This is a genomic window from Oceaniglobus indicus (genome assembly GCF_002751875.1).
GTDB classification, from domain to species: domain Bacteria; phylum Pseudomonadota; class Alphaproteobacteria; order Rhodobacterales; family Rhodobacteraceae; genus Oceaniglobus; species Oceaniglobus indicus.
The window spans coordinates 398,147-452,501 of the sequence record NZ_NMZM01000001.1 but is presented as its reverse complement, the minus strand read 5'-3'; the positions used below and the strand labels follow the sequence as shown (position 1 = coordinate 452,501).

Genomic DNA, 54,355 nt, shown 5'->3' with positions numbered 1-54,355 from the left:
GTAAACGAAAAAGGACGCCTTAAGGCGTCCTTTCCCGGTATTTCCGGCTGCCCGATCAGCAGCTGTAATACATCTTGAACTCGATCGGGTGCGGGCTCTGTTCATAGGCCAGAACCTCTTCCCATTTCAGATCGGTATAGCCCTGGATCTGGTCCATCGTGAACACGTCACCGGCGGTCAGGAAGTCGTGATCCTTCTCCAGCTCCAGCAGGGCTTCGCGCAGGGTGCCGCACACCGTCGGGATCCCGGCCAGTTCTTCGGCCGGCAGGTCATACAGATCCTTGTCCATGGCTTCGCCGGGATGAATCTTGTTCTTGATGCCGTCGATCCCGGCCATCAGCAGTGCCGAAAAGCACAGATAGGGGTTGGCCGAGGGATCGGGAAAGCGTGCCTCGACCCGCTTCGCCTTGGGCGATTCAGCCCACGGAATACGGATGCATCCCGACCGGTTCGATGCGGAATAGGCGCGCAGCACCGGCGCTTCGAAACCGGGGATCAGCCGCTTGTAGCTGTTGGTCGACGGATTGGTGAAGGCGTTCAGCGCCTTGGCATGCTTCAGGATGCCGCCGATATAATACAGCGCGGTATCCGACAGGTCGGCATACTTGTCGCCCGCAAACGTCGGCTTGCCATCCTTCCAGATCGACATGTTGACATGCATCCCGGTGCCGTTGTCGCCCGTGATGGGTTTCGGCATGAACGTGGCCGACTTGCCATAGGCATGAGCGACGTTGTGGATGATGTACTTGTATTTCTGCAGGTTGTCCGCCTGCCGGGTCAGCGTGTCGAAGATCAGGCCGAGTTCGTGCTGGCACGACGCGACCTCGTGGTGGTGCTTGTCCACCTTCATGCCGATCCGCTTCATCGTCGACATCATTTCCGAGCGCATGTCCTGGGCATCGTCCACCGGGTTGACCGGGAAATAACCGCCCTTCAGGCCCGGACGGTGCCCGGTATTGCCCATCTCGTATTCGGTGTCGGTGTTCCACGAACCATCCACCGCGTCCACCTCATAGGAGACCTTGTTGATGGCCACTTGGTAGCGGACGTTGTCGAAGATGAAGAACTCGGCCTCGGGCCCCATATAGGCGGTGTCGCCGATGCCGGTCGATTTCAGGTATTCCTCGGCGTTGCGGGCGGTGCCGCGAGGGTCGCGTTCGTACCGCTCCATGGTGTCGGGTTCATAGACCGTGCAATGCACCGCCAGCGTCTTTTCGGCATAGAACGGGTCCATGTAGGTGCTGTCGGTGTCCAGCATCAGTTTCATGTCCGACTTTTCGATCGACTTCCAGCCGCCGATGGACGAGCCGTCGAACATCAGGCCGTCTTCCAGGAACCCTTCGTCGACCTGGTCGGCCACCATGGTGATGTGCTGCAATGTGCCGCGCGGGTCGGTAAAGCGGACATCGACGTATTCGACGCCTTCGTCCTTGATCGTCTTCAGCATGTCGGCTGCGCTCATGGTGGCCGTCCTCTTTTGATTTTCCCAAGTTTACAGACCGCTGTGGCGCGGCCATTCCGATCCAACGCCCGCACGGGCGCCGGGTGCGATATCAGAGCGCGTCGCTGCCGGATTCACCGGTGCGGATGCGGATCGCCTGTTCGACGTTCGACACGAAGATCTTGCCGTCACCGATCTTGTCGGTCTGTGCCGCGGCGATGATCGCGGACACCGCGGCATCCACCTGTTCGTCGTCCATCACGACTTCGATCTTCACCTTCGGCAGGAAGTCCACGACGTATTCGGCCCCGCGATACAATTCGGTGTGCCCCTTCTGACGGCCAAAGCCCTTGACCTCGAGAACACTCAACCCCTGCACCCCGATCTCCTGAAGCGCTTCCTTCACCTCATCCAGCTTGAAGGGCTTGATGATCGCTTCGATCTTTTTCATGCGTCGACTCCCGGCGGCTTGCTGATCCCGGTCAAACCATTTCCAACCGGGCACCACAATTCTACAGTAATACGCAGGGGGGGATGCAACGGCGGAAATCGTGACCGATGGTCAATTTACGGGCGACAGGGTGAAAAAATGGGCACAACGCAAAAATCGAGGCGCTCGATATGAGCATGCTACTGACGGCGGCCCAGATGCGAGCGGTCGAAAAGGCCGCCATCGACAGCGGCGCGGTCACGGGTCTGGAACTGATGGAGCGCGCGGGGCAGGGCGCCATCGCCGCGATGCTGGCCGAATGGCCCGATCTCGCGACCGGACAGCGCCGCGCCGTGGTTCTGTGCGGCCCCGGCAACAACGGCGGCGATGGCTTTGTGGTGGCGCGGCTGTTGCGCGATCTGGGCTGGACGGTTGCCGTGTTCCTCCATGGCGATCTGGCGAAGCTGCCGCCGGATGCGCGCACGAACGCCCGGCGCTGGGGTGAGATCTGGCCGCTGACGACCGGCGAAGCGGCAAGGCGCGCCCCGGCGTTCGATCTGAAGGTGGACGCGCTGTTCGGAACGGGGTTGTCGCGGCCTCTGCCTGCGGAGCTGATATCTGTCATGACACACGCCGCGTTCCAAACCACCGATGAACAGAAAACCCTGGCCCTCGACGTGCCGTCCGGCCTGTCGGCGGATACCGGCCAAGTCGTGGCGCCGGACTCTGGTCCGGCCGGTGCCGGTTGCATTGCGGCGGATCTGACGGTGACGTTTCACACCATGAAGCCGGGACATCACCTTGCCGACGGGCCAGCGATGTGCGGCCGTCTGGCAGTGGTCGATATCGGTTTGCGTGACGGGCCGGGTTCTGATGGCTCGGACCCGCGCCCGGCTGGCTGTGGCCTTTTCGATGGTGAACGGTTGAAGCGGGGGCGTTCGTCCCCTCTCAGCAAGGCGGGCGGCCACAAGTTCGATCATGGCCACGCGCTGATCCTGTCCGGCGGCGTCGGGCAGGGCGGAGCCGCGCGGATGGCAACCCGCGGTGCACTGCGGATCGGCGCCGGATTGGTGACGATCGCCTGCCCGCCCGCCGCCCTGATCGAGAACGCGGCACAGTTGAATGCGATCATGCTGCGCGCGCTGAAAGACGCCGACGCGCTGGCCAAAGCGCTGGAGGATGACCGGATCAACGCCCTGTGCGCCGGACCGGGTCTGGGCATCACTCCGCGCACCGCCGATCTGGTGCGCCAGGTGCTGGACGCGCGGCGAAACACCGTGCTGGATGGTGATGCGTTGACCCTTGTCGCGCGCGACCCAGATTTGTTCGCGCGCCTGCACGACCGCTGCGTGCTCACCCCCCATGGCGGCGAATTCGCGCGCCTGTTCCCCGACATCGCGCATAGCATGAGCGCTCCGGTCACCGAACAGCATGTCTTCTCGAAGGTCGACGCCACGTGCGCCGCCGCGGCGCGCGCCGGGTGCACCGTGCTTTTCAAGGGGCCGGACACGGTGATCGCCACCCCGCAAGGGGACGCGTCGATCCATTCGGCCCAATACGACCGCGCCGTGCCCTGGCTGGCCACGGCGGGTGCGGGCGACGTGCTGGCCGGGTTCGTCGCCGGATTGCTGGCCCGCGGCTTTGCGCCAATGGCGGCTGCCGAAACGGCTGCCTGGCTGCACGTCGAATGCGCCCGGCGGTTCGGTCCCGGCCTCATCGCCGAGGATCTGCCCGACCGCCTGCCATCAGTGCTGCGCGATCTGCTGATGTCGGAGCCTCCGGCGGGAGTATTTTGAGCAAGAAAAAAACCGGGCTCCAGGCTTCTTGCCGATCCAAATACTCCCGCCGGAGGCTCCGGCAGCCGCGTCAGGTGTGCCCGCCGGTCAGGCGCGCAAGGGCTTCGATCTTTTCTTTCGCCGCGCCGGAATCGATGCTGTGGCGTGCCATTTCCACACCGTCGGTCAGGCTGGTGACGCGATCCGCCACGACGAGTGCCGCCGCGGCGTTCAGCAGGACCGCATCGCGATAGGCCGACGCGTCGCCGGCCAACAGCGCGCGGAAGGCGCGCGCGTTGTCTTCCGGCGCGCCGCCCATGATCTGTTCGAACGGGTGGCGCGGCAGCCCGGCATCTTCGGGCGCGATCTCGGTCTCGGTGACCTGTCCGTTGTCCAAGATCGCGACCTTGGTGGGAAAACTGATCGATATCTCGTCGGTGCCATCGCCGCCGTGCACGATCCACGCGCGTTCCGACCCCAGCGCGGCAAGCGTTTCGGCCATGGGGCGGATGACCTCGGCGGAAAAGGCGCCGGTCAACTGGCGTTTTACCCCGGCCGGGTTGGTCAGCGGGCCGAGGATGTTGAAGATCGTCCGGGTGCCGAGCTCGGCGCGAGCCGGCATCACATGGGCCGTTGCGGGATGGTGCATCGGTGCCATCATGAAGCCGATGCCGACCTCGCTCAGCGCGCGCTCGACCACGCTTGCCCCGACCATAACATCGATCCCCATCTGGGTCAGCGCATCCGCCGCGCCCGATTTGCTGGACAGGTTGCGGTTGCCGTGCTTGGCGACCACGACGCCCGCGCCCGCCACCACGAAGGCCGTCGCGGTCGAGATGTTCAGCGTGCCCTTGCCGTCGCCGCCGGTCCCGACGATGTCCATTGCGCCGTCGGGGGCTTTCACCGGCCGGCACTTGGCGCGCATCACGGCGGCGGCGGCGGCGTATTCGTCCACCGATTCGCCGCGGGTGCGCAGGGTCATCAGGAACCCGCCGATCTGGGCCGGGGTTGCCGCGCCCTCGAACAGGATGCGGAACGCCGTCTCGGCCTCGGGGCGGGTCAGGGGGCGGTCGACGGCGGTGGCGATCAACACCTTCAGATCGCCGCTCATGCCGGAACCCGTGCCAGGTCAAGGAAGTTTTGCAGCATGGCGTGGCCATGTTCGGAGCGGATCGATTCGGGATGGAATTGCACCCCGTGGATCGGCAGGGTCCGGTGCGACAGCCCCATGATCGTGCCATCCGCCAGCGACGCCGTCACCTCCAGCGTATCGGGAAGCGTCGCCGGGTCGACCACCAGCGAATGATAGCGCGTGGCGTTCAGCGGTGCCGGCAGACCGGCGAAGACGCCCCGCCCCTGATGGTGGATCACGCCGGCCTTGCCGTGCACGATCTCATGGCAGCGCACGACGCGGCCCCCGAAGGCCTGGCCGATGCTCTGGTGGCCGAGACACACACCCAGCAAGGGCACCTTTTGATCGGCGGCGGCGCTGACCAGATCGAGGCAGATCCCGGCGTCATCGGGGGTGCGCGGGCCGGGGGACAGCACGATCAACGAGGGTTTCAGATCCATCGCCTGCGTCACGCTGAGCGCGTCGTTGCGCGCGACCTTCACATCGGCGCCGAGTTCGCCCAGGTAGTGGACGAGATTGTAGGTAAAGCTGTCGTAGTTATCGATGAGCAACAACACTTCGGGCGTCCTTCGTGCAAGGCGGGCGTGCGGGGCGGCGGGGCGATGCGGTTGGGGGGTGAACACCGCCCGCAGCCGGGCTATACATGCCCGCAGGCGCGACCGGGGGTCAAGCGTTCCGGACGCATCGAACCGGGGCGATCCGGTTTCGCAACAGGCAGACGGAGAATCGCCCGTGGCAGGCAAGACCATCACCGGGATATTGGGCGGCGCATTCTGGGGCGCGGCCTTTGGCGCGCTTCTTCTGGCGCTTGCCGCGCAGCAGGTGACACGCCGATCGCTGGAGCCATCCCAGGGGGACGCGGACAGCCCGGCCGTGTCCGAGGGCGTCGAATCGCCGGCGGCCATCGTGACACCGGAGGCGGAAAAACCGGCCGCGAAAATCCTGGACGAGGGGGCGGATCCCCGGCCGGTCGAACGCGATCAGACCGGAACCGTGCCGAAGGCGCCTTCCGTGCCTGACCTGGTGGACGCTCCCGCACCCGGCGTGGATGATCCCGAGGCGCCGGATGTCGATGCCGATACGCCGGGCGCGCCCTTGTCGGGCGAGGCGGACGGCACCGGTGCCGCGGCGCCCGCGCCCGACAGCCCCCCCGATGCGGATGGCGAACCGCCCGCGATGCCGAATGCGCCCGGGCCTGCCGCAACCCGGATGCAAAGCCCCGCTGACCCTGCCGGTGTGGCGGCCGTGGTGCAGGATGCAACCGCCCCCGCGTCACCGCCACTGGAGGCCGGACAGATGCCGGCCGATCCGTCCGCGCCGGACACCGCATCACCGGCGCGGACGGTGCCCGATGCCGTGTCAGCGCCGTCTGCGGAACCGACGCCTGACGCGGCCGCCATGGACACGCGCCCCCCCGCACCGCCGGTGGCACCCGCTCCGGCGGTTGTGTCGGACGCCCCAGATGCGGGCGCCGCTCCGACGCTGGACACGGATCCGGGCGGCGCGCCGGTTGCGGATGCGGCGCCAAGGCGCGCCGGCGATCCGCCCGGTGTTACCGTGGTTGTCGCCGCAGACGACGTACCGTCACCGCAGGTTGCACATGCCACGCCCGAGGTGGGCCGCACGCCGGACCGAATGGCGCCGCAACGGGCCGACGACGACGCGGGTCGGCCCCCGTCGCGGACCGCGGCCCTTGCACGCGCGCCGTCGCCCGATGCGCCGGTCGCGCCCGGCCCCGCCGACGGGCCGCCGATGACCATCGGCGATGCGCCGGCACCGACCGGCCCCGACCCGGCCGAGGCACCTGCGGTCATCACCGATCGTTTGCCGCGCATCGGTGACGCGCCGGCCGCTGATGGCGATGCGGTCGAACCGGTGGCAGAGATCGAAACCGTGCAAACCGACGCGCTGAGCCGGAATGGCGAGCCGTTCGAGACCGAGACCGGCAAGCCGCTGGTGGCGGTGATCCTGCTCGACACGGGAGGGCCGCCCGTGTCCCTGTCGTTGCCGGTCTCGATCGCGCTGGACCCGGCCCTGGAGAACGCGGCGGCGCGCGCGGCCGCCTATCGCGCGGCCGGCCACGAGGTGCTGATGGTTCAGACGCTGCCCGGGGGCGCCACCGCGACGGATGCGGCGGTAGCGCTGGAGGCCAACCTGAAGGCGTTCGACATGGCCGTGGCGGTCATGGACACCGAGGACAGTGCCCTGCAGTCCAACCGTGACGGCATCGCCGAGATCGCGGCGCGCCTGACCGAGACGGGTCATGGGTTCGTGAGCTTTCCCAAGGGTCTGAACACGGGTCTTCAAGCCGTCGCGCGGTCGGATGTGCCGGCCGGATTGGTGTTTCGCCAGATCGATGATGCAGGTCAGGACAGACGGGCCGTGAAACGTTTCCTGGATCAGGCGGCATTCCGCGCCCGTCAGGAACAGGCGGTCATTCTGGTGGGGCGAAACCGGCCTGAAACGACCGAAGCACTTGTCGAATGGGCGTCGGGCAACCGCGCGGCCAGCGTCGCATTGGCGCCGGTGTCGGCGGCGCTGAAGGCGATGGAGTCAACGGAACGCTGAGGTGTCAGGGCGTCAGGGCCGGCCACCATCCGACTTTTCCAAGGTCCGCACCGCGACGGGGGATGTTCCGAATTCCAGCCCTTCGATATAGACAACATGGTTTTCCCCGAGGTCGGGCAGGAACATCTCGAGCGTGCGGGCGGTCGCGGTGCGGCGGATGAAGGTGCCGTCGGCAATGCGCTTCACCGCGACCATGGCGGTGCGATGTCCGAACAGCACATGCGCGCGCCAGTCACGCAGCAGAATCGGTTGATCCGCACCCAGGATGATGGCGCGTGCCGGCCGCATGTTGCCCAATGCGCAGGTTCCGATCCGACATGGGCGCACCCCGTGCCGCAGTCGACGGTGCAGCGCCTTCAACGGCCGCGCCCCGGCATCGCGCGTGACGATGCGGTCGCCCGGGCGCAGTTTGTCGATGGCGATCTCGCCGCGCAATGTCAGGATCCTGGTGCCTGATGAAAACCCGGTTTCATTTCCCGGAGAAGACGTGGAATCGAACGGAAATGCCTGCATGTAAGTCTCGCTTGCCATGTGCTCTGCCTTCGTTTTTGACCCACGCTATGGCAACAAATCGTTAAGAGCGAGCGGCGGAAGTGCGAATTTCCGCCAGCGTGGCACCGGCGCACGGGTCCGATGCCCACCGGCCCAGGATCAGCGCCCGCCGCGAAACCGTGACGAGGCGTCGAAAAGACGGACGGTCCGGGCCACGGGCAATAGGCGGGTTGGAAACGGCGAGAGCGTCAGGCAGCGAACCGATGATTTCCACTCGCCTTGGCGTGCGCCCTTTGCTAAGGGTCGCGCGACCCGGTGCGCTTTGCGGCACTCGGGCGTGCGGGTGTGGCGGAACTGGTAGACGCACCAGATTTAGGTTCTGGCGCCGCAAGGCGTGGGGGTTCAAGTCCCTTCACCCGCACCATAATGAAAACACTGTACTTTCTAATATTTTGCCTGCCTTTAGCTTCTGTGTAATGCTGCGGGTTTCGCACTCGTTTTCGCAGATTCATGTTCTGATCTTGTTCTGATCCTGTTGGTCGCGCTTCTGTTGCGCGCCCATGGATGCCGCCTTTTGCTCGCGTCGAGCGCGGAATTTGCGCACCATTTCCATCGTTTTGTGGCCTGTGACGGCTTGGATCTTCGCATCCTCACACCCCGCATCGGACAACTGCACCGCTGCGGTGTAGCGCCATCGTAAGCCATTGCGATTGCGGCCCGGGGGCACGCGAAATTCCACAGGGCGCCCGTGGCCCATGGTTTCAGCTTGCAACGACCCCGACCGGACCATAGAAGGGCCTTCGATTTTATGCCGCCCATGCATGGGTCGGCGCCGTTGAAACGCGAGGATATGATGCAGGTCACCGAAACCCTGAACGAAGGCCTGAAGCGCGCCTATCAGATCACTGTTCCAGCGTCTGAACTGGACGCGAAGGTGAACGAGAAGCTGGCCGAGGCGCAGCCCGAAGTCGAAATGAAGGGCTTTCGCAAGGGCAAGGTCCCGATGTCGCTGCTGAAAAAGCAGTTCGGCCCCCGCCTGTTGGGCGAGGCGATGCAGGAAACCGTCGACGGTGCGATGAGCAAGCACTTCGAGGACAGCGGCGATCGCCCGGCCATGCAGCCCGAGGTCAAGATGACCAAGGACGACTGGAAGGAAGGCGACGACATCGAGGTTTCGATGTCCTACGAGGCGCTGCCCGAGATCCCCGACCTCGATTCGTCGGACATCACGCTGGAGAAGCTGGTCGTCACCCCCGATGAGGAAGCGGTGGACGAAGCGCTGAAAAGCCTGGCCGACAGCCGCAAGTCCTATGAGCAGAAGAAGGACGGAGCGAAGGCCGAGAACGACGATCAGGTCGTGATCGACTTCAAGGGATCGATCGACGGCGAATTGTTCGATGGCGGTTCCGCCGAGGATTACCCGCTGGTCCTGGGGTCGAATTCGTTCATCCCCGGTTTCGAGGAACAGCTTGTCGGCGCCAAGGCGGGCGACGAGGTCGAGGTGAAGGTTTCCTTCCCCGACGATTACCAGGCGGAAAACCTCAAGGGCAAGGACGCGGTCTTTGCCTGCACCGTGAAAGAGGTCAAGGCCCCCGGCGAGACCAAGATCGACGACGACCTGGCCAAAGGTTTCGGCGCCGAGGATCTGGACGCGCTCAAGACGCAGATCCGCGAACGCCTGGTTGCGGAATATTCCGGAGCGTCGCGCGCCGTGATGAAGCGCAAGCTGTTGGATCAGCTGGACGACAAGGTCAGCTTTGATCTGCCGCCGTCGCTGGTCGATGCCGAGGCCAACCAGATCGCGCATCAGCTGTGGCACGAGGAGAACCCCGAGGTTCAGGGCCACGACCACCCCGAGATCACGCCCGATGACGAACATCGCAAGCTGGCCGAACGTCGCGTTCGCCTGGGGCTTCTTCTGGCCGAACTGGGTCGCAAGAACGAGATCCAGGTGACCGATGCCGAGATGACGCAGGCGGTGTTGACACAAGCCCGTCAATATCCGGGGCAAGAGCGCCAGTATTTCGAATTTGTCCAGCAAAACCCGCAGATGCGCCAGCAACTTCAGGCGCCGATCTTCGAGGATAAGGTTGTGGATTATATCTTCGAACAGGCCACAGTGACCGAGAAGGAAGTGACCAAGGCCGAGTTGGAAGCCGCCGTCGAGGCGCTGGAATCCGACGAGGGCTGAAGCCGCCGACAATCATGATCAAGGGCCGGAACGCGCGTCGTTCCGGCCCTTTTTCGTGCGCGATCGTCACTTCGGCGATGCGGGCGGGGGCAGGGCGGGTGGCCCGGTAGCGACAGCGCGCCCTTCACGCACAAAAAAACCTGCCGGGATGTGTCCCGGCAGGTCTGTTTTCTGCGTCCCGGTATGCGTCGACAAGACGGAACCGGCAGCAACGCGTCACGCGGTCAGGCGTGCGGTCACTTGTCTTCGTCGTCGCCTGCATCCGCTGCGGGCTGTTCGGTCCGGTCGCCGTCGAAGTCTTCGGAAGCGGCGCCACCGATGTCGTCGAACAGTTCCTGGATCTCGAACTCGGCTGCGGCTTCTTCTTCCGCGGCCAGTTCCTGGATCGACTTGCCGGCGGCCTGAAGCTCGGCCTCTTCGGACGAGCGGGCGACGTTCAGTTCGATCTTCGCCTCGACTTCGGGGTGCAGCGTCACGAGGACGGTATGAATCCCGAGGTACTTGATCGGCGCGGTCAGCGCGACCTGCTTGCGATCGATGGTGAAGCCTTCGGCCGTGGCCGCATCGGCGGCGTCACGGGTGGTGACCGAGCCGTAGAGCGCACCGGCGTCCGACGCCGAGCGAATCACGACGAACTGCTGTCCGTCGAGCTTGGCCGACATCGCCTCGGCCTCTTTCCTGGTCTCGAGGTTCTGCGCCTCGAGCTGGGCTTTCTGACCCTCGAAGGCCTTGACGTTGGCGGGCGACGCCCAGAGGGCTTTCTTCTGCGGCAACAGATAGTTGCGCGCATAGCCTTCCTTGACGTTCACGACTTCGCCCATCTGGCCCAGCTTGGCCACACGTTCCAGAAGAATGACTTGCATTGCTTTCGTCCTTCTCAGTTCACGGCGTAGGGCAGCAACGCCAGGAAGCGGGCACGCTTGATGGCACGGGCCAGTTCACGTTGCTTCTTGGCCGAAACGGCGGTGATGCGCGAGGGCACGATCTTGCCACGCTCGGAAATGTAGCGTTGCAGAAGGCGCGTGTCCTTGTAGTCGATCTTCGGCGCGTTGTCGCCGGAGAACGGGCAGACCTTGCGACGGCGGAAAAACGGTTTCGTAGCCATAATTTATCGTCCTTTCCTGTTACCGGCGCTCACGACGGCCTTCACGCTCGTCGCGCTTTTGCATCTGGACCGAAGGGCCTTCGGCGTGTTCGTCCATCTTGATCGTCAGAACGCGCATGACGTCGTCATGCAGGCGCATCAGACGCTCCATCTCCTGGATCGCCGCCGCGGGGGCGTCGGTGCGGAGATAGGCGTAATGCCCCTTGCGGTTCTTGTTGATCTTGTAGGCCATCGTCTTGACGCCCCAATACTCGTTATCGACGACCTTGCCGCCGTTATCCGAGAGGACGGTGCTGAAATGTTCGATCAATCCCTCGGCCTGGGTGTTGCTCAGGTCCTGGCGGGAGATGAAGACATGCTCGTAAAGCGGCATGCGTGCTCCTGTTCTGTTCAAGCGCGCTTCAAAGACCGGCATTCACTGTCCTTCCGCCGGTCACGAGGGGCGTCGCGGTGGTCGCGTGCGAAGGAATGGCGGCTTTTACGCAGGCGGCGCGGGCGATGCAACCCCTTCCCGGCGCGGCAGCCGGGATTGATGACCACAACTTTTACGGGTTTTGCCCAAATCCGGCCATGATCCGCGGTTAGCGATGGATCATCTCAATGTGCCGAACGCCAGGTGCCGGTAGCCAAACCAATCGGGGTTGAACCATGACAGACCAGCGCAATGCAAATGCCGTATCGAAATCCGCGCTGTCCCTGTTCGAGGTGTGCAACGGGTATGTCCTGACCCAGGGGCGCGATGCGCTGGAGAATATCGTGCTGTGGGAGCGGCTGATGCGGTTCGTGGCGGTCATGGTCGGACTTTGCGTCGCGGGCCTGTGGCTGACGACGCAGGCCGAACATTCGCGCGAAGTGCTCATGATGAAATCCATCCTGAGTGTCGTGCTGCTGGCGATCTGTGTGCGTCTTTTCTGGCGCTCGCGCAGCCGGAAACAGCACGAAGTGCGCATCGACCTGATCCGCCGCCAGCTGAGCCAGGTGATGCGCGGCGACGACGGTTCCGAACAAAAGCTGCTGTGTGTCGGCTTCTCGGACATCGAAAGCCTGTTCATCCGCCGCAATCGGGATGCCGTTGTCGGCTCGGCGTTGTTCATGCGTCTGGCCGGCGTGGGTGAACCCGTTCTGCTGGCCACCGGCAACGACCGTGCGCTGGAGGCGGTTCATCAGCGAATGACGGGCGATCTGACCAAGGCACGCGGCATGGTCGACCTGCCCGAACCGGTCAGCGCGCCGGCACCGCGCCCGCGTCTGTTCCAGACCGCCTGATTCGCCGCGCGGCAGGGGTGCTGCGCGCCGATGCACAACACATGTTGAACGATGCGGCGTTGCCGTGGGTCGGGCTGTGCGCCATCTGGGTCGGCATGAATGAATGCAACCAGCGGAGACACCCGAAATGAACAAGACACTTGCCGCCGCCCTTCTTGCGACCTCGACCCTGACATTCGGCGCGGCTTCGGCCCAGGCCGAAGCGGTGAAATTCGCCCTGGACCCCAGCCACAGCCAGATCGTGTTCACCTGGAACCACCTTGGGTATTCCACCACGACCGGCATGTATTCCGGGTTCGAAGGCGACATCATGTTCGACGCCGAAGACCCGGCCGCGTCTTCGGTCAGCGTGACCTTTCCCGCCGAGGGCATGATCACCGGCTGGGACGCGCGCACGCAGCACTTCCTGCAATCGGGTGATTTCTTCAAGCTCGACGAGGCCCCCGAAGTGACGTTCGAATCGACCGGGATCGAGGTGACGGGCGACGCCACCGCGAAGATCACAGGCGATCTGACGATCAACGGTGTCACGAAGTCGGTGGTTCTGGATACCGTGCTGAACAAGCAGGCGGAATATCCGTTCGGCCCGACCCAAGGCCAGATGGCGTTGGGCTTTGACGCCACCACCACCGTCGTGCGCAGCGAGTTCAACCTGGGCGCCTTTGCCCCGGCCATCGGTGACGAGGTGAAGGTGCAACTGTCGATCGAGGCTGTCGCCGAGTAATCCGCCCGATCTGAACCGCAACCACGACTATTGCGAACGCCGCCGGATTTGGTCCGGCGGCGTTTTGCGTCTGGGTGCCGTTATTGGCGCACGGCCGTCAGATCGACAGCAAGCGAAACGGCAAAGCCCAGCGTGCCTTCGTCGGTCTGGCCTGCGCCGATGGCATAGTCGCGTCGGTCCAGCGTGGTGGCGCCGCTCATCGTCGCGGTATCGCCGTCGATATCCAGCGTGAAGGGCAGGGTGACGGGCACCTCCGCGCCTTTCAGGGTCAGCGTGCCGTCGGCAACATACCCGGTGTCGGCGGTGCGAATCACCGCCGTATAGTTGGCGGTGGGATGGGTTTCGGCGTCGAAATAGTCCGGGCCCATCGCCTCGGACGTGACCGACCCCAGGGTGAGCGAGGGGATCGAGACGTCGACGCTGACGCTGCCATGGCTGCCGTCGGTCGGGGTTTCGGCAAAATCGATCGAAGCGCTCCAATCGGCGAAACTGCCGGTCACGTCGCTGCCGAATTGCGACACGGTGATGGCAAGCGTGCCATCCTGGACCGCCCAGCCGCCTTGAGAGTCGGCCAGAACCGGGGCCGAAGGCCGTTGCGCCGCATCGGAGGGATCGGTCAGGATCAGGGCGATGGCGGCCCCCACGGCATAGACGCCGGCGGCCAGCGCGGCGGGCAGGGCATGACCGCCCCCGCCGCCTGTGGGTGGCGCGGATTTCGCGCGGCCGGGCAGCATCCGCGACAGCGTCGCGTCACGGTCGATCAGCGCATGTTTCAGCGCGCCCGCAATATGCAGCACGATCGCGCCGATCAGGATCTTGGTGAACACCCCGTGAATTGCGCCGAACACCGCCATCACCGTTTCGTCCTTGGGCACCAGCGGCAGCGATTGCCCGAACGGCCAGAGGATCGGGGCAAAGCCTTCGGACGCGGCGTGGTGAATCCAGCCGGATGCGGGCACCATGACCAGTGCACCATACAGTGCCCAATGGACGACCTCGGCCAGCAGGGTTTCGGCCTTGCGCTCGGGGTGGAGCGGTTTCGGGCGGGTTTCGCTCAGCGCCCACAGGATCCGCGCCAGGGCCACGAAGAACACCGTCACGCCCACCGTCTTGTGCAGGCTGAACAGCTGCGCCTTGCGGGCCAGTTCGGCCGACGTCTCATAGCCCATGTCGTTGGCGATGATTCCCAGGGGCAGCGCCGTGAAGATCAGCAGCGCCGTCAGCCAGTGAAAGGTCTTGCTTATGGTGCCATAGGTGGCGGCAGTGTTGGACAGTGACATGATCGGCCTTTTCATGAAGGTATCGACGCGATTCTAGGGCAACGGACAGGCCGCGCCAATCGTCGTGCCCGCACCTGTGGTGTGCGACATTGCGCAGAAAGCGCGGAAGCGTTACCACCCGATACACCCGAAGAAGGACCGCAGACATGAGCCGAGCATTCGTTTTCCCGGGGCAGGGCGCCCAGACCATCGGAATGGGCCGCAACCTGGCCGAGACCTATCCCGCCGCCCGGGCCGTGTTCGACGAGGTTGACGAGGCGCTTGGCGAGAATCTGTCGGGTCTGATCTGGGACGGCGCGGCCGAGGATCTGACCCTGACGGCCAACGCGCAACCGGCGCTGATGGCGACATCGCTGGCCGCCATGCGCGCACTGGAGGCCGAGGGCTTTGCCGTGACGGATGCGGCCTTTGTCGCCGGTCATTCGCTGGGCGAATATTCCGCCCTTGCAGCGGCCGGCGCGCTGAGCGTCGCCGACGCCGCGCGTCTGCTGCGCGCCCGCGGTGCCGCCATGCAGGCCGCAGTCCCGGTCGGTGTGGGCGCGATGGCGGCGATCCTGGGGCTGGATCTTGCGGCCGTGCGCGCCGTGGCGGCCGAGGCGGCAGGCGATCAGGTCTGCACCGCCGCCAACGACAACGATCCCGCACAGGTGGTGATTTCCGGCCACGTCGAGGCGGTGGCCCGCGCCGTCGATATCGCCAAGGCGAAGGGGGCAAAGCGGGCGGTCATGCTGCCGGTGTCGGCCCCGTTCCACTGTCCGCTGATGGCGCCCGCCGCCGACGCCATGGCCGAGCGTCTGGGAGCGGTCGATCTGGTGGCGCCGAAGGTGCCGCTGATGGCGAACGTCACGGCCGCCCCGGTCAGCGATCCCGACGAGATCCGCCGCCTGCTGATCGCGCAGATCACCGGCGCGGTGCGGTGGCGTGAAAGCGTCGAGGCGATGGTGGCCGCCGGTGTCGACGAGATATGGGAGATCGGCGCGGGCAAGGCGTTGACGGGAATGGTCCGCCGCATTGCGCGCGACGTGACCCTGGCGAATGTCGCCACCCCGGCCGATGTGGCCGCCCGCCTCTAGCGGGCCGGGCAACGGCGACGCACCGGGACGGCGCGAATCGTCCGACAGGAATTGAAACGGAACAAGGGGGTCGCATGTTCGATCTGACTGGAAAATGCGCGTTGGTGACGGGGGCTTCTGGCGGGCTTGGCAGCGCGATCGCACGCGCGCTGCATGGCGCCGGCGCCACGGTGGGCCTGTCTGGCACGCGGGTCGAGCCGCTGAAGGCGCTGGCCGAAGACCTGGGCGAGCGGGCCCATGTCCTGCCCTGCGATCTGTCGGATCGCGCCGCGCTGGAAGCCTTGCCGAAACAGGCGATCGAGGCGATGGGATCGCTGGACATCCTGGTCAACAACGCCGGAATCACCCGTGACGGGCTGATGATGCGGATGGGCGATGATCAATGGGATCAGGTGCTTGAGGTCAATCTGGGTGCGGCGATGCGACTGTCGCGCGGTGCGCTGCGGGGCATGATGAAGGCGCGCTGGGGGCGGATCGTCAACATCTCGTCCATCGTCGGGGCCACCGGCAATCCCGGACAGGCGAACTATGCCGCCGCCAAGGCCGGACTGGTCGGATTTTCCAAATCGCTGGCGGCCGAGGTGGCAAGCCGCGGCATTACCGTGAACGCGGTTGCGCCGGGGTTCATCACCACCGCGATGACCGATGTGCTGAAGGACGATCAGAAAACCGCGTTGCTGGCCAACGTGCCCGCCGGACGCATGGGCGAACCCGATGAAATCGCCGCGGCGGTTCTGTATCTGGCCAGTCCCGAAGCGGGATATGTCACCGGTGCGACCTTGCATGTGAATGGCGGAATGGCCATGCTGTAGGCGCGTTTGCCCGCTCTGGCGTTTCCATTTGCCTTCGCAAAACGATATGCTATGAGCGGCGCACGAATTTGGGGGGTGCCGCTTGGCGAACCCACGGGAACCTGCCATATGGTAGGGGATAAGAGGCCTTGAAGGTCGAAACGACAACGGGGCCACCCCCGAGGAACAAGAGGAAATGACATGAGCGACACCGCTGATCGCGTAAGAAAGATCGTCGTCGAGCATTTGGGCGTCGAAGAGGACAAGGTGACCGAGAACGCTTCGTTCATCGATGATCTGGGCGCAGACAGCCTCGACACGGTCGAACTGGTCATGGCGTTCGAGGAAGAGTTCGGGATCGAGATCCCCGACGATGCCGCGGAAACGATCCAGACCTTCGGCGACGCCGTGAAATTCATTTCCGAAGCCCAGTAAGCTTGGGAGAGCGCCGGTCTTTCGCACCGGCCCAGACGATTGCGGCACCTTCCCACGAAGGTGCCGTTTTGTGTTTCAGGACGGATTTCAGCGGAAAACGCGCGGAAATCGGCGCCCCGGACGATGCGCTGCTTTACCTTGGCCCCGCCCGGCGTTACATCCTCGCAACCCCCGGTGGTCCCAAGGGGCGGGCGCGGATTGGACCGGCCCGGCCCGAAAATCACCGACGAACAGGCACGAGGACGAACGTATGCGGCGAGTAGTTGTCACCGGATTGGGCATGGTCACCCCCCTGGCAAGCGGGGTCGAGGAAACGTGGAGCCGGCTTCTGGCCGGCCAATCGGGTGCGGGCACGATCAAGCGGTTCGATGCCAGCGGTCTTGGCACGAACTATGCCTGTGAAGTGCCGTTGGGCGATGGCAGCGACGGCACCTTCGACGCCGACCGCTGGATGGAACCCAAGGAACAGCGCAAGGTCGACGACTTCATCCTTTACGGCATGGCCGCGGCGGTTCAGGCGGTCGAGGATTCCGGCTGGAAGCCCGAGTCCGCGCAGGATTTCGAGCGCACCGGCGTGATGATCGGATCGGGCATCGGCGGATTGCAGTCGATTGCCGAAACCGCCGTGCTGATCAAGGAACGCGGCCCGCGCCGGGTGTCGCCATTCTTCATTCCGGGTGCGTTGATCAACCTGGTCAGCGGCCAGGTTTCGATCCGGTACGGCTTCAAGGGGCCGAACCACGCGGTTGTCACAGCCTGTTCGACAGGCGCGCACGCCATCGGCGATGCGGCCCGCCTGATCCAGTGGGGCGACGCCGACGTGATGGTTGCGGGCGGTGCGGAATCGCCGATTTCGGAAATCGGGATCGCCGGGTTCAACGCCTGCAAGGCGCTCAGCACCAAGCGCGGTGACGATCCGCAGGCCGCGTCGCGCCCATGGGACAAGGACCGCGACGGTTTTGTCATGGGTGAAGGCGCGGGTGTCGTCGTTCTGGAGGAATACGAACACGCTGTGGCGCGGGGAGCCAAGATCTATGCCGAGGTGATCGGTTACGGTCTGTCGGGCGATGCGCACCACATCACCGCGCCGCCCCCTGACCACGAAGGGGCCGAGCGCGCCATGCGCGCCGCCGTCGCGCGGGCCGGGGTGGACGTGGCCGAGATCGGATATATCAACGCCCACGGCACCAGCACCATGGCCGACACCATCGAGTTGGGCGCGGTCGAGCGCCTGCTGGGCAAGGCGGCGGGGGGCGCGACGATGTCATCGACCAAGTCCGCCACCGGGCACCTGTTGGGCGCGGCTGGCGCGATCGAGGCGATCTTCAGCATCCTCGCGATCCGCGACAACGTGGCGCCGCCGACCCTGAACCTTGACGATCTCGACGCTGACACCGTCATGGATCTGGCGCCGCACAAGAAGGTCGAGCGCGACATCGACGTGGTTCTGTCGAACTCGTTCGGATTTGGCGGCACCAATGCCGCCCTCATCATGCGGCGGGTCACCGGCTGATGTGGCGCCACATCGCCTCGAATGCTCTGTCGTTGATGATCGTCGGCCTGATCGCGATCGGCGGTTTCGTGGCATGGGCGCAATCGCAGTATTCTTCGCCCGGCCCGTTGGCCCAGGCGATCTGTCTGCGGGTCGAGCCGGGATCGAACATGGCGCGGGTGTCACGGACGCTGGCCGATGAGGGCGCGATTTCCAGCCCGCAGATCTTTCGCGTCGGTGCGGATTACACCGACAAGGCGCAGGAGTTGAAGGCCGGCAGCTTCCTGGTGCCGGAAGGCGCATCAATGGCCGAGATCGTCGATATCGTGACGCGCGGCGGTGCCTCGACCTGCGGCACGGCGGTGGTTCTGAACATCGGCGTGACCTCGGTGATGATGCGGGTGCGCGAGTTGGACCCGGCGACCAACCGTTTCGACATCAAGGCCGAGTTCGATCCGGTGGCCGATATGGCTGAGCCCGAGGAATACGTGGCCGTGCGCGACCGTCCCGACACGCGGTTTTCCATCGCGATGGCCGAAGGCGTGACCAGCTGGCAGGTGGTCGAGGGTTTGAAGGCCGCCGATTTCCTGACCGGCGAGGTGGCCGAGGTGCCCGCCGAGGGAACGCTGGCGCCCGACAGCTATGAGGTGACGCCGGGAGCCGACCGAGCCGAGTTGATCGCCAAGATGGAGGCGGCACAAGCGGCGCGCCTGGCCGAAGCCTGGCGCAACCGCGCCAACGATCTGCCGGTGTCCACGCCCGAGGAGGCGTTGATCCTTGCGTCGCTGATCGAGAAGGAGACCGGCGTTCCGGAGGAGCGCGGCGAGGTGGCGGCAGTGTTCACCAATCGTCTGCGGCAGGGGATGCGGTTGCAGACCGATCCGACCGTCATCTATGGCATCACGCGCGGACAGGGTGTGCTGGGACGCGGTTTGCGGCGCAGCGAGCTGGATCGTGAAACGCCCTATAACACCTATCGCATCGACGGCTTGCCGCCGACGCCCATCGCCAATCCGGGCCTTGCCAGCATTCAGGCCGCGTTGAATCCGGTCGACAGCGAATACCTGTTCTTCGTGGCCGACGGCACCGGCGGGCATGCGTTTGCGCGCACCCTGCAGGAGCATAACGAGAACGTGGCGCGGTGGCGCCGGATCGAGGCCGAGCGCGCCAACCAATAGCCAGCGCATTGGTCCGGTTGAGGAAATCTTAACCGGACCGGGCGGTGGGTGTTGCACGTCAGGGTTGAAATCCTTGACTTTGCCTCTGCCTTTCGGTAAACATCTCCCTACAGCCAGACGACATTGCGAGAGCGACCATGGGCCCCTGACCGGGGAACGCGGTCGCTTTTTTTGTGTCTCACCGGACGGGGGATCCTTGAGAGACGGAAAACAAGTGCATGGCAATAGACCAGACGGACGGTGCGGCGCCGACATCCCATTCGCTGTTGCGGGAGGCTCAGGCCCATTACGCCGCGGCGTTGGAGGACATGGTGACGCTGCGGCAATACCTGAAGGATGCGGACATCCTGCCGGAAGTGGAAATGAAGCGGGTGATCGGAAATTACGCCCGCGCCACCCAGACGCTTTTTGACGAAAGGAAAAAGCTTGAAGAGCTCGACAAGCGCAACAAGGGCATCGTCCATGAGCACGCCATCGACTTCGACGCCCTGCGCGTTGAGATCGGGAGCCGCCTGGATCGGCTCCGCGCCGTTGCAGGTCCAGTCGGCGTTTCTGCAGAGCCTGACAGATGAGATGATCCTGGGGCTGCCCTATCTGTTCGACTTCTGGGCAATGGAACATCAGCTGCCGCCCGCGGGCGATTGGCGCACCTGGGTCGTGATGGGCGGGCGCGGCGCGGGCAAGACGCGGGCGGGCGCCGAATGGGTGCGCGCCCAGGTCGAAGGCGCGCGGCCGCTGGATCCGGGGCGGTGCAAACGCATCGCTTTGGTCGGCGAGACGCAGGACCAGGTGCGCGAGGTGATGATTTTCGGTGAATCAGGCATCCTGGCCTGTTCACCACCGGATCGACGCCCGGCGTGGGAAGCGGGGCGCAAGCGGCTGGTCTGGCCCAACGGGGCGACGGCGCAGGTGTTTTCGGCCCATGAGCCCGAGGCATTGCGCGGGCCGCAGTTCGACGGCGCCTGGGTGGACGAGTTGGCCAAGTGGAAACGCGGCGAGGAGGCCTGGGACATGCTGCAATTCGCGCTGCGTCTGGGCGACGATCCGCGGCAATGCGTGACGACGACACCCAAGAACGTGGCGGTGCTGAAGTCGATCCTTGGCAATCCGTCGACGGTTCTGACCCATGCGCCGACCCAGGCGAACCGGGCCAATCTGGCGCGATCGTTCCTGGACGAGGTGATGGCGCGCTATGCCGACACACGGCTGGGCCGTCAGGAGTTGGACGGACTGTTGCTGGAGGACGCCGAGGGCGCGTTGTGGACGCCCGAGATGCTACGCGGCTGCAAGGTAAACGAGACACCGGCCGTTTCGCGCATCGTCGTGGCGGTCGATCCGCCGGTGACGGGACACAAGGGAAGCGACGCCTGCGGCATCGTCGTGGTTGGCGCGATCATGGAGGGCGAGCCGAAGGATTGGCGGGCCGTGGTTCTGGAGGACGCCAGCGTTTCGGCGGCGTCGCCCGATACATGGGCCCGGGCCGCGGTTGCGGCGGCGCACAGATGGCGGGCCGAACGTCTGGTGGCCGAGGTCAACCAGGGCGGCGATCTGGTCGAGGCGGTCGTGCGGCAGGTGGATCCGTTGATGTCGTATCGCGGGGTCCATGCGTCGAAAGGCAAGGTCGCGCGGGCTGAACCGGTTGCGGCGCTGTATGAACAGGGGCGCGTGGCGCATGTGTCGGGTCTGGGCGCGCTGGAGGACCAGATGTGCCTGATGACGCAGGCCGGATTCCAGGGCAGGGGCAGCCCCGACCGGGTCGATGCCCTGGTGTGGGCGCTGCACGATCTGATCCTTGATCCCGGCGCGGCGCGGTTGCATCCGAAGGTGCGCAGCCTGAGATAACGGATTGGGGCGTGCGGGTCTGTGGCTGACCCCGCCCCGATTGGGCCCCCCTTTCCGTCCGGGCAAGGGGGGCCGGGACTTCCGACGGTGTTGAAATGACGAGAAGCGGTTTGGCCTGTCGGGCTGTGCCGTCTGTCTGCATGGGCGATTTGGGCTGAGGAGCGCGATATGGTGTTTGATTTTCTGAAACGATCCGCCGGCCCGGAGGCGGTCAAGGCGTCGGCCAGCGGCCCGGTGATCGCTTACGGGGCGGCGGGGCGGCCGGTGTGGTCGGCGCGCGATTCCGTGTCGTTGGTCAAGTCGGGGTTCACGGGCAATCCGGTGGGATTTCGCTGTGTGCGGTTGATTTCCGAAGCGGCGGCGGCGTTGCCGCTGGTCTTGCAGGACGCCGAGCGGCGATATGACGTGCATCCGCTGTTGTCGCTGATTTCGCGGCCCAACGCGGGGCAGGGACGGGCCGAGTTGTTCGAGGCGTTGTTCGGGCAGATCCTGTTGTCGGGCAACGGGTATGTCGAGGCGGTGGGCGAGGGCGGTCTGCCGGTGGAATTGCATGTGCTGCGGTCGGACCGCATGAAGCTGGTGCCCGGTGCCGATGGCTGGCCCGTGGCCTATGAGTATTCGGTCGGCGGCAAGGGGCACCGGTTCGTGATTGCCGACGGCGTTTCGCCGGTCTGCCACATCAAGAGCTTCCATCCCCAGGACGACCATTACGGGCTGTCGCCCATGCAGGCTGCGGCGCAGGCGCTGGACGTTCACACGGCGGCGTCGCGGTGGAGCAAGGCGTTGCTGGACAATGCCGCGCGGCCGTCAGGGGCCATCGTCTATCGCGGGCTGGACGGGCAGGGCACTTTGTCGGCGGACCAGTATGACCGGCTTTTGTCCGAGATGGAAAGCCACCATCAGGGCGCGCGCAACGCGGGCCGCCCGATGCTGCTGGAAGGTGGTCTGGACTGGAAACCCATGGGATTTTCGCCCTCGGACATGGAGTTCCAGAAGACCAAGGAGGCGGCGGCGCGCGAGATCGCGCTGGCCTTCGGGGTGCCGCCGATGCTGTTGGGGATACCGGGCGACGCGACCTATGCCAATTACGCCGAGGCGCACCGCGCGTTCTTCCGCCTGACGGTTCTGCCTTTGGCGGAACGGGTTTGCGGGGCGCTGTCGCATTGGCTGACCGGATTTTCGGGCGAGGCGGTCGAGCTGCGCTGTGATCTGGACCGGGTGCCGGCCCTGGCGGGCGAGCGGGATCAGCAATGGGCGCGGGTGGCGGGCGCCGATTTCCTGACGGACGCGGAAAAACGCGCGCTTCTGGGGTTGCCGAAGCGGGAGGAAGAGGAGTGAGCGGATTGGATCTTGAAACGAAGTTCTGCGGTCTGGGCGGCGAGGTCACGGTGGTCGATGGGTCGGTGATCGAAGGCTATGCCTCGTTGTTCGGGGCCTGCGATCAGGGCGGCGACGTGGTTGCGGCGGGGGCTTACGGCGCATCGCTGGCGGCGCTGGCGACGCGCAACGCCAAGGTCAAGATGCTGTGGCAGCATGACCCGGCCCAGCCCATCGGTGTCTGGGACGAGGTGCGCGAGGACGCGCGCGGCCTTTACGTCAAGGGGCGCATCCTGGCCGACGTGGAGAAGGGCCGCGAGGCGATTTCGCTGATCGGGGCGGGCGCCATCGACGGGCTGTCGATCGGATACCGCACGAAGAAGGCGACGAAGGACGGCAAGGGCCAGCGGCACTTGCACGAGTTGGAGCTTTGGGAGGTGTCGTTGGTGACGTTCCCGATGCTTCCCGAGGCGCGGGTGGGGGCCAAGGGGGACGACCCCGCCGCGCATCCCCTGCGGGGGCTGGCCGCAGCCGTCAACAAGGCGCGGGCCGACCTGACGCGGGGCTGATCCCGCACCACACCACCAAGACAGGACCAGTGATGGAAAAGACCCAGACAAAGTCGGGGATCGGGGAAGATCTGCCCGAAACCGAAGTGGCCCGCGCGCTGAGCGGGCTGGTCGCCGACCTGAAGCAGTTTCAGGCCGGTATCGAGACGAAACTGAAACGCAACGAGGAGCGCGTGAATATGCTGGATCGCAAGACATTGATGGCGGGTCGTCCCGCCTTGGCCCGCACGGCCGATACCGAAGCCCCGCATCAGAAGGCGTTCGAGGCTTACGTTCGTTCGGGGGACGATGATGCCCTGCGCGGTCTGGAGATCGAGGGCAAGTCGCTGAACACCGCCGTGGCGGGTGACGGCGGCTATCTGGTCGATCCGCAGACCAGCGACATGGTGCAATCTGTCCTGCGGTCCACCGCGTCGATCCGGGCCATCGCCAACGTCGTGAACGTCGAGGCGACGTCCTATGACGTCCTGATCGACACCACCGACATCGGTGCCGGCTGGTCGTCGGAAACAGGCGGCCAGGCCGAAACCGGCACACCGACCATCGACCGCATCGTGATCCCGCTTCACGAGCTGTCGGCGCTGCCGAAGGCGTCGCAGCGCCTGCTGGACGATGCGGCGTTCGACATCGAGGGCTGGCTGGCCGGGCGGATCGCCGACAAGTTCGCACGCTCGGAAGCGGCCGCGTTCGTCAACGGCAACGGTGTGGACAAGCCGCGCGGCTTTCTGAACCATGCCAAGGTCGACGACGCATCCTGGGTGTGGGACACGCTGGGCTATGTCGCGACGGGGGCGGACGGTGGCTTTGCCGATGCCGATGCGCTGGTCGATCTGGTCTATGCGCTGGGGGCACAGTATCGCGCCAACGCCCGGTTCGTGATGAACAGCAAGACGGCCGGCGTCGTTCGCAAGCTGAAGGATGCCGATGGCCGCTTCCTGTGGTCCGATGGCCTGGCCGCCGGTGAGCCCGCGCGCCTGCTGGGCCACGGCGTCGTCATCGCCGAAGACATGCCCGACATTGCGGCCGGTGCATTCGCGATCGCATTCGGTGATTTTGGCGCCGGCTATACCATTGCCGAACGTCCCGACCTGCGGATCCTGCGCGACCCGTTCAGCGCCAAGCCCCATGTCCTGTTCTATGCGACCAAGCGCGTCGGTGGCGACGTCAGCGATTTCGCGGCGATCAAGCTGCTGAAATTCGCCACGTCGTAAACTGATTGGATCCGGTCCGACGCTGCGCCTGTCGGACCGGTGATTTGGGCGCGCATCACGCGAATTGTGCTGTCTGGCTGATCCCCTCCGTTCGGGTGGTGCAGTGGCGCGCGTCCATCTTCGGCCCTTCGTTCGGGTCCGGCGTGGGGGTCGATTTTCGGAGAAACGCGATGAATCTGGTCGAAAAGACTGCAATACCGACTGAAATGCTGCCGATCGCTGGATTTCGCGATCATCTGCGCCTTGGAACGGGGTTTGGCGACGACGGCTTGCAGGATCCGGTCCTGGAAAGCTGTCTGCGGGCCGCCCTGGCCAGTTGCGAGGCGTATTGCGCCAAGGCGATCCTGGCGCGCGAGTTCCTGCTGACGATTGCCGAATGGCGCGATCTGTCACGGCTGGTTTTGCCGCTGGCGCCGGTCGTCGCCGTGACCCGGCTGGCGATCTTCGATCGGGCGGGTCATGAGGCTGTGGTTCCCGCCGAGGGCTATCGCTTGATCCGCGACGACCACCGGCCGCTGCTGATCTCTGCTGGCTATTCCTTGCCTCGGATCCCGCTGGCGGGGCGTGCCGAAGTCGGCTTCAGCGCGGGATATGCCGCCTTTTCGCAGGTGCCGGCGGACATGGCAAAAGCGGTCTTGATGCTGACTGCTTCTTTTTACGAGGCGCGCGACGGCGGCGAAGCGGGGATGCCCGACGCGGTTGTGATGCTGTTGTCACGGCATCGCCCCATGCGTCTTGGGGGACGGTCGTGATGGGCGGCGTTGTTCTGAACCGGCGGATGACGCTGGAGACCCTCCAACGCGTGCCGGACGGCGCGGGCGGGCATCAGGGCATATGGACTCCGCTTGGCCAGATCTGGGCCAGCGTTCGGCCCGGCACCGGTCGCGAGACGAGCGGCCAGGATGTGGCGTTGTCGCGTCTTGGTGTGCGGATCACGGTGCGCGGTGCGGTTCAGGGGGCGCCTTCGCGCCCGCGCGCGGGGCAGCGATTTCGCGAAGGCGGGCGCCTGTTCGTCATCGATGCGGTCAGTGAAACGCAAGACGGCAGATTCCTGACCTGCAACGCCCACGAGGAGCTTGCGATATGAGCTATGCGACATCGAACGCCGTTCAGATTGCCCTGTTTCAAAGGCTGTCCGGCGATCCCGGCTTGTCGGATCTCGTCGGGTCGGAAGTTTATGACGCGGTGCCGCCCGGCGTGCCGCCCGCCGTCTATGTGACCCTGGGCGAAGAAGACGTGCGCGACCGGTCCGACGGTGACAGCGGCGGTGCGCTGCATGATGTGACGATCAGCGTCGTTTCCGATGCCCCCGGCTTTTCCCGTGCGAAATCCGCCGCCGTGGCGATCAGCGACGCGATCCTGGCGCCCGGCCTGACCCTGGAGCGGGGGCGCGTCGTCGGACTTTGGTTTCTCAAGGCGCGTGCGCGGCGGATCCGGGGTGGCGATCAGCGGCGGATCGACCTGCGGTTTCGCATCCAGACCCAAGACATCTGAACAATTCAACGAACGGAGTGAGCGACATGGCTGCACAGAACGGCAAGGATCTTCTTCTTAAGCTGGACCTTACGGGGGACGGGCAATTCGAAACCGTCGCGGGCCTGCGTGCGACACGGGTTTCATTCAACGCGGAAAGCGTCGATGTGACATCGCTGGAATCCGGCGGCGGATGGCGTGAGTTGCTGTCGGGGGCGGGCGTCAAATCGGCCTCGATCTCGGGGTCGGGCATCTTCAAGGACAGCGACACCGACCTGCGGGCGCGGCAGGTGTTCTTTGACGGGCTGACACCCGATTTCCAGGTCATCATTCCGGATTTCGGCACGGTTACCGGCCCGTTCCAGATCACATCGCTGGAATACGCCGGATCGCACAACGGCGAAGCCACCTATGAGATCGCCTTGGCCTCGGCCGGCGTGATGGACTTTGTTGCACTGTGAGCGCCGGTAACCCCTGGGCGGGCGAAGCCGCACTGGTCATCGATGGCAAGCGACAGATTGCCAAGCTGACACTGGGCGCGCTGGCCGAACTGGAGGCGTCGTTGGCAGCCGGCACGCTGGTCGAGCTTATCGAACGGTTCGAGCGAGGGCAGTTTTCGACGCGCGACGTGCTGACGCTGATCGTCGCGGGCCTGCGCGGCGGCGGCTGGCGTGGCACCACCGCCGATCTGCTGAGTGCGGACATCGGCGGTGGCCCGGTCGAGGCGGCGCGTGTGGCTGGTGTTCTGTTGGCTCGCGCGTTCGCCGTTCCGGGGGACCGCGATGGCGGGCTTTGACTGGCCCGGCCTGATGCGGGCCGGGATCCGCGGGCGGGGCCTGTCGCCGGACGCGTTCTGGGCCCTGACCCCGGCGGAACTGATGATGATGCTGGGCCGCGACGGGCCGGCACCGATGGGCCGTGCGGGACTTGACGCCCTGGCGGCGCGATTTCCGGACGCGGACCCGATGAGCAACGGAGTGGACGAACATGGACACGGACGAGATAGGTGATCTGGAAGATCAGATCCTGACGTTGGAGACGACGTTGGGCGGCGCAAGCGTGATCGCCGCCGCATTCGATACCGAAATGCGACGGATGCAATCCACGGTGGCCGATACCGGCCGCGAAGTCGCCGTGCTGAGCGGCGGCATCTCGCGTGGGTTGAAGCGGGCCTTCGACGGTTTGATCTTCGATGGGCTGAAGTTGTCTGACGCGCTGAAGGATGTGGCGACGTCGATGGTCGATGCCGCCTATGGCGCCGCCGTGCGACCCGTGGCGGGGCATTTCGGCGGGCTGTTGGCCGAAGGCGTCGAAAGCTTGGTCAACGGTCTGCTGCCCTTCAAGGATGGCGCGTCCTTCACCCAGGGTCGTGTGATGCCCTTCGCCAAGGGCGGCGTCGTATCCTCGCCGGTCACCTTCCCGATGCGCGGCGGCACGGGCCTGATGGGCGAAGCCGGGCCCGAGGCCATCATGCCGCTGTCGCGTGGCGCCGACGGGCGGCTGGGCGTTCGCGCGGCCGGAAATGCGGCGCCGATCAACGTGGTGATGAACATCACGACACCAGACGTACAGGGATTTCAACGCAGCCAGAGCCAGATCGCGGCACGCATGGGTCGCGCATTGGGCCAGGGACAACGCAACCGCTGAGGAGCACACGATGGAATTTCACGACATACGCTTTCCGGCAAACCTCAGCTTTGGGTCTGTCGGCGGTCCGGAACGGCGCACCGAGATCGTGACGCTGGCCAACGGCTTTGAAGAACGCAACACCCCTTGGGCCCATTCGCGCCGCCGCTATGACGCGGGGCTGGGCATGCGGTCGCTGGACGATATCGGCGCGCTGATCGCGTTCTTCGAGGCACGCCGCGCAAGGATGTTCGGGTTCCGCTGGAAGGACTGGGCAGATTTTAAGTCATGTCGGGCCAGTCATGAGCCCGATTACGGGGACCAGGTGATCGGCCATGGTGACGGGGTCACGACCACTTTCACCCTGCGCAAGACCTATGAAGCCGGTGACCATCCCTATGTGCGCCCCATCGCCAAGCCGGTCGCGGGCAGCGTCACCCTGGGACTTGAGGGGGATCTGTTGCGCCAGGGCGTGCATTTCGACTTGGATACGACCAGCGGACTGGTGACGCTTTATGAGGTGCCGCCGGACGGCGCCGAGATCACGGCGGGTTTCGAATTCGACGTGCCGGTGCGTTTCGATACCGACGAGATCCAGACATCGGTGGCCAGTTTCAAGGCAGGAACGGTGCCCAGCGTGCCAGTGGTCGAGGTGCGGATCTGATGGCGCTTTCCGCAGAGTTTCAGACCCACTTGGCAAGCGGGATCACGACGGTCTGTCGGTGCTGGCATGTGGCCCGGCCGGACGGCGAAAGCTATGGCTTCACGGATCACGACGGAAACCTGACCTTCGAGGGGATCGACTTTCTGGCCAATGGCGGGTTGTCGGCGCGCGCGCTCGAACAGACGACCGGACTTGCCGTGGACAACACCGAGGCGATCGGTGTTCTGTCGGACATGTCCGTCAGCGAGGCCGACATACTGGCCGGGCGGTTCGACGGTGCCGTGGTGCGCGCCTGGCTTGTGAATTGGCAGGACACCGGCCAGCGGGTCATGCAGTTCCGCGGGACGTTGGGCGAAATCACCCGCGCGGGCGGGGCGTTCCGGGCCGAGCTGCGCGGCCTGACCGAGGCGCTGAACCAGCCGCAGGGACGGATCTATCAGGCGCCCTGTGCTGCGGTTCTGGGCGATCGGCAGTGTCGTGTGGATCTGGATGCGCCCGGCTATTCGACGACGCTGGCGGTTGTCGAGGTCGACGGGCGCAAGACGTTCCGGTTTGCCGCGCTGGACGGCTTTGCGGATCGATGGTTCGAAAAGGGCCGGCTGATCGTGAAGACGGGCGCGGCAGCCGGGATCGTGTCGATCGTCAAGAATGACCGGCTGACGGGCACCGGGCGCGAGATCGAGATCTGGGAAGCGATCCGTGCCGACATTCGTCCGGGCGACATGATCCGGATCGAGGCGGGGTGTGACAAGCGGTTCGAGACGTGCCGCCTGAAGTTCAACAACCGCCTGAATTTCCGGGGTTTCCCCGATATCCCGGGAGAGGACTGGATGCTGGCCTATCCGAAACGCTCGGGCGACAATTCCGGCGGGAGCCTGAAGCGATGAGCGGCGCATTGGCGGTTGCGGCGGCGCGTGCCTGGATCGGCACCCCCTATTTGCACCAGGCGTCCTGCCAAGGGGCGGGCGCCGATTGTCTGGGTCTGATCCGCGGTGTCTGGCGCACGCTTCACGGCGCCGAACCCGAAGCGGTTCCGGCCTATACCCCGGATTGGTCCGAATCCGTCCAGGAAGAGCGTCTCTGGGCCAAGGCACGGGCGCATCTGATTGCACGCCCGATCGACGGCTTGGATTCCGGCGACGTGATCCTGTTCCGCATGCGCGCGGCCGGTGTCGCCAAGCACCTGGGCATTGTCGCGGACACCGGTGACGCCGCGACCTTCATCCATGCCTACAGCGGACATGGCGTGGTCGAGAGCCCGCTGAGCGCGCCCTGGCGCCGCCGCATCGTGGCGCGGTTCGCCTTTCCCTGAGGCGCGCCGTTCGTTCCGCATCATCGTCGTGCGCCTTCATCCGGCGCGCGATCACCACTGCGCGGGCAGCAGTCCCGTATTCCCATCACGGAGGCACTCATGGCCACTCTTGTTCTTTCCGCAATCGGCGCGGCGGCCGGGGCGTCCCTTGGGGGCGGTGTTCTGGGCCTGTCTTCTGTCGTCATCGGCCGGGCCGTCGGCGCCACCTTGGGCCGGGTCATCGACCAGAGCATCCTGGGCGCCGGCAGCCACGCGGTCGAGACCGGCAAGGTCGAGCGGTTTCGCCTGACCGGTGCCGGTGTCGGATCGCCCGTGGCGCAGGTTCACGGACGCACCCGGATCGGCGGACAGATCATCTGGGCCACGCAGTTTTCGGAGACGGCCACGACCACCGGTGGCGGCAAGGGCGCGCCCAGCACACCCAGCGTCACCAGCTATGCCTATTCGGTGTCCCTGGCCATTGCACTGTGCGAGGGCGAGATTTCCGGCATCGGCCGGGTCTGGATCGACGGCGCCGAAGCCACGCTGGAGGGGCTGACGCTGCGCGTGTATCCGGGCAGCGAGGATCAACTGTCGGACCCCAAGATCGAGGCCGTCGAAGGCCCCTACATGGCGCCGGGATACCGCGGCATCGCCTATGTGGTGATCGAAGACCTTGATCTGACGCCCTATGGCAACCGCGTGCCGCAGTTCAGCTTCGAGGTCATGCGCCCAGAACCCAAACCGGCCGACCATCCGCCCGAAGACCTGACGCACATGATCCGGGCGGTTTCGGTCATCCCGGGCACGGGGGAATACGCGCTGGCAACCACCCCTGTCTATTTCGAGCAGGAGCCCGGTGTCAGCAAGGCGATCAACGTCAATTCGCCCCTCGGGACCACCGACTTCGCCGTGTCCGTGGATGCGTTGCAGCGCGAGCTGCCGGCGTGCGACGCGGCCTCGCTGGTGGTGTCGTGGTTCGGTAACGATTTGCGGTGTTCGTTCTGCAGCGTGCGCCCGATGGTCGAGCAGGCAGAGTTCGATGTTCCGATGATGCCCTGGACCGTCAGCGGCGTCACGCGGGCGACGGCGGATTGTCTTCCGCAACAGGACGGCCGCCTCGTTTATGGCGGCACCCCCACCGATCAGTCGGTCGTCGAGGGGATCCGCGCGCTGACGGCCGCGGGCAAGGCTGTCACGTTCTATCCTTTCATCCTGATGACACAACTGGCGAACAACGGTCTGCCGGATCCCTACTCCGACGCTGGCGGTCAGCCGGTCCTGCCGTGGCGGGGACGCATCACGCTGAGCCACGCGCCGGGCCGGGTGGGCACGGTCGACCGGACGTTCGGTGCCGAGGTCGAGGTTCAGGCGTTCTTCGGTGCGGCGCAGGTATCGGATTTCACGGTGTCCAACGGGGTGGTGGTCTATTCGGGGCCTGCCGAGTTCAGCTATCGCCGGTTCATCCTGCATTATGCGCATCTGTGCGCCTTGGCGGGCGGTGTTTCGGCGTTTCTGATCGGGTCGGAATTGCGGGGTCTGACCCAGGTTCGCGGCGCCGATGACAGCTTTCCGGCGGTCGCGGCATTGCGCCGCTTGGCCGCGGACGTGCGCGCGATCCTGGGGCCGCAGGTGAAGATCAGCTATGCGGCGGATTGGACCGAGTATTTCGGGTACCATCCCCAGGATGGCACCGACAATGTCCATTTCCATCTTGATCCGCTGTGGGCCGATGCGAACGTCGACTTCATCGGTATCGACAACTACATGCCGCTGTCGGATTGGCGCGATGGCGACGACCATGCGGATGCGGCGTTCGGATCGATCTATGACCTGGATTACCTGAAGGCCAACGTGGCCGGAGGTGAAGGGTTTGATTGGTATTACCACGCCCCCGAGGCCGCCGCGGTCCAGCGCCGCACACCGATTACCGACGGCGCCCACGCGGAGCCTTGGGTTTTTCGCTACAAGGATCTGAGAAACTGGTGGTCGCGCGACCATCACGAACGCATCGACGGCGTGCGCAACGATACTCCAACGTCCTGGGTGCCGCAGAGCAAGCCGATCTGGTTCACCGAATACGGCTGTGCGGCGATCGACAAGGGGACGAACGAACCGAACAAGTTTCTCGATCCGAAATCCAGTGAATCCTCCCTGCCGAAACACTCGAACGGGCGGCGGGACGATTTCATGCAGATGCAATACCTGAGGGCGATCAACGAGTTCTACGGCGATGCGGCGAACAACCCTGTCTCCGACACCTATGGCGGCCCAATGGTCGACATGTCGCGCGCCCATGCGTGGGCCTGGGATGCGCGGCCCTATCCGTTTTTTCCCGGGAATACGGATCTCTGGAGCGACGGCGACAATTACGCCCGTGGTCATTGGTTGAACGGGCGGGTGACGGCGCGGGCGTTGTCGTCCGTGGTGCGCGAGATTTGTGCCACGTCGGGTGTGACGGATGTCGATGTCGACGCCCTGTGGGGTGTGGTGCGTGGGTACAACCTGGCCGAAAGCTCGGGCGCGCGGGCAAAGCTGCAGCCCCTGATGCTGGCCTATGGTTTTGACGCGATCGAACGTGACGGGCGGCTGGTGTTTCGAAGCCGGGACGGCAACATCGACAGCGTGATTGCAGAGGATCGTGTCGTCGCCAGCGATGACATGGAAGGCGATATCGAGTCGGTCCGATCCCCCGAAGCGGAAACGGTTGGTCGCTTGCGTCTCAACTATATCGCGGCGGACGGCGGGTTCGATGTGCAGGGCGCCGAGGCGATCTTTCCGGATGAACGCAGTGTCGCCGTGTCGCAATCCGAGTTTCCGCTGGTCCTGACCCGGACCGAAGCCGCGGCAATGGTGGAGCGCTGGCTGGCCGAGGCACGGGTGGCGCGGGATCGTCTTCGGTTTGCCTTGCCGCCGTCGCAGTTGAAGACCGGCGCCGGCGATGTCGTGGCGATCAGGGGCGGGCGATACCGCGTCGATCATGTCGAGCAATCGGGCAAGCAGTTGATCGAAGCGGTCCGGATCGAGCCCGAGCTGTATCTGCCCAGCGATGCCGTCGAAAGCACGGTGCGCTTGTCACCCTTCGTCGCACCGGTGCCGGTGCTACCGGTGTTCATGGATCTTCCGATCCTGCCCGGTAATGGTGTGGTCACGTCACCCTATCTGGCGGTCACGGCGCGCCCCTGGCCGGGCGTCGTTGCGGTTTACGATTCGCCGCTGGAGGAAGGCTATGCCCTCAACCGCCTGATCGGCGCGGCTGCCACGATCGGTGTCACCCAGACGCCGATGTTCCGCGCGCCCAGTGGGCTGATCGACCGAGGCGAGGATTTACAGGTGCGGTTGTTGGGAGGTGCGTTGCAGTCGGTGACCATGGCCCGATTGCTTGAGGGCGCCAATGCGATGGCAATCGGATCGGGCACCGATGACACCTGGGAAGTATTCCAGTTTGCCGAAGCGAACTTGGTCGATACCCGCACCTATCGCCTGTCGCAACGGTTGCGCGGTCAGGCGGGCACCGATGGGGTGATGCCCGATGAATGGCCGGTCGGAAGCCGGGTGGTGCTGCTGGATCCGGCCGTGGTGCAGATTGCGCTGGAACGCTCTGCGCTGGGCCTGGCGCGATACTATCGCGTGGGCACCGCCGCGCGGGCGGTGGATGATCCGGTCTATGTGCAAAGCCGTCGCGCATTCGATGGTGTGGGGCTGCGACCCTATGCGCCTGTTCATCTGAAGGTGCGGCGCGCGGCGGGGAATTTTCACATCGACTGGATCCGTCGCACCCGCATCGACGGCGACAGCTGGAACGCCCTCGAGGTGCCCTTGGGCGAGGACACGGAGTTGTATTCGGTGCGGATCACGCGCAACGGCGCGGTGTTGCGGGAAGAAACGGTGACGGCCCCCACATGGGTCTATAGCAACGCGCAGCGGCTTGCGGACGGTGCCGGAGACAATTTTGCGGTCGAGGTTGCGCAAGTCTCTCAGGCGTTTGGCAGTGGCCCGAGGGCGCGCACCGTTGTTTCCGTTTGAAACACCGTGGCTGGGGGATGCGGCGGCGATTGCCCGCGTGCTTTGCGCTGTCGGGCCGGCCCGGCGGGCGTGGGTTCTGGAACGGATGCTGCGCGAAGCGGGTCGCGCCGCCCATCACCGAAGGCGTCACCGGCGTGCGCATCCCCTGTGGGGCGACGGCAGCCTGATGGCCGCCGCGCTGCGCCGCCGGCCCGGCCCGGAACCGTCATTGGCCGATCCGGTCTTTTCCGCCGCGCTGGGCCTGGTTCTTGCGCGCCTGCACGCCGGGCCGGCGCCCTGACGTGTTTTTGGGTTGGGCATTTGCGCCACGAGCCTATATCAGGGTCAGTGTTTCAGCGGAAAGGGCACGCACATGGCCAAAGCGCACGAACAGGTCGCGGCCGTCGATCCGGTCTGGTCGCGGATCCGGACCGAGGCCGAGAAAAGCGTGGCACAGGAACCGCTGCTGGGCGGGCTGGTCCACACCAGTATCCTGCACCATTCCAACTTCGAGCACGCGCTTTGTTTTCGCATCTCGCTGAAGCTGGCCTCGGACGAGATGTCGGAACAGATCATGCGCGAAATCGCCGACGAGGCGTTCACGTCCGAACCCGGGTTGGGGCGGGCGGCACGCGCTGACCTGGTCGCGACGCTGGATCGTGATCCGGCCTGTCACCGACTGATGCAGCCGTTGCTGTTCTACAAGGGGTTCCAGGCGGTTCAGGCCTATCGGCTGGGACACTGGCTGTGGGATCAGGGGCGTTTCGATCTGGCCTATTACATCCAGGCCCGCACCAGCGAGGTGTTCGGCGTCGACATCCATCCCGCGGCGCGGATCGGGCAGGGGATCATGATCGACCACGCCCATTCCATCGTGATCGGTGAGACGGCCGTCGTTGGCGACAATGTCTCGATGCTGCATTCCGTGACGCTGGGCGGCACCGGCAAGGAAGATCACGACCGTCACCCCAAGATCGGCGACGGTGTTCTGATCGGCGCGGGTGCCAAGGTTCTGGGAAACATCCGGGTCGGTCACTGCTCGCGCATTGCGGCCGGGTCGGTCGTGCTTGAGGAGGTGCCGCCGATGAAAACGGTGGCGGGCGTGCCCGCACGCATCGTGGGCGAAGCGGGATGTTCGCAGCCTTCGATGATGATGAACCACCTGATCGGCGCCGCGGACTAGCCGCTGTCAGCGCAGAACGACCTCGTTCGCGCGCACCATGCCCAGGATATCGCGGGCCTGTTCATCCAGAAGGTCGAGATCGAGATAGGCGTCGGACAGCCGGCGCGTCTTGTTCTGCAATGCCGCCAGTTCCCGGTCGAGTTCGGCAAGATCGGCTTTCAGCACTTTTGCTTCGGCGTCGATCTGGACGCGGCGGAACAGGCCGAAATCGCCCTGAACACTGGCAAATGTGAAATAAACCCCCAACACGAATGCCAGGGCAAAATAGATTACGACGCCAATTTCCGGCCGTCCGCGCGATTGTGTCATGCCATGCCTCACTGCGCCTCTGCGGGCGGTTTCGACCAAGTCTGGCATATTTCAATGCGCGAGGGAATCACTTTCGAATCGGTGCCGTGCAGAAATCTGCATGTGATCGGGATCGGCGCACGCGGCCGATCCCGATCAAGGGTGGTTTATTCGGTGCCCTTGTAGATGTTCACCAGCTTGTCCAGCATCTTCAGTGCATCGTCGCGATCGCGCTGGAAGCTGTTGCGACCGATGATCGAGCCGTTGCCGCCGCCGTCGCGGATTGCGCGGGCGTCGTCGTACACCGAATCCTCGCCCTTCTTGGCACCGCCCGAGAAGACGATCAGGCGGCGTCCGTTGAATGACGACTGCACGCAATGGCGCACCCGTGCGGCCTGTGTCGCCACGTCGATCTGCTGTTCCTCATAGACCTTCTTGGCCTCGGGCAGCATGAGGTGGTCTGTGCCCAGCTTGATCTTGATGATATGCGCGCCAAGCAGGGCCGCCATGTGGGCGGCATAGGCGGCGACGTCGATCGCCGTCTCGCCTTCCTTGGAGATGCCTTCGCCGCGCGGATAGGACCAGATCACGGTCGCGATGCCCTTGGAGGCGGCTTCTTTCCGCATCGCCACGATTTCTTCCATCATGTCGATGCCGTTGTCGGACCCGGGATAGATCGTGAAGCCGATGGCGGCACAGCCAAGGCGCAGCGCGTCGTCGACCGAGGCAGTGACGGCCTGGTTCTTGCCGGCCGTGTTCGACATCAGCGAGTTGGCCGAGTTGACCTTGAGGATCGTCGGGATCTGCCCCGCGAAGGTGTCTGCTCCGGCTTCCAGCGGACCCAGTGGCGCGGCATAGGCGGACAGGCCCGCGTCGATGGCAAGCTGGTAATGATAGTGTGGATCATAGGCCGGCTCGTTCGGGGCAAAGCTGCGGGCGGGGCCGTGTTCGAACCCCTGGTCGACGGGCAGGATGATCATCTTGCCGGTGCCGCGCAGGCGCCCGTGCATCAGCATCTGGCAGAGCTTCCCCTTAACGCCGGGCGTCTCGCCCTCATAATTGGCGAGGATCTGTTTGACGATACGCGAGGTTTTCATGAAGGCTCCTTGAAGATGGCTGCGGTTGACCCCGTGCTAAGGTCTTGCACGAGGGGTGTCCATGTTGATGGCGCTAACAGTCGGAACACCCGGCGCGACGCGCCCGGATCGGCGCGATTTTGCCGCGTTTGTCAGGGCTTGTCAGGGTTTGGCGCCAAACCGCGCCGGCAGGTCCTGACCGATCCACGCCTCCATCGCCAAGGCCGCTGCTTCCTGTTCGGCCTCCGCCCACAGGGCCTTTCCCTCCGTGTCAGCCATGCGCACGCGTTCGTCGATCTGATCCAGGATGTCGGCGCTTTCGCCGTCGCCGGCGGCCGAGGCGAGAATGGCCCAGAGTGCGGCCACCGGATACGACCGGATGCGACCGATGCCCGACAGCCGCATCGCGGCCTCCTCGCGCATCAGCGCCACGCGTTGCAGGGCTTCGATGGGGTGCTGGACGTCGCCCACCACGTCCTTTTGCAGCCCGAGGATCCGTGCGAAGGGAAGCCGCGATTCAAGGCGGTCCAGCTGTACCGCCGCGCCGGTCTGGGATGCGGCGCCGGCGATCAGGGCATATCGATACGATGCTTCGGGATCGCGACTGTCCAAAGCGCGCGCGAGGGTCAGGGCCACGGCACCGTCGCCCGCCATTGCCAGCGGTTCGAGCAGCGCAAGACCGCGGTCGATGCTGCGCGGTGCGCCGACCCCGGTAACCAGGGCGGTGCCGACCGCAGCGCGCGCGCTGTCGTCCAGATCGCCCGCTCCGTCACCCAGTGCTTGCGCCAGCAGGCTGGCGGGCAGGGCCGCGCGGGCGCGCGCCGATGACAGCGACACCACCGGCTGAAGATCGGCGAAGACAAGGTGCGGATCGTCGGGATAGGCGTCGAAGTCGAGGAATACGGTGTCCAGCGGCGAAAAGCCGGTTTCGATGACGATCTTGCGCGGCTGGTTCAGGAAGGACGGGATCGCGGCGGTCAGGCTGTCGAGGAACGCCTGCTGGCTGGCACTCAGGGCGCTGGTGTCGCCTTCGGCTTCGGGATCGGCGGCGCGGCGATTGGCGCCGGCGATGGCGCCGCCCACCATGCCGCCGACAATCTGTGCGGCACTGGCGGGATCGGTGAACGGCGGCGGGATCTGGCCTTGCAACGCCTCCCAGCCGCCGAGATTCTCAAGCGTCAGCGCGGCCGAGCGGAGATAGACGACGGGTTTCGGATTTTCGACGTCCTCGCGCCCGTCCAGCGACAGGTAATCCAGATCGCCGGTCAGATCGATCGCGGCGAATCCGTCGATCCTGGCATAGACATGCACATCGGCGGACGCGCCGGCGATGTCGTATTCCAGATCGAATGTCAGGCGGGGCAGGTGGATCGCGTCCAGCCCGGTCAGCGCGAACATCTCTTGCGGTTCGGGCGGCAGGCAATCGACGGTGGCGGCAACGCCCATCGCCTGAACCTTGATCCGGATCAGATCGGGACGGTCCAGCGGCGCGGCGCGCACTTCAAGGCGGTCGGCCGTGATCTCGCAGGCGCCTTCGGTGTCATGGTCCAGCAGGGGCCAGGCGACGATATCACTGACGCTGGCCTGACCGATGCCGAGGTTGACCCCCATGGCGCCATATTTCAGGTCGATTTGCGTGCGCAGCGCCATGATCCCGGCCTGAAGGCCGCGCTGTACCAGGTATTCCGGCTTTAGCAGATCCCATAACGACGGTGCCGTCTGGGCGAACGAGATGTTGGGAAGGGAAAGGCACAGGGCCGTGGTGGCGAATATGACGCGCGTGGACATCGGGAAATTCCTTGATCGAATGCAACGCCTGCGATCAGACGCAATCCCCGACGCGAAATCAAGATCCGTGTGCGTCGCCGACCGTCTGCTATCTTTCGGGGTCCAGCGCCGCGACACCCGGCAACGTCTTGCCTTCCATCCATTCGAGGAACGCGCCCCCGGCGGAAGACACATAGGTGAAATCGCCGGCCGCATCGGCGCGGTTCAATGCCGCCACCGTGTCGCCGCCACCCGCCACGGCGATCAGGGCGTCGGCGCGTGCCAGTTCGGCGGCCTTCGCCGCGGCGGCATTGGTCGCCGCATCGAACGGTTCGATCTCGAACGCACCCAGCGGGCCGTTCCAGATCAGGGTCTTGGAGGAGTCAAAAATCCCGCAGATCCGTTCGACCGTTTCCGGCCCCGCGTCCAGGATCATCGCGTCGGGCGGGCAGGCGTCGGCGGCCACCGTTTCACTCTCGGCCCCCGCCTTGAATTCGCGCGCCACGACGACATCGGTGGGCAGAACGATCTGGCACGCTGCCTCTTCGGCCTTTTTCAGGATGTCGAGCGCGGTGTCCGTCATCTCGTGTTCGGCCAGCGACTTGCCAACGTCGATGCCCTGCGCCGCAAGGAAGGTGTTGGCCATGCCGCCACCGATCACAAGATGGTCGACCTTGCGCACGAGGTTGGCCAGCAGGTCCAGCTTGGTCGAAACCTTGGCGCCGCCGACCACCGCGACCACCGGGCGCTTTGGCTGGCCCAACGCCGCCTCGAGCGCCTTCAACTCGGCCGCCATCAGCCGGCCGGCACAGGATTTCAACAGCCGGGCGATCCCCTCGGTCGAGGCATGGGCGCGGTGGGCGGCGGAAAACGCGTCGTTGCAATAAACCTCGCCCAAGGCGGCCAGGGACGCCGCGAACTGCTTGTCGTTGGCTTCCTCGCCCGCGTGGAACCGGGTATTTTCCAGCAACAGAACCTCGCCGGCGGGCAGGGCGGCCACCGCGCGTTTCGCCGCGCCGCCGATGCAGTCGGACGCGAAATGCACCGGCACGCCGAACGCCTCGGCCAGCGCGGGCACCAGCGGTTCCAGCGACATTTCAGGCACCACCTTGCCCTTGGGACGCCCGAAATGCGCCATCAGCACCGGCTTGCCGCCTTTTGCCAGAATGTCGGCGATGGTCGGGGCGATGCGTTCGATGCGCGTGGCGTCGGTCACCCGCCCGTCTTCCATGGGCACGTTGATGTCCACGCGGGTCAGCACGATCTTGCCGTTCAGATCCATGTCGTCGAGGGATTTCCAGGCCATGTCGGGTGCTCCATGTTGTGTTTCCTCTCTTTGAGACCCCAAGTCCACGAGATCGTCAACCGTTCCTCGCGCCTTTGCCCTTTTCCCCGCAGCCCGGCACGATTAGATTGCGCAGAACAGAATTTGAGGAATCCCAATGGCCGATATCAAAGATCCCGAAAACACCATCCTGATCGAACTGAAGGACGGCACGGTCACGATCGAACTTCTGCCCGATGTGGCCCCCAAGCATGTCGAGCGGATGAAGGAACTGGCCCGCGCCGGCGCCTATGACAACGTGGTGTTCCACCGCGTGATCGACGGCTTCATGGCCCAGACCGGCGATGTGTCCAACGGCAACGCCGAAAAGGATTTCAACATCCGCATGGCGGGCACGGGCGGATCCGACAAGCCGGATCTGCCGGCCGAGTTTTCCAAGCTGCCCCATGATCGCGGCACCATCGGCGCCGCCCGGTCGTCGAACCCGAATTCCGCCAACTCGCAGTTTTTCATCAACTTCTCCGACAACAACTTCCTGAACGGGCAATACACGGTGTATGGCCGAGTGATTTCAGGGATGGAACACGTCGACGCCATCGCCCGGGGCGAACCGCCCGCGAACCCCGACCGCATGATCAGCATGAAAGTGGCCGCAGATGCGTAAGCTCCTTCTCTCCGCCGCCCTGTCCACGCTTGCGGCACTGCCCGCCGCCGCCACCGGTCTGAAGATCGACGTGACCGGCGAGGCCAACGGCACCGTCACCATCGACCTGTTCGAGGACGCGGCCCCCCTGCACGTGGCCCGGATCACCGATCTGGCCCGCTCGGGCGCCTATGACAACGTGGTGTTCCACCGCGTGATCCAGGGCTTCATGGCTCAGACCGGCGATGTGGAATTCGGCAAGATGGGCAGCGACCTGCGCAAGGCCGGAACCGGCGGGTCGGACCAGCCCGACCTGAAAGCCGAGTTTTCGGACCGTCCGTTCGAGCGCGGCACCGTCGGCATGGCCCGCGCCGCAAGCCCGGATTCCGCCAATTCGCAGTTCTTCATCATGTTCGCCCCCGCGCCGCACCTTGACGGTCAATATACCGTCGTGGGCAAGGTCACGTCCGGCATGGACGTGGTCGACAACATCAAGCGCGGCGGCGGCAACACCGGCGCGGTCGCCGGTCAGCCCGACGTGATGACGAAGGTCACCGTCACCGACTGATCGCTGAATGGGCAACGGCCGGGCGGCTTGACTTCCCGCCCGGCCGGGCCAATGACGCGGCATGGAACGCAAACGCAACATCGACACCTTCGGGGTGGTCGCCCTTATCGCCTTTTCCCTGACGCTGGGCTTCAATCAGGTCGTGATCAAGGTCGGCAACGACGGGTTTCAGCCCGTGTTCGGTGCCGGTTTGCGGTCGTTCGGCGCCGTGATCTGCCTGCTGGCCTGGATGTGGCTGCGCGGCATCCCGGTGCGCATCCGCCCCGGCACCGCGCGCTATGGCCTGTTGCTGGGTGCGTTCTTTTCCGTCGAATTCCTGCTGCTGTTCACGGCGTTGGACCTGACGACGGTCAGCCGCACCAGCATCATCTTCTATACCATGCCGGTCTGGACCACCCTTGCCGCGCACTTCCTGCTGGACGGGGAACGGCTGTCGCGGATGAAGGCGGTGGGTCTGGCCATGGCGTTCATCGGCGTCGTCGTCGCGATCGGGGCGCGCGGTGGCGGCGGTCAGGAATCCTTGGCCGGTGACCTGTGCGCCCTGGGCGCGGCCCTGTGCTGGACCGGCATCGCACTGACGGCACGCGCCCCCGCGATGGAGGGGGTCGGCGCGTCGATGGCTCTTTTGTGGCAGATCGCCATTTCGGCCATGGTGCTGATCCCCGTGTCGTTCCTGTTCGGCCCGCCGATCCGCGATCTGGCACCCATCCACGTCTGGGCGATGGCGTTTCAGATCGTGATCGTCGCCTTCATGGGGTTCCTGATCTGGTTCTGGCTGCTGGGGCGTTATCCGGCGGGGCAGGTGGCGGCCTTCGGCTTCCTTTCGCCGGTGATCGGTGCCTTTCTGGGATGGGCGCTGCTGGGCGAACAGGTGGGACCATCGCTGGTGCTGGCCGCCGCGTTGGTGGCGGGGGGGCTGTTGCTGATCAACCGTCCGCCCGGGGGCTTCAGGTTCCGCAGAAGGTCTGCGTGACCTCCTGATCGGCCCGCGGCCCATCCGCGTAATCGGCGTGCTCGGCAAAGGGAGTCTGCAACGCCTCGCTCAATGCGTGGAACGGTGCAAGATCGCCGGCCAGACCGGCCCGGATCGCCGCCTCGACGTGGTGGTTGCGCGGGATGATCGCGGGGTTGCTGCGCGCCATCAGGGCGGCGCTTTCATCGGCGTCCAACGGATCGCGGGCGCGCCGGGCATTCCAGAGTGTCGCCCAGGTGTCAAACGCCGCCGGATCGTCGAAACCGTCACGCGCATCGCTGTCCAGACGCCTGAAGGTATTGGTGAAATCGGCACGGCCATGGGCCATCCGGTCCAGCAATCCGTGGATCAGATCGGCGTCTTCCTCCTCTTCTCCGGCCAGACCCAGCTTGGCACAGAACCGCGCCAGCCAGGCATCGGTGAACAGTGCCGGAAAGCGGTGGCAGGCGTCGGTCGCCTGTTGCACCGCGCGGTCGCGGTCGTCGCCCATCAGCGGCAACAGGCAGGTGGCGAACTGGGCCAGGTTCCAGATCGCGATATCGGGCTGCGCGCTGTAGGCATAGCGGCCGTTCCGGTCGATCGAGGAAAACACCTTGTCGGGGTGATAGGTGTCCATGAAGGCGCAGGGGCCATAATCGATGGTTTCGCCGGCCACCGACATGTTGTCGGTGTTCATCACGCCGTGGATGAACCCGACCGACATCCAGCCGGCGATCAGATCTGCCTGCGCCGCGATCACCGCGTTCAGCAGGTCCAGCCGTGTTTCGGCGTCGGGATAATGGCGGGCGATGACGTGATCGGTCAGCAGTTGCAGCGCCTCGGTGTCGCCACGGGCCGCGAAATACTGGAACGTGCCGACGCGGATGTGGCTGCGCGCGATCCGGGTCAGCACGGCGCCGGGATAGCGGCGTTCGCGGAACACGTCTTCGCCCGTGGTGACGGCGGCCAATGCGCGGGTCGTGCGGATGCCCAGGGCGTGCATCGCCTCGGACACGATGTATTCGCGCATCACCGGCCCGAGCCACGCGCGCCCATCGCCCATGCGGCTATAGGGCGTCGGGCCGGAGCCTTTCAATTGCAGGTCGTAACGCCCTGACGGCGTTTGGATTTCCCCGATCAGCAACGCGCGCCCGTCGCCCAGTTGCGGCGACCAGCCGCCGAACTGGTGCCCGGCATATACCTGCGCCAGCGGCGTGGCGCCGTCGGGCACGGCGTTGCCCGACAGGATCGCCACGCCTTCGGGCGAGGCCAGCGCAGCCGGGTCAAGCCCCAGATCCCGCGCCAACCGTTCGTTCACCCGGATCAGGCCGGGCTGCGCCACGGGTGTCGGCGGTTGGGCGGTGAAAAACCGCGTGGGAAGCCGGGCATAGCTGTTGTCGAAGGTGAAATGTGGGGTCATGGCAGGATCCTTTGACTGTCACCTAGGGCGTGCAGGCCCGTCTTGCCACCCGTGGCGTCACAGCTTGCGCGTCATGACCCGCGAGCCGTCGACGCCACGCATTCCGGCCCGTCGCCCAAGTGCCGCCGCACCCGGCGTGTCGATGTCGAATTCGATGCCGATGGCGCGCACGCCGTGGGGTGCCAGGGCGCCGGCCAGCGCGGTGATCGCGTCGCTGCCCATGCCGCGCTTGCGCACGCCGCTGCGGATGAAGATGTCGGTCACCCGCGCCTCGATCCCGCCGCGCTGCACCGCGTATCCGAAGGCCAGGATCAGGTATCCCACTGGCGCGCGGGGCGGGCCGATCAGATAGGCGGCGCCATGGGGCGTGCCCTCAACCAGGGGGGCCACCGCCTTGCGCAAGGCGTCGGGCTTGGTGATCTCGGGGTGGGCCACGGTGACAAGCGCCAGCAGCCGGTCAAGATCGTTCGCGCCCGCCAAGGTGAGGGTGACGCTCATCCCGTGGTCGCTGACGGGTCGGTATAACGTGACAGGCGTTCGGTCAGCAGATCGAAGAACCCCTGGGCATCCAAGTCGCCGATGAACGTGGCGTTGGGCGCGCGGTCGGTCACGCCCCACCAGTCGGCCACGGTCATGCCCATGGTCAGCTCCGAAACCGTCTCGATCTCGACGTTGATGAAACGCCCGGTGAACAGGTCGGGCGCCAGCAGATAGGCGATCACGCAGGGGTCGTGCAGCGGCGCGCCGCTGCTGCCGTACTTCTCCTTGTCGAAGCGTTCGAAGAAATCCGTCATCTCGGCCACCGCGCGGCCCACCTTGGTACCCAGATCGCGGAACGCCTGGTTGCGCTCGGCCGTCACCAATGCCTTGTGCGTCACGTCCAGCGGAAGAACGACGATATCGATGCCGGATCTGAACACGATATCCGCAGCTTGGGGATCGACGTAGATGTTGAACTCGGCCGTGGGCGTGATGTTGCCCACGTCGAAATATGCGCCCCCCATGAGGACGATTTTTTCAACACGTTCAATGATATCCGGGGCGGTCTTGAAAGCCTGCGCGAGGTTCGTCAACGGCCCCAACGCACAGAGCGTCACGGTCCCCGCATCCTCGCGCCGCAGGATGTCGATGATGGCATCCACCGCATGCCCTTCGGCCAGGGGCAGCACGGGTTCTGGCCATACCGGACCGTCCAGGCCGGTCTTGCCATGAACGTGTTCCGCCGTGACCAACGGACGCACCAGGGGGGTGTCGCATCCCGCATAAACTGGAACGTTCGGTTTGCCCGCCAACTCCCTGATGATGCGGGCGTTCTTCTCGGTCAAGGCCAGTGGAACATTGCCCGCGACGGCGGTGATCGCCAGCACGTCCAATTCATCCGGGCTGGCCAGGGCCAGCAGGATCGCGATGGCGTCGTCCTGGCCCGGATCGGTGTCGATGATGATCTTCTGTGCCATGATCTAACCCCGGCTCAGCGCATCGAGAACCCGCGCCCAGGCGCGCGTGCCCTTGTGGAAGCTTTCCATGTGGTATTTCTCGTTCGGCGAATGGATCTGGTCGTCGTCGCGGCCAAATCCGATCAGCATCGAATCCATGTCCAGGATCGACTTGAAGTGTCCCGCGATGGGAATCGATCCGCCGCCCCCGATATACGCGGCCTCGTTCGGCCATTCCGGCGACAGCGCGCGCCGGGCCAGTTCAAAGGCCGGATCGTCGATCGACATCCGCGCCGCCGGGTTGGCGCCGTGGCCCTTGAAGGTGACGGTGCAATCGGACGGCAGGCGGTCTTTCACGAAAGTGCGGAATGTCTCGCGGATCGCATGCGGATCCTGATCGCCGACAAGACGAAAGCTGATCTTGGCATGAGCTTGCGCCGGCAGCACAGTCTTGAACCCCGCGCCGGTATAGCCGCCCCAGATGCCGTTCACCTCGCAGGTCGGGCGCGCCCAGATCTGTTCCAGGGGCGTGCGGTCGGTTTCGCCGGCCGGTTCGCTCAGGCCCACGGCGCCAAGGAAAGCGGCCGCGTCGAACCCCAGGCCGTCCCATTGGGCGCGCAGTTCGTCCGAAATCTCGGGCACGGCGTCATAGAAGCCGGGCAGGGTGATGCGCCCGTCCTTGTCGTGCAGATCGCTGATGATGCTGGACAAGACGTGGATCGGGTTGCGCGCCGGCCCGCCGTAATAGCCCGAGTGCAGATCCTTGTCGGCGCCGGTGATCGTCAGCTCTTCGGTCAGGTTGCCGCGCAGCATGGTGACGATGGAGGGCGTGTCGGGATCGAACATCGCGGTATCGCAGATCAGCGCGATATCGGCGCGCAGCTCATCCGCGTTCTGCTCCATGAACGGCGTCAGCGAGGGCGAGCCGGATTCCTCTTCGCCCTCCAGCAGGAACGTCAGCTTGCAGGGCAGGCTTCCGTGGACGGCGACCCAGGCGCGGCAAGCCTCGACAAAGGTCATCAACTGGCCCTTGTCGTCGGCCGTCCCGCGGCCCCGGATCACCGGGCCGGTCGGTGTCTCCTCGACCTTGGGATCGAACGGATCGTTGTCCCACAACTCAAGCGGATCAACGGGTTGCACGTCATAGTGTCCATAGAACAACAGGTGCCGCCCACCGTCTCCGCCATGTCCCACGACCATCGGATGGCCCGGCGTCGCCCGGCTGTCGGCATCGATCCCCAGGCTTTGCAGGTCCGCGACCAGCCAATCGGCGGCGGCGCGGCAATCATCGGCAAAGGCGGGATCGGTCGAAATCGACGGAATGCGCAGAAGATCCATCAGGCGTTCGGTGGCCTGGGGCAGTTCCGCGTCGATGCGGGCCAAGACGGCGTCGAGACTCATCGGGGGCTCCTGATATATGGCGGTGGTTCGGGCGGACCCTAGCAGGCCGGGCCCCGCTGTCCAGACATCACGCGGGGCTTTGCCGACGGGCGACGAAGCACTGGCCAGCCCCCGCGCGGAACGCTAGGTCTTGGGCCAAAGACCATATGAGGATTTTGCGATGCGACTCCACATTTCAGCAACAGCCGCGCTGGCCGTCGGCGTGCTGGCGTCCGGCGGCGCAACCGCCCAGGGCATTTCCACCGAAGCCGAAGCGCGCGCCGCCCTGTTCCCGGCGAAGGGCGTGCGCGTCGTCGTGTTCAACCTGCCCGGCCTTTCGGACACGGTGAAGGCGGCGATCGGCGAACAGTTCCGCGGCCAGAAATACTATGGTGCCTTCGCGGTATCGTTGACCGGCTCGAAAATTGCCGGTGCCCAGGCGTCCGCGAACCACCACAGCATCGGCGCGGCCGAGCAGGCGGCGCTGGCGGCGTGCAACGCCTCGCGCACGGCGGGCGCGGCGGAATGCCGGATCGCGGCCCATATCCTGCCGCCGGGCTATGAAGCGCGGGCCCTGACATTGTCGGCCGACGCAACGGCGGGTTTCAACAACAGCTATGTCGGCGCCGGAAGCCCCAAGGCGCTGGCGATTTCGCCGTCAACCGGCGAATGGTCGATCGCCAAGGGGCAAGGTGCCGGTGCCGCCGCGACGACGTCGTGCAGCGGCGCGGCCCGCAGCCAGGGCGCATCGGATTGCCGCGTTGTCGTCGGCGACTGAAGCCTTGGGCGTATCGCATTGATCGGCAAGGGTTCTTTCGGTGCGATTGGCAGGGGTGTGGCCGTTCTTGCGGGGTCGCAGGGCGCAGTTGTGTGGCGCGGCGTGATCCTGCTGCGCCGCATCCCTGACGCCGCCGGGTTCCAGACGTCCGGCGCCGCCCGTCATCGCCGCAAACTTGGCGGTGCGCCTCTTGCGCTTATTCCCGCCGAACTTGAAAACACTACATTTTCTGCATGTGCAATGCGCCGCACCCTATGGTAACTTAATGCAAATCAGGCCGGCGCACGAATCGGCCGACAGGGGTGTTTGGCAGTGGCAAGTGGATGGGCGACATGATCCGACGGTTTCGGGCGGCGCAGGTGATCGAGGATGAAACTCCCCGAGGCTTTGATGATTTCGACCTTAGACTCGGCGATGTCATGCGCGGTGAACGCGCGACCCTCGGAAAATCTCTTCTCGATGTTCAGCGTGAATTGAAGATCAAGGCGACGTATATCGCCGCCATCGAGAATGCCGATCCCCAGGCGTTCGAGACACCGGGCTTCATCGCCGGATACGTCCGCTCGTATGCGCGTTATCTGGGTCTGGACCCCGAGTGGGCCTACAAGGCCTTCTGTGCCGAAGGCAATTTCGAGACGGCCCACGGCATGTCATCCGCCGCGTCGTCCAAACGGTCTGAACCGCGTCAGGGCGATCTGCGGCACCGCGACCCTTTCGCCGACAACTCGGCCTTGTTCGCGCCCGTGGCGCCCAGCCTGCTGTCGCGGATCGAACCCGGTGCCATCGGATCGACCCTGGTGCTTCTGGCGCTGATCGGTGGGCTGGGATACGGCGGATACGCCGTGCTGAACGAAGTGCAGAAGGTTCAGTTCGTGCCGGTCGACCAGACCCCCGGCGTGGTGTCCGAGCTGGACCCCTTGGCGGCGGCAACCGCGAAACTGCCGGTGGGCGACGATGCGGTCGCGGGCGTCACGCCGCGCGAACCCGACAGCTTTGACCGGCTTTATCGCCCCCAGGCCTTGGATGTTCCGGTGATGATCGCGCGCGATGGCCCCATCGCCACGCTGAAGCCCGCTGGCCTGTCGACGGCGGCCATGGCGCAGGCCGGCGCCCGGTCCGACACGGCCACCGCAACGGCGCCCATCATGCCGGGCATGCCCGAAAACATCGGCGCCGCTTCCGGTGACGAAGACGCGATCCAGGTGGTGGCCGAGAATGTTCCCGAAGTCGTGATGTTCGCGGTGCGCGAGTCTTGGGTGCGGGTCAAGGCGGCCGACGGGTCGGTGATCTATGAACGGATCATGAGCAAGGGCGACCGGTTCGTCCTGCCGAAAACCGAAGAGGCCGCGACCCTGCTGACCGGCGAATCCGGGGCGATCTATTTCGCGGTGAACGGCGATCCCTATGGCCCGGCGGGTCGCAGCGGCCAGGTGACCAAGAACCTGGACCTGACCGCCGAGAACCTGCGCCAGCAGTATCAGGTGGCCGACCTGAGCGATGACGGAGATCTGGCCACCGTGGTTGCTGACGCCTCGCTGCTTGCACCGCGCGACCCCGTGACGCCCTAGCGCGGGGTTCGTTCGCCGGAACCGTTGCGCCGCACCCCCGGCTGACCTATCTCACCGGGTGCACGCCGAACAGAGTCAAGGTCTTCCAGATGTCGCACAATCCGATCCGTCCGTGGCGCAATATCCAACGGCGCAAAAGCCGCCAGATCATGGTCGGCAAGGTTCCGGTCGGCGGCGACGCGCCGATTTCCGTCCAGACGATGACGAACACCGACAGCGGCGACGTCAAGGCGACGCTGGCCCAGGTGATTGCCGCGGCCGACGCGGGCGCCGACATCGTGCGCATTTCGGCACCGGACCAGGCGGCGACGCGGGCGCTGAAGGAGATCGTGCGCGAGAGCCCGGTGCCGATCGTCGCGGACATCCACTTTCACTACAAACGCGCGATCGAGGCAGCCGAGGCGGGCGTGGGCTGCCTGCGGATCAACCCCGGCAACATCGGCGACGAGAGCCGCGTGAAAGAGGTGATCAGGGCCGCCCGCGACAACGCCTGTTCCATCCGCATCGGCGTGAATGCCGGATCGCTCGAGCGTCACCTGCTGGAAAAATACGGTGAACCCTGTCCGGATGCGATGGTCGAATCCGGGCTCGAGCATATCCGCATCCTGCAGGACAACGACTTTCACGAATTCAAGATCTCGTGCAAGGCGTCGGACGTGTTCATGGCCGCCGCCGCCTACCAGGCGCTGGCCGACGCCACCGACGCACCGATCCACCTGGGCATCACCGAAGCGGGCGGGCTGACCAGCGGCACCATCAAATCGGCCATCGGCCTTGGCAACCTGCTGTGGATGGGGGTCGGCGACACCATCCGCGTCTCGCTCTCGGCCGACCCGGTCGAAGAGGTGAAGGTCGGGTTCGAAATCCTGAAATCCCTGGGCCTGCGCCACCGCGGCGTGAACATCATTTCCTGCCCGTCCTGCGCGCGCCAGGGGTTCGACGTCATCAAGACGGTCGAGGCTCTGGAAAAGCGGCTGGAACACATCAAGACCCCGATGAGCCTCAGCATCATCGGCTGTGTCGTGAACGGACCGGGCGAGGCGCTGATGACCGACGTCGGCTTCACCGGCGGCGGTGCCGGGTCGGGTATGGTTTACCTCGCCGGCAAGCAGAGTCACAAGCTGAGCAACGCGCAGATGATCGATCACATCGTCGAACAGGTGGAAAAGCGCGCAGAGGCGATCGAAGCCGAAACAGCCGCGGCTGACCGCGCGGCAGAATGATCAGGCCGGAGCGCCTGTCGTGACGACGGGCGCCTCCGGCGGGAGTATTTCGGTCGGTAAGAAAACCGGCGTTGCTTTTTCTTGCTCCAAATACTCAAAACCCGAACCCGGCGGTAAACGCGCCGCCGGAAGGGGCGCGCCTCACTCGTCGCGTTGCGCGGCCACCAGTTGTTCCATGGTGTCGAGCGGCACATAGCCACGCACCATCTGGTCGCCGAAGACGAAGCTGGGCGTGCCGTTGATGCGCAGTGTCTGGCCCAGGGCGCGGTTTGCGGCGATGATGCGGTCGATCTCGGGGTCGTCCATGCCGGCCATGATGGCGTCGCCGTCCAGATCGCTGTCTTCGGCCAGGGCGCGCAGCGAGGCTTCGGTGACATCGGCGCGCAGGTTCATCAGCGCGTCATAGATGGTGCCGTAGGCGGCATCGCCCGCGACCTTCTTGACCGACAGGGCGAACCGCGACGCCAGCACCGATTCGTCGCCGAGGATGGGAAATTCCTTTACGATCAGTCGGATATTGCCATCGCGCGCCAGAAGTTCGGCGACTTCGGGATGCGCCTTGCGGCAGTATCCGCAGCGGTAGTCGATGAATTCGACCATGGTCACATCGCCCTCGGGGTTGCCCGCGACATAGGAGTGGCCGTCGTTGAACAGGGCGTCGGCGTTGTCTTCCAGAAGCTGGGCGTCGCCGACGGCCTGTTCGTTCGCCTGGCGTTGTTCCAGCACGGCGATGGCTTCCATCAGGACCTGGGGATTCTCCAGCAGATAGGCGCGCACCTCGGTGCCGAAGGCGGCGCGTTCGGCCGGAGTCATGTCGGTCAATCCCTCGGACAGGACCGGTGTTGCAAGGCCGAGGGCAAGGGCGAAGGCGGACAGGGAAAGACGGCTCATCAGGGGCTCCGGCAAGGGGGGCGGGACACAGGCCCGGGTCGGCGCGCACAATGGCAGAGCCGCGTCCGAGTGCAAGTGCGGCGGGCGCATTCTCACGCGGGATTGTTTGTGGGTGCTGTTTCGCCGGGCATTTGCACTTGTGTCCCGGGCGGTGGGCCGCTCTATGGGTGCCATCGGCCGCGAGTGCCGCCTGATCGACAACCACGGGAGAGGATACCATGATCCATTTCAGACACGCCGCCCTGACGCTTTGCGCATTGGCGTTGGCCGCGCCGGCCATGGCACAGACACGCGTCACGTATAAATCGGCCAAGACCGGATCGTCGTATTACCAGATGGGCGTCGAATTCGCCGAGGCGATCAAGTCGGGCACCGGTGGCGACATTTCCGTGACGGTCGAGGAAAGCCAGGGGTCGGTCCAGAACGTCATGGAGGTGCGCGCGCGCGGCGGCGATTACGTCTTCACCACGCCACCCGCCCTGGTCGGTGCTGCCCAGAAGGCGGCCGGCCCGTTCGAGGGCAAGGGCGATACGTCGTTCGACGGCATCCGTGCGCTGTTTCCGATTCCCAGCCTGACGATGCATTTCGTGATGTCCGCCGACAGTGGCGTGACGGATCTGGCCGGTCTTGCCGGCACCACGATCCTTCTGGGCTCCGGCTCGTTCGGGGCGACCGAAGGTGCGAAGTATCTCGAGATGTTCGGGCTGACGGACAAGGTGACGATCGCGGATTCCGAATTGTCCAACGCCGTGGCGGCGCTGAAGAACGGCCAGATCGACGGCTTCGTGACGGCCGGTTCCTATCCCGCCCCCAATGTGATCGAGGCGGCGGCCTCCACCCCCGTCACCATCCTGTCGATGACCGACGACCAGGTCGCGGCCAGCAAGCGCACCAAGCTGGTGATCCCCGCGGGCACCTATGCCGGGCAGGAGGGGGATGTCACCACCACGTCGTTGCCGGTCGTGGCCTATACCACCGACAAGATGGATGACGAAACCGCCTATACCCTGACGAAAACGTTCTGGGAGGAGCGCGAGCGCCTGGCCAACAACGCGCCGTGGTGGGCCGCCGTCAAGACCGACATGCTGGAAAACGTGACGACCCGGATCCATGCCGGTGCGGTGCGTTACTATGAAGAAGCCGGGATCGAGCTGAGCGACGCCCAGAAGTAAGCGATCCGCCGCCGCGCCTGCATCGGTGCGGCGGCGTTGTCGGAGGACCGCCCATGCCTGCCTTGTCCCGCGCCTTCTGGGTGGCGTTCGGTGCGCTGAGTTGCGCATTTCATATCGGGTTGATCTTTTCCGGCCTTGTCCCGAACCTCGTCGCGCGCCCGCTGCACATGGCGCTGGTGTTGCCCTTCGTGTTCCTGTTCGCGCCGCGCGGTCGCTGGGGGCTGATCTCGGGCGCGGTCCTGACCGTGGCCGGGGTGGGCGCCTGTCTTTGGGTGGCCCTGAATGTCGACATGCTGCGCAACCAGTACGGATTTCTCGAAAGCCCCGGGCAGGTGGCGTTGGCGTTCCTGTTGCTGGCCGTCACGCTTGAAGCGGCGCGCCGGGCGATCGGCTGGCCATTGCCGCTGGTGGCGCTGGCGGCGCTGCTCTACGGGCTGTTCGGCCAGCATATTCCGGGCCAGTTCGGCCATGCCGGGACACCGCTGCGCAGTTTTCTGGGCACATTGACCATCGCCGAAGGCGGCATCTGGGGATCGCTGACCGGCGTTTCCGTCGGCGTCGTGTCGGTGTTCGTGATCTTCGGCGCGGTCCTGAACGCCGGCGAGGCCGGGCAGGGGTTCATGAACGTCGCCTCGGCCGCGGCCGGTCGTCTGACCGGCGGCGCGGCGAAGGTCGCGGTTCTGTCGTCGGCCCTGTTCGGGTCGATATCGGGGTCGGCATCCGCCAACGTGGCGTCGACGGGGGCGATCACCTTGCCGGCCATGACGAAACTGGGATACCCGAGAAAGCTGGCCGGCGCGGTCGAGGCGGTGGCGTCGTCGGGCGGCCAGATCATGCCGCCGCTGATGGGTGCGGGCGCCTTCGTGATGGTCGAGCTGACGGGGGTGCCCTATGTCGAGATCATGGGCGCCGCGCTGTTGCCCGCGATCCTGTATTTCCTGGCGGTGTGGGTCGGGATTGACGCCTATTCCCAGCGATACGAGCTGAAGGGCGTGCCGGTCGATCAACGCCCCGACCGGCGGGCGGTTCTGGTCACCTCGGGGTTTTTCCTGATCCCCTTTACCTTGCTGATGTGGGGCATGTTCGCCGCCGCCTTCACGCCACAATACGCAGCGGCGCTGGCGGTGCTGGCGGGCGCGGTCCTGTTGTTCTTCGATGCGGCGCCGTCGTTCAATCTGCGTCAGGGCGGCCATCGATTGGCCCGTGCCGTGGTCGAGGCCGGCCGTCAGGTCGCGATGATCGGCGCCATCATCCTGTGCGCGTCGATCGTGATCGGGGTGCTGGGGATCACCGGTCTGGGGGTCAAGCTGACCTCGGGCATCGTCGGGCTGTCGGGGGGCATGCTGTGGCCGTCGCTGTTGCTGACGGCGCTGGCCTGTCTGTTGCTGGGCATGGAAGTGCCGACCACGGCTGCCTATGTCATCTGCGTTTCCGTGGCGGGTCCGGCGCTGATCGAATTGGGGATCGCCCCGCTTCAGGCGCATCTGTTCGTGTTCTGGTTCGCGCTGCTGTCCACCATCACGCCGCCGGTTTGCGGCGCCGTGTTCATTGCCGCGGGGATGGTGAATGAGAACTGGCTGAAGGTGGCGGGCTGCGCGATGTCGCTGGGGATCGGGCTGTACCTGATCCCGCTGGGCATGATCGCCAACCCCAAGCTGATCGCGCTGTTCACCGATCCGCTGTGGGCGCTGTGGGCGTTTGCGCGGCTGGCTGTCGGGCTCGGCCTGATCTCGTTCGCGTTGATCGGGCGCGGCCGGCTGTGGGTGCGCGGGGCGTTTCTGATCGGCGGGCTGTTCAGCCTGTTCGCGCGCGCCATCGTCTGAGGCGTGCCGTAAATAGCGCGTGAGACGGGACACAGGGCGCGCGAAAACACCCGGAACGCTATTGTCAGGGAACAGGACGCGTCGCACATTCATTATACACGCGATTCGATGCGCTTGTCGTGCTGCCGACGGCGCCGGAATGACAGAAAGGCTTGAGTAATGATGAACCGCAGGACAATGCTGCAAACGGGTGCTGCCCTGGGGCTTCTGGGTGCCACGCCACTGGCCGCCGCGCCGCGCATTCCCACCTATGACGTCCCCGAGAAGTTCAAACCGCGTTACGTGACCCTTCGGGTCGATCTTGCGCCAAATGAAATCCACGTGCTGCCCGATGAATTCGCGCTTTACTGGACGCTGCCCGACCGGCAGGCGATCCGTTATACGGTCGGCATCGGCCGGCCCGGGCTGTACGAGCCCGGCGAATTCTATGTCGGCGCGAAAAAGGAGTTTCCAAGCTGGACGCCGACCCCCGACATGATCAAGCGCGATCCGGGTTCCTATGCGAAATACAAGGACGGGCTTGCCGGTGGTCTGACCAACCCGCTGGGCGCACGGGCGCTGTATCTGTTCAAGCCGGGCATCGGCGACACCTTCCTGCGGATCCACGGCACGCATCTGCCGAACACGATCGGGCGGGCCGTGTCCAACGGCTGTGCGCGGTTGGTCAACGACCAGGCCGCTGATCTTTATGCACGGGTGCCGATGAATTCGCGCGTCAAGCTGTATCACAAGATCGGAACCTGATCCGCCGGAATGCCTGAAGCACCCTCGTTCCAGCGAAAGACCGGATCATGAGCGATGCGCCCCGCGCCGCCGATATCGTTGCCCGCCGCCTGCACGCGGCGGGTTGTCGCCATGCCTTTGGCGTGGCGGGCGGCGCGGTTGCGGCCCTGATCGACGCGCTGGACCAGGCGGGCATCGCATTTCATCGCTGCACCCATGAAAACGCCGCCGGCTTCATGGCCGAGGGGGTGCATCAGGTTGACGGTGCCCCGGCCGTTCTGGTGACAACCGCCGGTCCGGGTGCGATGGCGGCTGTCAACGTCGTGGCCCAGGCACACAAGGACAGGGTGCCGCTGATCGTGTTGACAGGTTGTGTCGATGGCATCGAGGCGCAGACCCACACCCACCAAGTGCTGGAACACAGCGCGGTTTTCGCACCGATCACCAAGGCGGCCTTCACGCTCGACGCTGCCGCCGCCGGGGTGATCGCCGACAAGGCCGTGGCCATCACCACCGAAGGACGGGCGGGGCCGGTGCATATCGACGTGCCGCCCGCGGTGGCGGGCGCGCAGGGTGTGGCGATGGCGGGCAGGCGGGCCGTGCCCGCGCCGGTGATCCCGGCCAATCTGAGCAAGGCCAACCGCTGGATTTCCGAAGCCGACCGCCCGATCATGATCGTCGGGCTTGACGTGCTGAAGGACGGCGGCGCCGACACGGTGCGCGCCTTTGCAACCGCCAACTCGATCCCCGTTATCACCACCTGCAAGGCCAAGGGCTTGCTGTCCGAGGATCACCCCCTCTCGCTGGG

57 protein-coding genes and 1 tRNA gene (1 of these 58 only partly in view) are annotated in these 54,355 nt (G+C 65.4%); 39 read left to right on the top strand and 19 right to left on the bottom strand.

The features are described 5' to 3' along the window. Positions 1-55: 55 nt before the first annotated feature. Both glnA and CFP68_RS02120 read right to left on the bottom strand, forming a co-directional pair. A complete protein-coding gene (glnA, locus tag CFP68_RS02125; RefSeq protein ID WP_099823944.1) occupies positions 56-1,462 on the bottom strand; it encodes a type I glutamate--ammonia ligase in 1,407 nt (468 codons plus the stop codon). Positions 1,463-1,553: 91 nt separating this feature from the next. Beyond that, entirely contained in the window at positions 1,554-1,892 is a 339-nt protein-coding gene (locus CFP68_RS02120; protein ID WP_099823942.1) for a P-II family nitrogen regulator, read from the bottom strand. Positions 1,893-2,062: 170 nt separating this feature from the next. Between CFP68_RS02120 and CFP68_RS02115 the strand changes: the two genes are divergently transcribed. Then, a complete protein-coding gene (locus CFP68_RS02115; protein WP_099823941.1) occupies positions 2,063-3,667 on the top strand; it encodes an NAD(P)H-hydrate dehydratase in 1,605 nt (534 codons plus the stop codon). A gap of 70 nt (positions 3,668-3,737) precedes the next feature. Here CFP68_RS02115 and trpD read toward each other — a convergent pair whose 3' ends face one another. Continuing rightward, positions 3,738-4,757 carry an anthranilate phosphoribosyltransferase gene (trpD, locus tag CFP68_RS02110; protein ID WP_099823939.1) on the bottom strand — a complete coding sequence of 340 codons (1,020 nt, stop codon included), beginning with the start codon at positions 4,755-4,757 and terminating at the stop codon, positions 3,738-3,740. Next, positions 4,754-5,335, bottom strand: a complete 582-nt coding sequence (locus CFP68_RS02105; protein WP_099824207.1) for an anthranilate synthase component II — start codon at positions 5,333-5,335, stop codon at positions 4,754-4,756. Before CFP68_RS02105 ends, trpD begins: the two co-directional genes overlap by 4 nt. Positions 5,336-5,510: 175 nt before the next feature. Between CFP68_RS02105 and CFP68_RS02100 the strand changes: the two genes are divergently transcribed. After that, on the top strand, positions 5,511-7,346 hold the full coding sequence (locus CFP68_RS02100) for a divergent polysaccharide deacetylase family protein (protein WP_158234114.1): 1,836 nt from the start codon (positions 5,511-5,513) through the stop codon (positions 7,344-7,346). A 12-nt stretch (positions 7,347-7,358) separates the two neighbouring features. Here the strand turns inward: CFP68_RS02100 and CFP68_RS02095 are convergent, their stop codons facing one another. Then, positions 7,359-7,877 carry a Hint domain-containing protein gene (locus CFP68_RS02095; protein ID WP_099823935.1) on the bottom strand — a complete coding sequence of 173 codons (519 nt, stop codon included), beginning with the start codon at positions 7,875-7,877 and terminating at the stop codon, positions 7,359-7,361. Between the two features lie 300 nt (positions 7,878-8,177). Here CFP68_RS02095 and CFP68_RS02090 point away from each other — a divergent pair. Next, positions 8,178-8,262: transfer RNA gene (locus CFP68_RS02090), tRNA-Leu, on the top strand. A gap of 84 nt (positions 8,263-8,346) precedes the next feature. On the opposite strand, the gene CFP68_RS02085 is transcribed toward CFP68_RS02090, so the two are convergent. Continuing rightward, complete coding sequence (locus CFP68_RS02085; protein WP_193825199.1) at positions 8,347-8,610, bottom strand: hypothetical protein; 264 nt, start codon at positions 8,608-8,610, stop codon at positions 8,347-8,349. An 81-nt stretch (positions 8,611-8,691) separates the two neighbouring features. On the opposite strand from CFP68_RS02085, the gene tig reads away from it, so the two are divergent. Then, complete coding sequence (gene tig / locus CFP68_RS02080) at positions 8,692-10,029, top strand: trigger factor (protein ID WP_099824205.1); 1,338 nt, start codon at positions 8,692-8,694, stop codon at positions 10,027-10,029. A 236-nt stretch (positions 10,030-10,265) separates the two neighbouring features. On the opposite strand, the gene rplI is transcribed toward tig, so the two are convergent. The 3 genes from rplI to rpsF are packed head-to-tail and all read right to left on the bottom strand — an operon-like array spanning position 10,266 to position 11,507. Continuing rightward, complete coding sequence (gene rplI, locus CFP68_RS02075) at positions 10,266-10,892, bottom strand: 50S ribosomal protein L9 (protein ID WP_099823933.1); 627 nt, start codon at positions 10,890-10,892, stop codon at positions 10,266-10,268. 14 nt (positions 10,893-10,906) lie between these two features. Further along, entirely contained in the window at positions 10,907-11,134 is a 228-nt protein-coding gene (gene rpsR / locus CFP68_RS02070; protein ID WP_099823931.1) for a 30S ribosomal protein S18, read from the bottom strand. A gap of 19 nt (positions 11,135-11,153) precedes the next feature. Then, entirely contained in the window at positions 11,154-11,507 is a 354-nt protein-coding gene (rpsF, locus tag CFP68_RS02065) for a 30S ribosomal protein S6 (RefSeq protein WP_099823929.1), read from the bottom strand. Between the two features lie 275 nt (positions 11,508-11,782). On the opposite strand from rpsF, the gene CFP68_RS02060 reads away from it, so the two are divergent. Further along, positions 11,783-12,400: a hypothetical protein gene (locus tag CFP68_RS02060; protein ID WP_099823927.1), complete on the top strand. Its 618-nt coding sequence runs from the start codon at positions 11,783-11,785 to the stop codon at positions 12,398-12,400. Between the two features lie 127 nt (positions 12,401-12,527). Beyond that, positions 12,528-13,124 carry a YceI family protein gene (locus CFP68_RS02055; protein ID WP_099823925.1) on the top strand — a complete coding sequence of 199 codons (597 nt, stop codon included), beginning with the start codon at positions 12,528-12,530 and terminating at the stop codon, positions 13,122-13,124. Between the two features lie 80 nt (positions 13,125-13,204). Here the strand turns inward: CFP68_RS02055 and CFP68_RS02050 are convergent, their stop codons facing one another. After that, positions 13,205-14,404 carry a cytochrome b/b6 domain-containing protein gene (locus CFP68_RS02050; protein ID WP_099824203.1) on the bottom strand — a complete coding sequence of 400 codons (1,200 nt, stop codon included), beginning with the start codon at positions 14,402-14,404 and terminating at the stop codon, positions 13,205-13,207. Positions 14,405-14,550: 146 nt separating this feature from the next. Between CFP68_RS02050 and fabD the strand changes: the two genes are divergently transcribed. From fabD to cysE, 23 genes are all read left to right on the top strand, one after another. Then, complete coding sequence (fabD, locus tag CFP68_RS02045; protein WP_099823923.1) at positions 14,551-15,477, top strand: ACP S-malonyltransferase; 927 nt, start codon at positions 14,551-14,553, stop codon at positions 15,475-15,477. A gap of 74 nt (positions 15,478-15,551) precedes the next feature. Next, the gene (fabG, locus tag CFP68_RS02040; protein ID WP_099823920.1) at positions 15,552-16,289 is read left to right on the top strand and encodes a 3-oxoacyl-[acyl-carrier-protein] reductase; all 738 of its coding nucleotides are present in this window, start codon (positions 15,552-15,554) and stop codon (positions 16,287-16,289) included. A gap of 180 nt (positions 16,290-16,469) precedes the next feature. Further along, positions 16,470-16,703, top strand: coding sequence for an acyl carrier protein (locus tag CFP68_RS02035; protein WP_099823917.1), 234 nt, complete (start codon positions 16,470-16,472; stop codon positions 16,701-16,703). Between the two features lie 250 nt (positions 16,704-16,953). Next, positions 16,954-18,216: a beta-ketoacyl-ACP synthase II gene (gene fabF / locus CFP68_RS02030; protein ID WP_099823915.1), complete on the top strand. Its 1,263-nt coding sequence runs from the start codon at positions 16,954-16,956 to the stop codon at positions 18,214-18,216. Beyond that, a complete protein-coding gene (gene mltG, locus CFP68_RS02025) occupies positions 18,216-19,373 on the top strand; it encodes an endolytic transglycosylase MltG (RefSeq protein ID WP_099823913.1) in 1,158 nt (385 codons plus the stop codon). Before fabF ends, mltG begins: the two co-directional genes overlap by 1 nt. A 218-nt stretch (positions 19,374-19,591) precedes the next feature. Next, on the top strand, positions 19,592-19,945 hold the full coding sequence (locus CFP68_RS02020; protein WP_099823911.1) for a hypothetical protein: 354 nt from the start codon (positions 19,592-19,594) through the stop codon (positions 19,943-19,945). Next, positions 19,836-21,215 carry a terminase large subunit domain-containing protein gene (locus CFP68_RS02015; protein WP_099823909.1) on the top strand — a complete coding sequence of 460 codons (1,380 nt, stop codon included), beginning with the start codon at positions 19,836-19,838 and terminating at the stop codon, positions 21,213-21,215. The genes CFP68_RS02020 and CFP68_RS02015 overlap by 110 nt, the downstream gene beginning before the upstream one ends. 168 nt (positions 21,216-21,383) lie before the next feature. Beyond that, positions 21,384-22,553 carry a phage portal protein gene (locus CFP68_RS02010; protein WP_099823907.1) on the top strand — a complete coding sequence of 390 codons (1,170 nt, stop codon included), beginning with the start codon at positions 21,384-21,386 and terminating at the stop codon, positions 22,551-22,553. Positions 22,554-22,558: 5 nt separating this feature from the next. Beyond that, a complete protein-coding gene (locus CFP68_RS02005) occupies positions 22,559-23,101 on the top strand; it encodes an HK97 family phage prohead protease (RefSeq protein ID WP_099823904.1) in 543 nt (180 codons plus the stop codon). 32 nt (positions 23,102-23,133) lie between these two features. Further along, complete coding sequence (locus CFP68_RS02000; RefSeq protein WP_099823902.1) at positions 23,134-24,312, top strand: phage major capsid protein; 1,179 nt, start codon at positions 23,134-23,136, stop codon at positions 24,310-24,312. 170 nt (positions 24,313-24,482) lie between these two features. Then, the gene (locus tag CFP68_RS01995) at positions 24,483-25,064 is read left to right on the top strand and encodes a head-tail connector protein (RefSeq protein WP_099823900.1); all 582 of its coding nucleotides are present in this window, start codon (positions 24,483-24,485) and stop codon (positions 25,062-25,064) included. A 26-nt stretch (positions 25,065-25,090) separates the two neighbouring features. Continuing rightward, positions 25,091-25,399 (top strand): head-tail adaptor protein, encoded by a 309-nt coding sequence (locus CFP68_RS01990; protein WP_241523913.1) that lies wholly within the window; start codon positions 25,091-25,093, stop codon positions 25,397-25,399. Continuing rightward, entirely contained in the window at positions 25,396-25,806 is a 411-nt protein-coding gene (locus CFP68_RS01985; protein ID WP_099823895.1) for a DUF3168 domain-containing protein, read from the top strand. The genes CFP68_RS01990 and CFP68_RS01985 overlap by 4 nt, the downstream gene beginning before the upstream one ends. Before the next feature lie 26 nt (positions 25,807-25,832). Continuing rightward, positions 25,833-26,246, top strand: coding sequence for a phage major tail protein, TP901-1 family (locus CFP68_RS01980; protein WP_099823893.1), 414 nt, complete (start codon positions 25,833-25,835; stop codon positions 26,244-26,246). Then, entirely contained in the window at positions 26,243-26,581 is a 339-nt protein-coding gene (locus CFP68_RS01975) for a gene transfer agent family protein (protein ID WP_099823891.1), read from the top strand. The genes CFP68_RS01980 and CFP68_RS01975 overlap by 4 nt, the downstream gene beginning before the upstream one ends. Beyond that, on the top strand, positions 26,568-26,795 hold the full coding sequence (locus CFP68_RS01970) for a rcc01693 family protein (RefSeq protein WP_099823889.1): 228 nt from the start codon (positions 26,568-26,570) through the stop codon (positions 26,793-26,795). The genes CFP68_RS01975 and CFP68_RS01970 overlap by 14 nt, the downstream gene beginning before the upstream one ends. Then, the gene (locus CFP68_RS01965; protein WP_099823886.1) at positions 26,773-27,432 is read left to right on the top strand and encodes a phage tail tape measure protein; all 660 of its coding nucleotides are present in this window, start codon (positions 26,773-26,775) and stop codon (positions 27,430-27,432) included. Before CFP68_RS01970 ends, CFP68_RS01965 begins: the two co-directional genes overlap by 23 nt. A gap of 10 nt (positions 27,433-27,442) precedes the next feature. Then, positions 27,443-28,075, top strand: a complete 633-nt coding sequence (locus tag CFP68_RS01960) for a DUF2460 domain-containing protein (protein ID WP_099823884.1) — start codon at positions 27,443-27,445, stop codon at positions 28,073-28,075. Next, entirely contained in the window at positions 28,075-28,962 is an 888-nt protein-coding gene (locus CFP68_RS01955; protein ID WP_099823882.1) for a DUF2163 domain-containing protein, read from the top strand. The genes CFP68_RS01960 and CFP68_RS01955 overlap by 1 nt, the downstream gene beginning before the upstream one ends. Continuing rightward, positions 28,959-29,387, top strand: a complete 429-nt coding sequence (locus CFP68_RS01950; RefSeq protein WP_099823880.1) for an NlpC/P60 family protein — start codon at positions 28,959-28,961, stop codon at positions 29,385-29,387. Before CFP68_RS01955 ends, CFP68_RS01950 begins: the two co-directional genes overlap by 4 nt. 99 nt (positions 29,388-29,486) lie before the next feature. Further along, on the top strand, positions 29,487-33,392 hold the full coding sequence (locus CFP68_RS01945; protein ID WP_099823878.1) for a baseplate multidomain protein megatron: 3,906 nt from the start codon (positions 29,487-29,489) through the stop codon (positions 33,390-33,392). After that, positions 33,379-33,672: a DUF7742 family protein gene (locus CFP68_RS01940; RefSeq protein ID WP_099823876.1), complete on the top strand. Its 294-nt coding sequence runs from the start codon at positions 33,379-33,381 to the stop codon at positions 33,670-33,672. The genes CFP68_RS01945 and CFP68_RS01940 overlap by 14 nt, the downstream gene beginning before the upstream one ends. A 72-nt stretch (positions 33,673-33,744) precedes the next feature. After that, the gene (gene cysE, locus CFP68_RS01935) at positions 33,745-34,554 is read left to right on the top strand and encodes a serine O-acetyltransferase (protein ID WP_099823874.1); all 810 of its coding nucleotides are present in this window, start codon (positions 33,745-33,747) and stop codon (positions 34,552-34,554) included. 6 nt (positions 34,555-34,560) lie between these two features. On the opposite strand, the gene CFP68_RS01930 is transcribed toward cysE, so the two are convergent. The 4 genes from CFP68_RS01930 to CFP68_RS01915 all read right to left on the bottom strand — a co-directional run bounded on the left by CFP68_RS01930 (position 34,561) and on the right by CFP68_RS01915 (position 38,991). Then, positions 34,561-34,863, bottom strand: coding sequence for an FtsB family cell division protein (locus CFP68_RS01930; protein WP_099823872.1), 303 nt, complete (start codon positions 34,861-34,863; stop codon positions 34,561-34,563). A gap of 146 nt (positions 34,864-35,009) precedes the next feature. After that, positions 35,010-35,939: a class I fructose-bisphosphate aldolase gene (locus CFP68_RS01925; RefSeq protein WP_099823870.1), complete on the bottom strand. Its 930-nt coding sequence runs from the start codon at positions 35,937-35,939 to the stop codon at positions 35,010-35,012. Between the two features lie 141 nt (positions 35,940-36,080). Then, on the bottom strand, positions 36,081-37,706 hold the full coding sequence (locus CFP68_RS01920) for a hypothetical protein (RefSeq protein ID WP_099823868.1): 1,626 nt from the start codon (positions 37,704-37,706) through the stop codon (positions 36,081-36,083). A gap of 88 nt (positions 37,707-37,794) precedes the next feature. After that, entirely contained in the window at positions 37,795-38,991 is a 1,197-nt protein-coding gene (locus tag CFP68_RS01915) for a phosphoglycerate kinase (RefSeq protein WP_099823866.1), read from the bottom strand. A gap of 136 nt (positions 38,992-39,127) precedes the next feature. Between CFP68_RS01915 and CFP68_RS01910 the strand changes: the two genes are divergently transcribed. The 3 genes from CFP68_RS01910 (at position 39,128) to CFP68_RS01900 (ending at position 41,154) form a co-directional block, all read left to right on the top strand. Next, the gene (locus CFP68_RS01910) at positions 39,128-39,634 is read left to right on the top strand and encodes a peptidylprolyl isomerase (protein WP_099823864.1); all 507 of its coding nucleotides are present in this window, start codon (positions 39,128-39,130) and stop codon (positions 39,632-39,634) included. After that, positions 39,627-40,181 (top strand): peptidylprolyl isomerase, encoded by a 555-nt coding sequence (locus CFP68_RS01905; RefSeq protein ID WP_099823862.1) that lies wholly within the window; start codon positions 39,627-39,629, stop codon positions 40,179-40,181. Before CFP68_RS01910 ends, CFP68_RS01905 begins: the two co-directional genes overlap by 8 nt. A gap of 61 nt (positions 40,182-40,242) precedes the next feature. Further along, positions 40,243-41,154, top strand: coding sequence for a DMT family transporter (locus CFP68_RS01900; protein ID WP_099823859.1), 912 nt, complete (start codon positions 40,243-40,245; stop codon positions 41,152-41,154). Here the strand turns inward: CFP68_RS01900 and CFP68_RS01895 are convergent. Genes CFP68_RS01895 through CFP68_RS01880 form a run of 4 tightly spaced genes read right to left on the bottom strand, consistent with a single transcriptional unit; the run spans position 41,129 to position 45,390 of the window. Next, on the bottom strand, positions 41,129-42,553 hold the full coding sequence (locus CFP68_RS01895) for a protein adenylyltransferase SelO (protein ID WP_099823857.1): 1,425 nt from the start codon (positions 42,551-42,553) through the stop codon (positions 41,129-41,131). The two genes, CFP68_RS01900 and CFP68_RS01895, sit on opposite strands and share 26 nt — an antisense overlap. A gap of 57 nt (positions 42,554-42,610) precedes the next feature. Continuing rightward, complete coding sequence (locus CFP68_RS01890; protein ID WP_099823854.1) at positions 42,611-43,051, bottom strand: GNAT family N-acetyltransferase; 441 nt, start codon at positions 43,049-43,051, stop codon at positions 42,611-42,613. Beyond that, positions 43,048-44,010, bottom strand: coding sequence for a nucleoside hydrolase (locus CFP68_RS01885; RefSeq protein WP_193825198.1), 963 nt, complete (start codon positions 44,008-44,010; stop codon positions 43,048-43,050). The genes CFP68_RS01890 and CFP68_RS01885 overlap by 4 nt, the downstream gene beginning before the upstream one ends. A gap of 3 nt (positions 44,011-44,013) precedes the next feature. Beyond that, a complete protein-coding gene (locus CFP68_RS01880) occupies positions 44,014-45,390 on the bottom strand; it encodes a M20/M25/M40 family metallo-hydrolase (RefSeq protein WP_099823849.1) in 1,377 nt (458 codons plus the stop codon). Positions 45,391-45,550: 160 nt separating this feature from the next. Between CFP68_RS01880 and CFP68_RS01875 the strand changes: the two genes are divergently transcribed. The 3 genes from CFP68_RS01875 (at position 45,551) to ispG (ending at position 48,938) form a co-directional block, all read left to right on the top strand. Next, on the top strand, positions 45,551-46,147 hold the full coding sequence (locus tag CFP68_RS01875; protein WP_145953376.1) for a 5-aminolevulic acid synthase: 597 nt from the start codon (positions 45,551-45,553) through the stop codon (positions 46,145-46,147). A gap of 332 nt (positions 46,148-46,479) precedes the next feature. Further along, the gene (locus CFP68_RS01870) at positions 46,480-47,715 is read left to right on the top strand and encodes a helix-turn-helix domain-containing protein (protein WP_099824200.1); all 1,236 of its coding nucleotides are present in this window, start codon (positions 46,480-46,482) and stop codon (positions 47,713-47,715) included. Positions 47,716-47,804: 89 nt separating this feature from the next. After that, on the top strand, positions 47,805-48,938 hold the full coding sequence (ispG, locus tag CFP68_RS01865) for a flavodoxin-dependent (E)-4-hydroxy-3-methylbut-2-enyl-diphosphate synthase (RefSeq protein ID WP_099823845.1): 1,134 nt from the start codon (positions 47,805-47,807) through the stop codon (positions 48,936-48,938). Between the two features lie 141 nt (positions 48,939-49,079). Here ispG and CFP68_RS01860 read toward each other — a convergent pair whose 3' ends face one another. Next, positions 49,080-49,829, bottom strand: coding sequence for a DsbA family protein (locus CFP68_RS01860; RefSeq protein ID WP_099823843.1), 750 nt, complete (start codon positions 49,827-49,829; stop codon positions 49,080-49,082). Between the two features lie 218 nt (positions 49,830-50,047). Here CFP68_RS01860 and CFP68_RS01855 point away from each other — a divergent pair, with 218 nt between their 5' ends. The 4 genes from CFP68_RS01855 to CFP68_RS01840 form a co-directional block, all read left to right on the top strand. After that, a complete protein-coding gene (locus CFP68_RS01855) occupies positions 50,048-51,001 on the top strand; it encodes a TAXI family TRAP transporter solute-binding subunit (protein ID WP_099823841.1) in 954 nt (317 codons plus the stop codon). 53 nt (positions 51,002-51,054) lie between these two features. Beyond that, positions 51,055-52,824, top strand: a complete 1,770-nt coding sequence (locus CFP68_RS01850; RefSeq protein WP_099823839.1) for a TRAP transporter permease — start codon at positions 51,055-51,057, stop codon at positions 52,822-52,824. A 162-nt stretch (positions 52,825-52,986) separates the two neighbouring features. Continuing rightward, positions 52,987-53,568, top strand: a complete 582-nt coding sequence (locus CFP68_RS01845; RefSeq protein WP_099824198.1) for a L,D-transpeptidase — start codon at positions 52,987-52,989, stop codon at positions 53,566-53,568. A gap of 47 nt (positions 53,569-53,615) precedes the next feature. Continuing rightward, positions 53,616-54,355, top strand: the 5' end (the start) of a protein-coding gene (locus tag CFP68_RS01840) for a thiamine pyrophosphate-binding protein (protein ID WP_099823837.1). Its footprint extends 811 nt past the window's final position; 740 of the gene's 1,551 nt are visible here — the first part of the coding sequence; it begins with the start codon at positions 53,616-53,618; the stop codon falls past the right edge of the window.

What these genes read in the sequence shown, in the direction of transcription:
- glnA (WP_099823944.1), bottom strand. Translation starts at nt 1,462, where the DNA reads ATGAGCGCAGCCGACATGCTGAAGACGATCAAGGACGAAGGCGTCGAA.
- CFP68_RS02120 (WP_099823942.1), bottom strand. Translation starts at nt 1,892, where the DNA reads ATGAAAAAGATCGAAGCGATCATCAAGCCCTTCAAGCTGGATGAGGTG.
- CFP68_RS02115 (WP_099823941.1), top strand. Translation starts at nt 2,063, where the DNA reads ATGAGCATGCTACTGACGGCGGCCCAGATGCGAGCGGTCGAAAAGGCC.
- trpD (WP_099823939.1), bottom strand. Translation starts at nt 4,757, where the DNA reads ATGAGCGGCGATCTGAAGGTGTTGATCGCCACCGCCGTCGACCGCCCC.
- CFP68_RS02095 (WP_099823935.1), bottom strand. Translation starts at nt 7,877, where the DNA reads ATGGCAAGCGAGACTTACATGCAGGCATTTCCGTTCGATTCCACGTCT.
- tig (WP_099824205.1), top strand. Translation starts at nt 8,692, where the DNA reads ATGCAGGTCACCGAAACCCTGAACGAAGGCCTGAAGCGCGCCTATCAG.
- rplI (WP_099823933.1), bottom strand. Translation starts at nt 10,892, where the DNA reads ATGCAAGTCATTCTTCTGGAACGTGTGGCCAAGCTGGGCCAGATGGGC.
- rpsR (WP_099823931.1), bottom strand. Translation starts at nt 11,134, where the DNA reads ATGGCTACGAAACCGTTTTTCCGCCGTCGCAAGGTCTGCCCGTTCTCC.
- rpsF (WP_099823929.1), bottom strand. Translation starts at nt 11,507, where the DNA reads ATGCCGCTTTACGAGCATGTCTTCATCTCCCGCCAGGACCTGAGCAAC.
- CFP68_RS02060 (WP_099823927.1), top strand. Translation starts at nt 11,783, where the DNA reads ATGACAGACCAGCGCAATGCAAATGCCGTATCGAAATCCGCGCTGTCC.
- CFP68_RS02055 (WP_099823925.1), top strand. Translation starts at nt 12,528, where the DNA reads ATGAACAAGACACTTGCCGCCGCCCTTCTTGCGACCTCGACCCTGACA.
- CFP68_RS02050 (WP_099824203.1), bottom strand. Translation starts at nt 14,404, where the DNA reads ATGTCACTGTCCAACACTGCCGCCACCTATGGCACCATAAGCAAGACC.
- fabD (WP_099823923.1), top strand. Translation starts at nt 14,551, where the DNA reads ATGAGCCGAGCATTCGTTTTCCCGGGGCAGGGCGCCCAGACCATCGGA.
- fabG (WP_099823920.1), top strand. Translation starts at nt 15,552, where the DNA reads ATGTTCGATCTGACTGGAAAATGCGCGTTGGTGACGGGGGCTTCTGGC.
- CFP68_RS02035 (WP_099823917.1), top strand. Translation starts at nt 16,470, where the DNA reads ATGAGCGACACCGCTGATCGCGTAAGAAAGATCGTCGTCGAGCATTTG.
- fabF (WP_099823915.1), top strand. Translation starts at nt 16,954, where the DNA reads ATGCGGCGAGTAGTTGTCACCGGATTGGGCATGGTCACCCCCCTGGCA.
- mltG (WP_099823913.1), top strand. Translation starts at nt 18,216, where the DNA reads ATGTGGCGCCACATCGCCTCGAATGCTCTGTCGTTGATGATCGTCGGC.
- CFP68_RS02020 (WP_099823911.1), top strand. Translation starts at nt 19,592, where the DNA reads ATGGCAATAGACCAGACGGACGGTGCGGCGCCGACATCCCATTCGCTG.
- CFP68_RS02015 (WP_099823909.1), top strand. Translation starts at nt 19,836, where the DNA reads ATGAGCACGCCATCGACTTCGACGCCCTGCGCGTTGAGATCGGGAGCC.
- CFP68_RS02010 (WP_099823907.1), top strand. Translation starts at nt 21,384, where the DNA reads ATGGTGTTTGATTTTCTGAAACGATCCGCCGGCCCGGAGGCGGTCAAG.
- CFP68_RS02000 (WP_099823902.1), top strand. Translation starts at nt 23,134, where the DNA reads ATGGAAAAGACCCAGACAAAGTCGGGGATCGGGGAAGATCTGCCCGAA.
- CFP68_RS01995 (WP_099823900.1), top strand. Translation starts at nt 24,483, where the DNA reads ATGAATCTGGTCGAAAAGACTGCAATACCGACTGAAATGCTGCCGATC.
- CFP68_RS01990 (WP_241523913.1), top strand. Translation starts at nt 25,091, where the DNA reads ATGACGCTGGAGACCCTCCAACGCGTGCCGGACGGCGCGGGCGGGCAT.
- CFP68_RS01985 (WP_099823895.1), top strand. Translation starts at nt 25,396, where the DNA reads ATGAGCTATGCGACATCGAACGCCGTTCAGATTGCCCTGTTTCAAAGG.
- CFP68_RS01980 (WP_099823893.1), top strand. Translation starts at nt 25,833, where the DNA reads ATGGCTGCACAGAACGGCAAGGATCTTCTTCTTAAGCTGGACCTTACG.
- CFP68_RS01970 (WP_099823889.1), top strand. Translation starts at nt 26,568, where the DNA reads ATGGCGGGCTTTGACTGGCCCGGCCTGATGCGGGCCGGGATCCGCGGG.
- CFP68_RS01965 (WP_099823886.1), top strand. Translation starts at nt 26,773, where the DNA reads ATGGACACGGACGAGATAGGTGATCTGGAAGATCAGATCCTGACGTTG.
- CFP68_RS01960 (WP_099823884.1), top strand. Translation starts at nt 27,443, where the DNA reads ATGGAATTTCACGACATACGCTTTCCGGCAAACCTCAGCTTTGGGTCT.
- CFP68_RS01955 (WP_099823882.1), top strand. Translation starts at nt 28,075, where the DNA reads ATGGCGCTTTCCGCAGAGTTTCAGACCCACTTGGCAAGCGGGATCACG.
- CFP68_RS01950 (WP_099823880.1), top strand. Translation starts at nt 28,959, where the DNA reads ATGAGCGGCGCATTGGCGGTTGCGGCGGCGCGTGCCTGGATCGGCACC.
- CFP68_RS01945 (WP_099823878.1), top strand. Translation starts at nt 29,487, where the DNA reads ATGGCCACTCTTGTTCTTTCCGCAATCGGCGCGGCGGCCGGGGCGTCC.
- cysE (WP_099823874.1), top strand. Translation starts at nt 33,745, where the DNA reads ATGGCCAAAGCGCACGAACAGGTCGCGGCCGTCGATCCGGTCTGGTCG.
- CFP68_RS01930 (WP_099823872.1), bottom strand. Translation starts at nt 34,863, where the DNA reads ATGACACAATCGCGCGGACGGCCGGAAATTGGCGTCGTAATCTATTTT.
- CFP68_RS01925 (WP_099823870.1), bottom strand. Translation starts at nt 35,939, where the DNA reads ATGAAAACCTCGCGTATCGTCAAACAGATCCTCGCCAATTATGAGGGC.
- CFP68_RS01920 (WP_099823868.1), bottom strand. Translation starts at nt 37,706, where the DNA reads ATGTCCACGCGCGTCATATTCGCCACCACGGCCCTGTGCCTTTCCCTT.
- CFP68_RS01915 (WP_099823866.1), bottom strand. Translation starts at nt 38,991, where the DNA reads ATGGCCTGGAAATCCCTCGACGACATGGATCTGAACGGCAAGATCGTG.
- CFP68_RS01910 (WP_099823864.1), top strand. Translation starts at nt 39,128, where the DNA reads ATGGCCGATATCAAAGATCCCGAAAACACCATCCTGATCGAACTGAAG.
- CFP68_RS01905 (WP_099823862.1), top strand. Translation starts at nt 39,627, where the DNA reads ATGCGTAAGCTCCTTCTCTCCGCCGCCCTGTCCACGCTTGCGGCACTG.
- CFP68_RS01900 (WP_099823859.1), top strand. Translation starts at nt 40,243, where the DNA reads ATGGAACGCAAACGCAACATCGACACCTTCGGGGTGGTCGCCCTTATC.
- CFP68_RS01895 (WP_099823857.1), bottom strand. Translation starts at nt 42,553, where the DNA reads ATGACCCCACATTTCACCTTCGACAACAGCTATGCCCGGCTTCCCACG.
- CFP68_RS01890 (WP_099823854.1), bottom strand. Translation starts at nt 43,051, where the DNA reads ATGAGCGTCACCCTCACCTTGGCGGGCGCGAACGATCTTGACCGGCTG.
- CFP68_RS01885 (WP_193825198.1), bottom strand. Translation starts at nt 44,010, where the DNA reads ATGGCACAGAAGATCATCATCGACACCGATCCGGGCCAGGACGACGCC.
- CFP68_RS01880 (WP_099823849.1), bottom strand. Translation starts at nt 45,390, where the DNA reads ATGAGTCTCGACGCCGTCTTGGCCCGCATCGACGCGGAACTGCCCCAG.
- CFP68_RS01875 (WP_145953376.1), top strand. Translation starts at nt 45,551, where the DNA reads ATGCGACTCCACATTTCAGCAACAGCCGCGCTGGCCGTCGGCGTGCTG.
- CFP68_RS01870 (WP_099824200.1), top strand. Translation starts at nt 46,480, where the DNA reads ATGATCCGACGGTTTCGGGCGGCGCAGGTGATCGAGGATGAAACTCCC.
- ispG (WP_099823845.1), top strand. Translation starts at nt 47,805, where the DNA reads ATGTCGCACAATCCGATCCGTCCGTGGCGCAATATCCAACGGCGCAAA.
- CFP68_RS01860 (WP_099823843.1), bottom strand. Translation starts at nt 49,829, where the DNA reads ATGAGCCGTCTTTCCCTGTCCGCCTTCGCCCTTGCCCTCGGCCTTGCA.
- CFP68_RS01855 (WP_099823841.1), top strand. Translation starts at nt 50,048, where the DNA reads ATGATCCATTTCAGACACGCCGCCCTGACGCTTTGCGCATTGGCGTTG.
- CFP68_RS01850 (WP_099823839.1), top strand. Translation starts at nt 51,055, where the DNA reads ATGCCTGCCTTGTCCCGCGCCTTCTGGGTGGCGTTCGGTGCGCTGAGT.
- CFP68_RS01845 (WP_099824198.1), top strand. Translation starts at nt 52,987, where the DNA reads ATGAACCGCAGGACAATGCTGCAAACGGGTGCTGCCCTGGGGCTTCTG.